Origin of the sequence: Algibacter sp. L4_22 (assembly GCF_023473045.1) — a bacterium.
Classification (GTDB): Bacteria; Bacteroidota; Bacteroidia; order Flavobacteriales; family Flavobacteriaceae; genus Algibacter.
The window spans coordinates 173,014-230,684 of record NZ_JAMCOK010000006.1; the positions used below are offsets into that span (position 1 = coordinate 173,014).

At 33.0% G+C, this 57,671-nt stretch carries 56 protein-coding genes, 6 tRNA genes and 1 pseudogene (2 of these 63 only partly in view); 30 read left to right on the forward strand and 33 right to left on the reverse strand.

Annotated elements, in window-relative coordinates; all coding sequences use genetic code 11:
• The 9 genes and pseudogenes from M4I23_RS15900 to M4I23_RS15940 form a co-directional block, all read left to right on the forward strand.
• A protein-coding gene (locus M4I23_RS15900) for a TonB-dependent receptor (protein WP_249755073.1) crosses the window boundary here: on the forward strand, positions 1–776 show its final stretch. It extends 1,522 nt beyond the left edge of the window; the window shows 776 of its 2,298 coding nt (coding positions 1,523–2,298); its start codon lies beyond the left edge, outside the window; the stop codon is at positions 774–776.
• A 25-nt stretch (positions 777–801) separates the two neighbouring features.
• A complete protein-coding gene (locus M4I23_RS15905; protein WP_249755074.1) occupies positions 802–1,926 on the forward strand; it encodes a PQQ-dependent sugar dehydrogenase in 1,125 nt (374 codons plus the stop codon).
• Positions 1,927–1,930: 4 nt separating this feature from the next.
• Positions 1,931–2,347 carry a cytochrome c gene (locus M4I23_RS15910; RefSeq protein WP_199269925.1) on the forward strand — a complete coding sequence of 139 codons (417 nt, stop codon included), beginning with the start codon at positions 1,931–1,933 and terminating at the stop codon, positions 2,345–2,347.
• Between the two features lie 50 nt (positions 2,348–2,397).
• The gene (gene udk / locus M4I23_RS15915; RefSeq protein ID WP_158847814.1) at positions 2,398–3,003 is read left to right on the forward strand and encodes a uridine kinase; all 606 of its coding nucleotides are present in this window, start codon (positions 2,398–2,400) and stop codon (positions 3,001–3,003) included.
• The gene (locus tag M4I23_RS15920) at positions 3,004–3,336 is read left to right on the forward strand and encodes a septum formation initiator family protein (RefSeq protein WP_158847812.1); all 333 of its coding nucleotides are present in this window, start codon (positions 3,004–3,006) and stop codon (positions 3,334–3,336) included.
• A complete protein-coding gene (locus M4I23_RS15925; RefSeq protein ID WP_249755075.1) occupies positions 3,329–4,711 on the forward strand; it encodes a methylmalonyl-CoA mutase subunit beta in 1,383 nt (460 codons plus the stop codon). The genes M4I23_RS15920 and M4I23_RS15925 overlap by 8 nt, the downstream gene beginning before the upstream one ends.
• Positions 4,695–5,336, forward strand: coding sequence for a hypothetical protein (locus M4I23_RS15930; protein ID WP_158847808.1), 642 nt, complete (start codon positions 4,695–4,697; stop codon positions 5,334–5,336). The genes M4I23_RS15925 and M4I23_RS15930 overlap by 17 nt, the downstream gene beginning before the upstream one ends.
• Positions 5,337–5,360: 24 nt before the next feature.
• Positions 5,361–7,461: pseudogene (gene scpA, locus M4I23_RS15935) on the forward strand (methylmalonyl-CoA mutase).
• 24 nt (positions 7,462–7,485) lie between these two features.
• On the forward strand, positions 7,486–8,235 hold the full coding sequence (locus M4I23_RS15940; protein ID WP_249755076.1) for a DUF5995 family protein: 750 nt from the start codon (positions 7,486–7,488) through the stop codon (positions 8,233–8,235).
• An 18-nt stretch (positions 8,236–8,253) separates the two neighbouring features.
• Here the strand turns inward: M4I23_RS15940 and M4I23_RS15945 are convergent, their stop codons facing one another.
• From M4I23_RS15945 to M4I23_RS15955, 3 genes are read right to left on the reverse strand one after another with little or no spacing between them, the layout of a single operon-like run.
• Positions 8,254–8,484: a VF530 family DNA-binding protein gene (locus M4I23_RS15945; protein ID WP_158847804.1), complete on the reverse strand. Its 231-nt coding sequence runs from the start codon at positions 8,482–8,484 to the stop codon at positions 8,254–8,256.
• On the reverse strand, positions 8,465–8,689 hold the full coding sequence (locus tag M4I23_RS15950; RefSeq protein WP_249755077.1) for a DUF6500 family protein: 225 nt from the start codon (positions 8,687–8,689) through the stop codon (positions 8,465–8,467). The genes M4I23_RS15945 and M4I23_RS15950 overlap by 20 nt, the downstream gene beginning before the upstream one ends.
• 3 nt (positions 8,690–8,692) lie before the next feature.
• Positions 8,693–9,976 (reverse strand): DEAD/DEAH box helicase, encoded by a 1,284-nt coding sequence (locus tag M4I23_RS15955; protein ID WP_158847800.1) that lies wholly within the window; start codon positions 9,974–9,976, stop codon positions 8,693–8,695.
• 178 nt (positions 9,977–10,154) lie between these two features.
• On the opposite strand from M4I23_RS15955, the gene M4I23_RS15960 reads away from it, so the two are divergent.
• The 3 genes from M4I23_RS15960 (at position 10,155) to M4I23_RS15970 (ending at position 13,521) form a co-directional block, all read left to right on the forward strand.
• Complete coding sequence (locus M4I23_RS15960) at positions 10,155–12,011, forward strand: M1 family metallopeptidase (protein WP_249755078.1); 1,857 nt, start codon at positions 10,155–10,157, stop codon at positions 12,009–12,011.
• Between the two features lie 25 nt (positions 12,012–12,036).
• On the forward strand, positions 12,037–12,528 hold the full coding sequence (locus M4I23_RS15965) for a VOC family protein (RefSeq protein WP_249755079.1): 492 nt from the start codon (positions 12,037–12,039) through the stop codon (positions 12,526–12,528).
• Between the two features lie 312 nt (positions 12,529–12,840).
• Positions 12,841–13,521 (forward strand): hypothetical protein, encoded by a 681-nt coding sequence (locus M4I23_RS15970; RefSeq protein WP_249755080.1) that lies wholly within the window; start codon positions 12,841–12,843, stop codon positions 13,519–13,521.
• Between the two features lie 73 nt (positions 13,522–13,594).
• On the opposite strand, the gene M4I23_RS15975 is transcribed toward M4I23_RS15970, so the two are convergent.
• Positions 13,595–15,907, reverse strand: a complete 2,313-nt coding sequence (locus tag M4I23_RS15975; protein WP_249755081.1) for a type IA DNA topoisomerase — start codon at positions 15,905–15,907, stop codon at positions 13,595–13,597.
• 302 nt (positions 15,908–16,209) lie between these two features.
• Here M4I23_RS15975 and M4I23_RS15980 point away from each other — a divergent pair, with 302 nt between their 5' ends.
• From M4I23_RS15980 to M4I23_RS16045, 14 genes are all read left to right on the forward strand, one after another.
• Complete coding sequence (locus M4I23_RS15980; protein ID WP_249755082.1) at positions 16,210–18,243, forward strand: tetratricopeptide repeat-containing sensor histidine kinase; 2,034 nt, start codon at positions 16,210–16,212, stop codon at positions 18,241–18,243.
• Positions 18,244–18,247: 4 nt separating this feature from the next.
• Positions 18,248–18,889, forward strand: coding sequence for a response regulator transcription factor (locus M4I23_RS15985; RefSeq protein WP_249755083.1), 642 nt, complete (start codon positions 18,248–18,250; stop codon positions 18,887–18,889).
• A 371-nt stretch (positions 18,890–19,260) separates the two neighbouring features.
• Positions 19,261–19,680 carry a hypothetical protein gene (locus M4I23_RS15990; protein WP_158847785.1) on the forward strand — a complete coding sequence of 140 codons (420 nt, stop codon included), beginning with the start codon at positions 19,261–19,263 and terminating at the stop codon, positions 19,678–19,680.
• 25 nt (positions 19,681–19,705) lie between these two features.
• On the forward strand, positions 19,706–20,323 hold the full coding sequence (locus tag M4I23_RS15995; protein ID WP_249755084.1) for an SIMPL domain-containing protein: 618 nt from the start codon (positions 19,706–19,708) through the stop codon (positions 20,321–20,323).
• A gap of 44 nt (positions 20,324–20,367) precedes the next feature.
• Complete coding sequence (locus M4I23_RS16000) at positions 20,368–21,048, forward strand: Lipl32 family lipoprotein (protein WP_158847781.1); 681 nt, start codon at positions 20,368–20,370, stop codon at positions 21,046–21,048.
• A 466-nt stretch (positions 21,049–21,514) separates the two neighbouring features.
• Positions 21,515–22,648, forward strand: a complete 1,134-nt coding sequence (locus M4I23_RS16005) for a fibrinogen-like YCDxxxxGGGW domain-containing protein (RefSeq protein ID WP_249755085.1) — start codon at positions 21,515–21,517, stop codon at positions 22,646–22,648.
• A 154-nt stretch (positions 22,649–22,802) separates the two neighbouring features.
• On the forward strand, positions 22,803–24,674 hold the full coding sequence (locus M4I23_RS16010; RefSeq protein ID WP_249755086.1) for a radical SAM protein: 1,872 nt from the start codon (positions 22,803–22,805) through the stop codon (positions 24,672–24,674).
• Positions 24,675–25,010: 336 nt separating this feature from the next.
• Positions 25,011–25,499 (forward strand): hypothetical protein, encoded by a 489-nt coding sequence (locus M4I23_RS16015; protein ID WP_249755087.1) that lies wholly within the window; start codon positions 25,011–25,013, stop codon positions 25,497–25,499.
• 137 nt (positions 25,500–25,636) lie between these two features.
• Positions 25,637–25,942 carry a helix-turn-helix transcriptional regulator gene (locus tag M4I23_RS16020; protein WP_158847773.1) on the forward strand — a complete coding sequence of 102 codons (306 nt, stop codon included), beginning with the start codon at positions 25,637–25,639 and terminating at the stop codon, positions 25,940–25,942.
• Positions 25,943–25,992: 50 nt separating this feature from the next.
• The gene (locus M4I23_RS16025; RefSeq protein WP_158847771.1) at positions 25,993–26,229 is read left to right on the forward strand and encodes a thioredoxin family protein; all 237 of its coding nucleotides are present in this window, start codon (positions 25,993–25,995) and stop codon (positions 26,227–26,229) included.
• Positions 26,230–26,243: 14 nt separating this feature from the next.
• Positions 26,244–26,651 (forward strand): OsmC family protein, encoded by a 408-nt coding sequence (locus M4I23_RS16030; RefSeq protein ID WP_158847769.1) that lies wholly within the window; start codon positions 26,244–26,246, stop codon positions 26,649–26,651.
• Positions 26,644–27,621, forward strand: a complete 978-nt coding sequence (locus M4I23_RS16035; RefSeq protein WP_249755088.1) for a permease — start codon at positions 26,644–26,646, stop codon at positions 27,619–27,621. The genes M4I23_RS16030 and M4I23_RS16035 overlap by 8 nt, the downstream gene beginning before the upstream one ends.
• Positions 27,622–27,675: 54 nt before the next feature.
• Complete coding sequence (locus M4I23_RS16040) at positions 27,676–28,107, forward strand: nitrophenyl compound nitroreductase subunit ArsF family protein (protein ID WP_249755089.1); 432 nt, start codon at positions 27,676–27,678, stop codon at positions 28,105–28,107.
• On the forward strand, positions 28,108–28,818 hold the full coding sequence (locus M4I23_RS16045; protein WP_249755090.1) for an aromatic aminobenezylarsenical efflux permease ArsG family transporter: 711 nt from the start codon (positions 28,108–28,110) through the stop codon (positions 28,816–28,818). It begins immediately after the preceding gene.
• A gap of 20 nt (positions 28,819–28,838) precedes the next feature.
• Here M4I23_RS16045 and M4I23_RS16050 read toward each other — a convergent pair whose 3' ends face one another.
• Genes M4I23_RS16050 through M4I23_RS16065 form a run of 4 tightly spaced genes read right to left on the reverse strand, consistent with a single transcriptional unit; the run spans position 28,839 to position 33,163 of the window.
• A complete protein-coding gene (locus tag M4I23_RS16050) occupies positions 28,839–29,417 on the reverse strand; it encodes a pentapeptide repeat-containing protein (protein WP_249755091.1) in 579 nt (192 codons plus the stop codon).
• A 60-nt stretch (positions 29,418–29,477) separates the two neighbouring features.
• Positions 29,478–31,625, reverse strand: a complete 2,148-nt coding sequence (gene recQ / locus M4I23_RS16055; protein ID WP_249755092.1) for a DNA helicase RecQ — start codon at positions 31,623–31,625, stop codon at positions 29,478–29,480.
• 39 nt (positions 31,626–31,664) lie between these two features.
• The gene (locus M4I23_RS16060; RefSeq protein ID WP_249755093.1) at positions 31,665–32,462 is read right to left on the reverse strand and encodes a 1-acyl-sn-glycerol-3-phosphate acyltransferase; all 798 of its coding nucleotides are present in this window, start codon (positions 32,460–32,462) and stop codon (positions 31,665–31,667) included.
• Between the two features lie 59 nt (positions 32,463–32,521).
• A complete protein-coding gene (locus tag M4I23_RS16065; RefSeq protein WP_158847754.1) occupies positions 32,522–33,163 on the reverse strand; it encodes a CoA pyrophosphatase in 642 nt (213 codons plus the stop codon).
• A 4-nt stretch (positions 33,164–33,167) separates the two neighbouring features.
• On the opposite strand from M4I23_RS16065, the gene M4I23_RS16070 reads away from it, so the two are divergent.
• On the forward strand, positions 33,168–33,860 hold the full coding sequence (locus M4I23_RS16070) for a peptidylprolyl isomerase (protein ID WP_249755094.1): 693 nt from the start codon (positions 33,168–33,170) through the stop codon (positions 33,858–33,860).
• A 32-nt stretch (positions 33,861–33,892) separates the two neighbouring features.
• Here the strand turns inward: M4I23_RS16070 and M4I23_RS16075 are convergent, their stop codons facing one another.
• Complete coding sequence (locus M4I23_RS16075; RefSeq protein ID WP_249755095.1) at positions 33,893–34,558, reverse strand: M15 family metallopeptidase; 666 nt, start codon at positions 34,556–34,558, stop codon at positions 33,893–33,895.
• 607 nt (positions 34,559–35,165) lie between these two features.
• Here M4I23_RS16075 and M4I23_RS16080 point away from each other — a divergent pair.
• Positions 35,166–35,867: a DUF4369 domain-containing protein gene (locus M4I23_RS16080; RefSeq protein WP_158847748.1), complete on the forward strand. Its 702-nt coding sequence runs from the start codon at positions 35,166–35,168 to the stop codon at positions 35,865–35,867.
• Between the two features lie 66 nt (positions 35,868–35,933).
• Here M4I23_RS16080 and M4I23_RS16085 read toward each other — a convergent pair.
• From M4I23_RS16085 to idi, 4 genes are all read right to left on the reverse strand, one after another.
• Positions 35,934–36,007, reverse strand: a tRNA-Thr gene (locus M4I23_RS16085).
• A gap of 61 nt (positions 36,008–36,068) precedes the next feature.
• On the reverse strand, positions 36,069–36,335 hold the full coding sequence (locus M4I23_RS16090) for a hypothetical protein (RefSeq protein WP_158847746.1): 267 nt from the start codon (positions 36,333–36,335) through the stop codon (positions 36,069–36,071).
• Positions 36,336–36,511: 176 nt separating this feature from the next.
• Positions 36,512–36,922 carry a 6-carboxytetrahydropterin synthase gene (locus tag M4I23_RS16095; protein WP_249755096.1) on the reverse strand — a complete coding sequence of 137 codons (411 nt, stop codon included), beginning with the start codon at positions 36,920–36,922 and terminating at the stop codon, positions 36,512–36,514.
• 1 nt (position 36,923) lies between these two features.
• The gene (gene idi, locus M4I23_RS16100) at positions 36,924–37,445 is read right to left on the reverse strand and encodes an isopentenyl-diphosphate Delta-isomerase (RefSeq protein ID WP_158847742.1); all 522 of its coding nucleotides are present in this window, start codon (positions 37,443–37,445) and stop codon (positions 36,924–36,926) included.
• 381 nt (positions 37,446–37,826) lie between these two features.
• Between idi and M4I23_RS16105 the strand changes: the two genes are divergently transcribed.
• The gene (locus M4I23_RS16105; RefSeq protein WP_158847740.1) at positions 37,827–39,416 is read left to right on the forward strand and encodes a peptide chain release factor 3; all 1,590 of its coding nucleotides are present in this window, start codon (positions 37,827–37,829) and stop codon (positions 39,414–39,416) included.
• Positions 39,417–39,466: 50 nt separating this feature from the next.
• On the forward strand, positions 39,467–39,700 hold the full coding sequence (locus M4I23_RS16110) for a (4Fe-4S)-binding protein (RefSeq protein WP_158847738.1): 234 nt from the start codon (positions 39,467–39,469) through the stop codon (positions 39,698–39,700).
• Positions 39,701–39,775: 75 nt separating this feature from the next.
• Here M4I23_RS16110 and M4I23_RS16115 read toward each other — a convergent pair whose 3' ends face one another.
• The 20 genes from M4I23_RS16115 to M4I23_RS16210 form a co-directional block, all read right to left on the reverse strand.
• On the reverse strand, positions 39,776–40,093 hold the full coding sequence (locus tag M4I23_RS16115) for a DUF3467 domain-containing protein (RefSeq protein WP_158847736.1): 318 nt from the start codon (positions 40,091–40,093) through the stop codon (positions 39,776–39,778).
• Between the two features lie 204 nt (positions 40,094–40,297).
• Positions 40,298–44,599: a DNA-directed RNA polymerase subunit beta' gene (rpoC, locus tag M4I23_RS16120; RefSeq protein WP_158847734.1), complete on the reverse strand. Its 4,302-nt coding sequence runs from the start codon at positions 44,597–44,599 to the stop codon at positions 40,298–40,300.
• 94 nt (positions 44,600–44,693) lie between these two features.
• The gene (gene rpoB, locus M4I23_RS16125) at positions 44,694–48,506 is read right to left on the reverse strand and encodes a DNA-directed RNA polymerase subunit beta (protein WP_158847732.1); all 3,813 of its coding nucleotides are present in this window, start codon (positions 48,504–48,506) and stop codon (positions 44,694–44,696) included.
• Positions 48,507–48,694: 188 nt separating this feature from the next.
• Complete coding sequence (gene rplL, locus M4I23_RS16130) at positions 48,695–49,069, reverse strand: 50S ribosomal protein L7/L12 (protein ID WP_158847730.1); 375 nt, start codon at positions 49,067–49,069, stop codon at positions 48,695–48,697.
• A 60-nt stretch (positions 49,070–49,129) separates the two neighbouring features.
• Entirely contained in the window at positions 49,130–49,651 is a 522-nt protein-coding gene (gene rplJ / locus M4I23_RS16135; RefSeq protein ID WP_158847728.1) for a 50S ribosomal protein L10, read from the reverse strand.
• 19 nt (positions 49,652–49,670) lie between these two features.
• Positions 49,671–50,360 (reverse strand): 50S ribosomal protein L1, encoded by a 690-nt coding sequence (gene rplA / locus M4I23_RS16140; RefSeq protein WP_158847726.1) that lies wholly within the window; start codon positions 50,358–50,360, stop codon positions 49,671–49,673.
• A gap of 20 nt (positions 50,361–50,380) precedes the next feature.
• Entirely contained in the window at positions 50,381–50,818 is a 438-nt protein-coding gene (rplK, locus tag M4I23_RS16145) for a 50S ribosomal protein L11 (protein WP_158847724.1), read from the reverse strand.
• A gap of 71 nt (positions 50,819–50,889) precedes the next feature.
• Positions 50,890–51,444 carry a transcription termination/antitermination protein NusG gene (gene nusG, locus M4I23_RS16150; RefSeq protein WP_158847722.1) on the reverse strand — a complete coding sequence of 185 codons (555 nt, stop codon included), beginning with the start codon at positions 51,442–51,444 and terminating at the stop codon, positions 50,890–50,892.
• 9 nt (positions 51,445–51,453) lie between these two features.
• A complete protein-coding gene (gene secE / locus M4I23_RS16155; protein WP_158847720.1) occupies positions 51,454–51,648 on the reverse strand; it encodes a preprotein translocase subunit SecE in 195 nt (64 codons plus the stop codon).
• A gap of 78 nt (positions 51,649–51,726) precedes the next feature.
• Positions 51,727–51,799, reverse strand: a tRNA-Trp gene (locus M4I23_RS16160).
• Positions 51,800–51,860: 61 nt separating this feature from the next.
• Positions 51,861–53,048 (reverse strand): elongation factor Tu, encoded by a 1,188-nt coding sequence (gene tuf, locus M4I23_RS16165; RefSeq protein WP_158847718.1) that lies wholly within the window; start codon positions 53,046–53,048, stop codon positions 51,861–51,863.
• Positions 53,049–53,111: 63 nt separating this feature from the next.
• A tRNA-Thr gene (locus tag M4I23_RS16170) sits at positions 53,112–53,183 on the reverse strand.
• Positions 53,184–53,252: 69 nt separating this feature from the next.
• A tRNA-Gly gene (locus M4I23_RS16175) sits at positions 53,253–53,325 on the reverse strand.
• A 138-nt stretch (positions 53,326–53,463) separates the two neighbouring features.
• Positions 53,464–53,545, reverse strand: a tRNA-Tyr gene (locus M4I23_RS16180).
• Positions 53,546–53,608: 63 nt separating this feature from the next.
• Positions 53,609–53,682 (reverse strand) — tRNA-Thr (locus tag M4I23_RS16185).
• A 262-nt stretch (positions 53,683–53,944) separates the two neighbouring features.
• Positions 53,945–54,247, reverse strand: coding sequence for a ribosome-associated translation inhibitor RaiA (raiA, locus tag M4I23_RS16190; RefSeq protein ID WP_158847716.1), 303 nt, complete (start codon positions 54,245–54,247; stop codon positions 53,945–53,947).
• Between the two features lie 62 nt (positions 54,248–54,309).
• Positions 54,310–55,200, reverse strand: coding sequence for a tyrosine-type recombinase/integrase (locus tag M4I23_RS16195; RefSeq protein WP_158847714.1), 891 nt, complete (start codon positions 55,198–55,200; stop codon positions 54,310–54,312).
• Between the two features lie 214 nt (positions 55,201–55,414).
• A complete protein-coding gene (rpsU, locus tag M4I23_RS16200; RefSeq protein ID WP_158847712.1) occupies positions 55,415–55,609 on the reverse strand; it encodes a 30S ribosomal protein S21 in 195 nt (64 codons plus the stop codon).
• A 400-nt stretch (positions 55,610–56,009) separates the two neighbouring features.
• The gene (locus tag M4I23_RS16205) at positions 56,010–57,176 is read right to left on the reverse strand and encodes an acyl-CoA dehydrogenase family protein (protein ID WP_249755097.1); all 1,167 of its coding nucleotides are present in this window, start codon (positions 57,174–57,176) and stop codon (positions 56,010–56,012) included.
• Positions 57,176–57,671: the 3' portion of a helix-hairpin-helix domain-containing protein gene (locus M4I23_RS16210; protein ID WP_249755098.1), read on the reverse strand. The gene runs 410 nt beyond the window's last position; only the last 496 of its 906 coding nucleotides appear in the window; its start codon lies off the right edge, out of view; the stop codon is at positions 57,176–57,178. The genes M4I23_RS16205 and M4I23_RS16210 overlap by 1 nt, the downstream gene beginning before the upstream one ends.

Consider the following 57,671-nt stretch of genomic DNA (forward strand, 5'->3'; position numbering starts at 1 on the left):
TCGGATTTTCACATTTATTCACAGATCATATTAGTATTTACGGGAATATCAGTCATGGTTTCTCACCTCCTTCAACTCAAGAAACCTTGCTACCCGATGGCCTAATAAATACCGACATAAAACCAGAAACCGGCTGGAATTTCGAAATAGGCACTAGAAATGCTTTTTTCAACAACCGTTTAAAACTCAATTTAGCTTTATACAGGTTAGACGTTCGTAATCTTTTAGTGACCAGAAGAACGGGTGACGACCAATTTATTGGTATTAACGCTGGAAGAACAACTCACGATGGCCTGGAAATAGTTTTAAAATACCAATGGCTAGAATCGAAAACAATGTCTCTCAACCATTATTTAACCTATACTTTAAACAATTTTAAATTTAAAGAATTTCTAGATAATGGAGACAATTTCTCAGGAAAAAAACTAACTGGTGTGCCATCAAATCTATTAAATACAGGTCTCGATTTAGATACTAAACGGGGTATGTATGCAACGATAAACTATCAATATGTGGGGCGCATACCCATAACGGATAGCAACTCGCTTTTTTCTAACAGTTATAGTTTAACGAATATTAAGTTGGGCTACAAGCACAACATAAATAAACACCTTAAACTTAATGCCTATTTTGGTCTAGATAATATTTTTAATAAACACTACGCATCGCAAATACTAATTAACGCTATTGGCTTTGGCGGTACTGCTCCAAGATACTATTACCCAGGTAATCCTATAAATTATTACACCGGAATAAACTTAAGTTATATGTTTTAACTAAATTTATAAAAAAACAAAAAAGATGAAAAAACTTCACGTTATAATTGCTGTAATTTCACTATCACTAAATGCTTGTGCTCAACAAACCGAAACGGAAGTAAAAGCAACAACACCTGTAAACTTAAATTACACAACAGAGTTAGTTGTTCCCAATTTAAACACGCCTTGGGGTATGGCTTTTTTACCAGATGGTGGTATACTTATCACAGAAAAAGCTGGTGAACTTATTCTCTTTAAAAATGGAACAAAAACAAATATAGATGGTTTACCCGATATTTATGTTCGCGGACAAGGAGGCTTATTAGACATTGAAATTCATCCAGATTATAAAAATAACGGTTGGATATATATTACATACGCTTCCGCGGAAGGAGAAGGCGATGGTGGCAATACTGCGCTAATGCGAGCCAAAATAAGCAACAATACTTTAGTTGAAAAACAGGTATTATACAAAGCTGGACCAAACACTAAAAAAGGACAACATTTTGGTTCTAGAATAACATTTGATAATGATGGTTATTTATATTTCTCTATTGGCGAACGTGGTAATCGTGACGAAAATCCACAAGATATTACGCGCGATTGTGGAAAAATATATAGATTAAATGATGATGGAACAATCCCTGCAGATAATCCGTTTGTAAACACACCCAATGCCAAAACAGCTATTTTCAGTTACGGACATCGTAATCCTCAAGGCATGGCTAAACACCCAGAAACAGGAGCAATTTGGGTTAACGAACATGGACCAAAAGGTGGCGATGAAATTAATATAATTGCCAAAGGGAAAAACTACGGTTGGCCTATAATTTCCTATGGCGTAAATTACAGTGGCACAGCATTTACAGAAATAACAGAAAAAGAAGGTATGGAGCAACCCTTGTTTTATTGGGTACCATCTATCGCCCCAAGTGGTATGGCTTTTGTAACGTCGGGGAAATATCCAGAATGGAAAAATAATATCTTGGTAGGCTCCTTAAAATTTCAATATTTAGAACGCTTAGTTCTCGAGAATAACAAAGTAGTAAAACGCGAAGAATTATTTAAAAATATTGGCCGCGTACGTAACGTCGTCCAAGCTCCAGATGGTTATATTTACGTTGCCGTAGAAGGTAAAGGCATTTTTAAAATTATTCCAAAAAAATAAAACTATGAAAATAACTGTATTATGTCTATTATTTTGCTATTCATTATACCAGATAACGCCAGATAAAACAACCTATATCAAAACCGATCCATTAAAAGAAAGTATAGTTCGAGGTCGAGAAATTTATAATGATTTTTGTGTGTCTTGCCATTTACCAAACGGTAAAGGCGTAGAAAAAGTTTATCCGCCATTAGCAAAATCCGATTTCCTTTTAAAAGAAACAATCGAGAGCATAAAAGCCATAAAATTCGGCAAAACAGGTAGAATGGTCGTTAATGGCAAAATATATAATGGCAGCATGATGCCTTTAGGTTTAAGCGATGATGAAGTGGCCGATGTTATGAATTATATTACCAACGCTTGGGGTAATAAAAACGACAAAATTATTACCGAAGACGACGTTGCAAAAATTAAAAAATAAAGATTCCTTAAACCTTTACAATTAATTAACTTTGCACAAAATAAAAAAACATGCTAATTATAGGAATTGCAGGCGGTACTGGCTGCGGAAAAACAACGGTTGTAAATCAAATTCTACACGAATTACCTGAAGGTGAAGTAGGTGTTATTTCGCAAGATTCCTATTATAAAGACAATACTCACCTATCTCTTGATGAACGTGTTAACGTAAATTTCGATCACCCTAGATCCATAGATTTCGATTTATTAGAAACACATTTAAAAGCATTAAAAAAAGGAAAAAACATACATCAACCCGTATATTCATTTGTAAAACACAATAGAACGGGCGATACTATTTTAACACATCCACGAAAAGTGATGATTGTTGAAGGTATTTTAATATTAACAAATCCCGAACTTCGTGATATGTTCGATATCAAAATATTTGTTCATGCCGATACAGACGAGCGTTTAATTCGCCGTTTAAAACGTGATATTAGCGAACGCGGTAGAGATATAAACGAGGTTTTAACACGTTACCAAACAACATTAAAACCAATGCACGACCAATTTATCGAGCCTATGAAAGAATATGCCGATATTATTATACCAAATAATAAATACAATACCGTTGCGGTGGATATTGTGCGCACCATTATTAACGACAGACTCTAAATGGCGAAATTCAATAAAAATACAAGTAAATATTTAAAACCTTTTAAAAATTGGTTTATCGTGATATTTGCTGGTTTCATGATTTGGATGATTTTTTTCGATGCCAACTCTTGGCTCATTCATCACGAATTAAATACCGATATTGATGCTTTAGAAAATGAAAAAGAATATTATAAGCGTGAAATTGAAAACGATAATAAAGCAATTAAAAAATTAAGCTCGGAAGAAGGTTTAGAAAAATTTGCCCGAGAAGAATATTTCATGAAGCGTGATAATGAAGAAATTTACATCATTGAATATGAAGATAGTTTAAAAGTAAAAAAAGATGAGTAAAGGCTTGTTTGATGGTTTCGATCCGGTTTCTACTAAACAATGGAAACAAAAAATTCAGTTCGATTTAAATGGAGCTGATTTTAACGATACCCTTATCTGGAATTCAAACGAAGATATTGCTGTAAAACCATTTTATAATACCGACGATTTTAAAAAAAATACAACAACCTCATCAATAAGCAGTTCTCCATGGAAAATTGGACAAACCATATTTGTTGCTCATATTGAAAACTCGAATTTAAAAGCTGTAAATGCAATTAAACGCGGCGCAGAACGTATTCATTTCATTATTCCTTCCGAAGAAAATATTTCTATTGAAAGTTTATTAAAAAACATAGATACCTCTGCTATTCCTATTCATTTTGAATTACAGTTTCTATCTGTAGAATTTATTGAAAAAATATTAACCCTTACGGGGAAAAGGGACATTACCATTTCAGTTGATATTATCGGAAACCTTGCTAAAACGGGCAACTGGTTTAAGAGTTTAACCGATGATTTTTCAAAATTCGAAACTTGTTTTCAGAGTTCAAAACAAATAAATATAAACACTAGTTTGTATCAAAATGCTGGAGCCAATATCGTTCAGCAATTAGCCTATGCCTTAGCGCATGCCAACGAATATCTCAACCATTTAAAAATAGATACTAAGCAAACTATTCAAACAACATTTAGCATCTCAGTAGGATCGAACTATTTCTTTGAAATTGCAAAAATTAGAGCTTTACGACTACTATGGCGTACTTTAGCAACAGAATACAACATAAATACAGATTGCCACATTATTGCCACGCCAACAAAACGTAACAAAACACTCTACGATTACAATACCAATATATTGCGCACAACCACCGAATGCATGAGTGCTATTTTGGGCGGAGCAAATACAGTTTGTAACTTGCCTTTCGATGCCATTTACCATAAAGATAACGAGTTTGGAGAACGTATTGCTAGAAACCAACTTCTTATTTTAAAGCATGAAAGCTATTTTGATAAAGTGAACAATCCGGCCGGTGGCGCCTATTACATAGAATCGCTAACAGAACAATTAGCAGAAAAAGCATTAGACTTATTTAAAAATGTTGAACGTAATGGCGGATTTTTAAATCAGTTAAAATCTGGCACTATTCAACGTAAAATTAAAGAAAGTGCAGATAAAGAGCAACAACAATTTAATAGTGGTGAGCGTGTTTTATTAGGCACAAATAAACACATTAACCCAAACGATAAAATGGAACACCAATTACAGCTTTATCCTTTTGTAAAAATAAATAAGAGAAAGACTTTAATTGCTCCCATTATAGAAAAACGATTATCAGAACAAGTAGAACAAACCCGATTAAAAAATGAAAAACAAAATGAAATCAACCGTTAACATTATCTTATTATTAGTAGCATTAACCGCTGTAAGTTGTAAAAAAGAAAATACTTTTAACGATTACAAATTTGCAGAAAAAGGCAACGTTATTAACTGTGAAAACCAAAATACAGCCTTAATAAATGAAGCCTTATTTAGCTTTGAAGATGATATTGCTTCATTTTATGCTAAAAACGGACAAAAAAACATGACCACCTCTTACTCGCAATTTCTTAGAAATGCTACTATTAATAGAGTAAAATATGCCGATGTAGTTTCTCCACATACCGTAAAAGTATTTGAAGCTTTAAAAAACGAAGGAAGCCTTTGGGATGCAAACAATCCAGACAGCCATTTAAATTACAAAAGCGATTTGATTAATTGTATTGCAAGTAACTTAAAAGATAAAAACTTAAAAACAACATTTGATGCGCTAGTTACAACCAATAGTATGAAGCCTCAATTATTCGTGACGCCAATTGCACGAAACTATAGAGCTGCAATTTCAGATAAATATTTAGCGACTTACATTGCTTTAGATTTGTATTATGCGAAACTTTTCGATATTGATTTATCTAATGTGAAAGAAAAACCAATTGTTGAACAAAAAGTAGATTTTAATAAAAGGCCAATAACTAAATAAAAATTGAGAAAAAACCTTCAACATATTACTTTAAAAGCAGAAGCTGAAAGCCAAAATTTGGACGTGAATAAAACTGAAAACTTTATCACTTCCGAAGGCATTCCGTTTAAACCAAAATATTCTAAAGTGGATGTTGAAGATTTAGAACATCTCAATTTTGCTGCTGGAATACCACCTTATTTACGCGGCCCATATAGCACAATGTATGTTGAAAAACCTTGGATCATTAGGCATCATGTTGGATTCTCTACTGCTAAAGATGGTAATGTTTTTTATAAACATAGTTTAAAAGAAGGACAAAAAACACTTTCAATTACTTTAGATTCCGTAACAAATCTTGGTTACGATTCCAGTTACGAATGCATGGATGGAGATGTTGGAAGGTCTGGTGTTGCTATAGATTCTGTTGAAGACATGAAAATACTCTTCGACCAAATTCCACTCGATAAAATCTCGATTTCCATACCCATGAATGGAGCTGTTTTGCCTATCATGGCTTTTTATATTATAGCTGCAGAAGAGCAAGGTGTAAAACTAGAACAATTAATTGGCACCATCCAAAACGATACTTTAAAGGCGTTTATGCTGGATAATACCGACATCTATCCGCCAACACCATCAATGAAAATTATTTCGGATATTTTTGAATTCACAAACAAAAACATGCCGAAGTTTAATAGCATCAGTATTTCTGGATACCACATCCAAGAAGCTGGAGCTACCTGTGATATTGAATTGGCTTATACCCTAGCCGATGGTTTGGAGTATATAAAAAAAGGACTTAATGCTGGCTTAGATATAGACGCATTTGCGCCAAGACTTTCTTTCGTTTGGGGAATTGGCATGAATCATTTTATGGAAATTGCCAAAATGCGAGCCGCACGAATGTTATGGGCAAAACTAATCAAGCCATTTAACCCGAAGAGCCCAAAATCATTATCATTGCGTACACATTCTCAAACGGCTGGTTGGAGTTTAACAAAACAAGATCCTTTTAATAATATTACTCGAACAACTATTGAAGCTACATCTTCGGTATTTGGAGGCACTCAAAGTTTACATACCTCCACTTTAGATGAAACCATTGAGTTACCAACCGATTTCTCGGCACGTATTGCTAGAAACACACAAATATATTTACAAGACGAAACACAAATAACAAAGACCGTAGACCCATGGGCAGGCAGTTATTTTGTAGAGAAACTAACCGCCGATATAGCAAACAAAGCTTGGACTTTAATTGAAGAAATAGAATCTCTTGGAGGTATGAGTAAAGCTATTGAAGCAGGAATCCCTAAACTTAGAATTGAAGAAGCTACTGCTAAAAAACAAGCAAAAATTGATTCTAATCAAGACATTATTGTTGGAGTAAACAAATATGTTCTTGAAGAAGAAGATTCTATTTCTACGCTTGAAACTAATAACGAAACGGTTAGAAACAATCAAATAGGCCGTTTAAAACAAATAAAAGCAAATAGAAATTCTGAAAACGTAAAAACAGCTTTATCAAATTTAACGGAAGCTGCTCGCACAGCACAAAATAATTTATTAGCTTTAGCTATTGAAGCTGCTCGCGAACGCGCTACTATAAGTGAAATAACCAAGGCTTTAGAAGTAGAATTTAGAAGACATAAAGTCTCAAACTAAATCATTTTCTGACATGTATAACAAAGCAATAAAAAAAGATATATCCTTTAATAAAGCTCAAGAATTAGCCAACATTTTTGCCGAGCAAGACGGAAGACGCCCTAGAATTATGGTTGCCAAAATGGGACAAGATGATCAGAACTCGAAAATAATTGCCACAGGTTATGCCGATATTGGTTTTGATGTTGATATTGGTCCATCATTCCAATCGCCTACCGAAGTTGCAAAACAAGCTGTAGAAAACGATATACATATTTTAAATATTTCCTCGTTAACAACAGGACACAAAACACTCGTTCTAGAAGTTATAGATGCGCTTAAAGCTTATGACCGTGAAGATATTATGGTTATCGTTGAGGGCGTAATATCAAAACAAGATTATCATTTTTTGATTGATGCAGGCGTTATTGCCATTTTTGATCCTAAAACTAAAATTAGTGAAGCCGCTATAAAAATATTAGAGATTTTGATTAATTAAAGTATAACTCTAAATTTCAATAAAATGATTGCAACTACCATTGATGAAGTTATTGAGCATTTAGAATTCATTATCCAAACTTCTATAAAAGAAGAAAGCACACTTGGTTATTTTGCGGCGCTATATCAAAAAGTAACTCTAACGGTTAAAAATAAACTCGGCACAAACTATTTTGATGATGATGTAAGAATGGAGAAGTTAGATGTTATTTTTGCCAATCGCTATTTAATGGCTTATTCAAATTATAAACAAAATCAACCAGTCTCTAAATCTTGGCAATCAACTTTTGATACTTCCTTTACTTGGCCACCTATCGTACTTCAACATTTACTTTTAGGAATGAATGCACATATTAATTTAGACTTAGGTATTGCCGCAGCCGAAATATCAAACCCTTCAACAATTAGCAGTTTACAGTCCGATTTCAACAAAATAAATGATATCCTCTCCGCATTAATTAATGATGTACTAGCCGATTTGTCTGAAATTTGGCCAACCCTTCTCAAAATCTTAAAATTCACGAATAAGGTCGATGACTTTTTAATAAACTTTAGTATGAATATGGCTCGCGATGGAGCTTGGAAGTTTGCCATCACCATGGTTAATCAACCAGATATACTTTCAAAAAACAATGCTATATTGAAGCGTGATGGAGAGATAGCCGAATTCTCAAAAACGATAACCAATCATAAATTCACAATTAAAATGATACTTCTAGCTGCGAGAATTGGTGAACGCGGTAGCGTTTCTGATAAGATTAGAATATTAAGATAATTGAAAACGAAGTATAACCTAGCTTCTATTTTTATTCTTCAGCATTTTTAAATACATGTTCTCCACTTTTGTGCGTGCCCACGGCATTCTACGCAAAAATTTCAAACTCGATTTTACCGATGGATTATCTGTAAAACATTTAATTTTTATATTGTAACCCATGTATTCCCAACCATAATGCTCAACCAAATCATTAATAATTTGCTCTAGCTTTATACCGTGTAAGGGGTTATTTGGTTGCGATTCCATTTACTAATCCTTTTATTTTAACCGCTTTTTCAAAATGATCCAGTTTATGGGTTTCAATCCACCAAGTAGCGACTTCCATTAACAATTCTGGATTATCATTTTTGTTTTTAAAAAAAGCGTAAAAGGAAACACCAACGGTGTCTCCTTTTACAGCTATCTTTTTATTACAAACGTCAATTATTTTATCTTTTAAAACCTGTTGCATGTTCTAATTTCGACGGTCAGAGTTACGCTTTGGTCGTCTTGAACCACTACTTTTACTAGAGCTTTTACTACTAGAGTTTCCAGATTTATTAGATGGTCTAGAATTTCTATTTTGGCGCCCTTGTCCTTGTTTTATTGGTGCTGTAGATGCATTTGGATCTGGCTCAAAACCTTCCACGATTTCAACAGGAATCTTCATTTCAATAAGCTTCTCAATATCACGTAAAAAAGAAGTCTCATCGGCACTCACTAAAGAAAGCGCTAAACCTTTTGCTCCTGCTCTACCCGTTCTACCAATTCTATGTACGTAATCTTCTGGAATATTTGGAATTTCAAAATTGATAACATGTGGTAATAATGGAATATCTAATCCACGTGCCGCAATATCTGTAGCAACTAAAACACGAACGCGTCCGCTTTTAAAACCTGCTAAAGCTTTTGTACGCGCACCTTGACTTTTATTTCCATGAATGGCCGCAGCTGTAATCCCTGCTTTATCTAATTTTTCACAAAGCTTATTTGCCCCGTGTTTAGTACGTCCAAAAACTAAAACTTGTTTCCAATTACCTTCAGAAATTAATTTAATAATTAACCCTGTTTTAGAACCTTTGGCAACACGATATACTTTTTGAGTAATCGCATCAACCGTTGTGTTTTCTGGAGTTGCTTCAACTTGTACTGGGTGGTTTAAAATCCCATGAGCTAACTTTTTAATATCTTTTGAAAACGTTGCTGAAAACATCAAATTCTGACGCTTTTCTGGCATCGATTTAATAACACGTTCAATATCGCGTAAAAAACCCATATCCAACATTCTATCTGCTTCATCTAAAACAAAAATTTCCACACGTTTAAGTGATAGTAAACCTTGGTTTTGTAAATCTAACAAACGTCCTGGAGTTGCAACTAAAACATCAATTCCTTGGCGAAGTGTTGCTACTTGTGGTTTCTGGTTTACACCACCAAAAATAACGGCACTACGCAAATTTAAAAACTCACTATATTCTTTAACATTAGCATAAACTTGTGCTGCTAATTCACGCGTTGGCGTTAAAATTAAAGCACGAATTGGTCTATATTTTTCTTTTGGGTTTTCCGATAAAAGATGTAAAAGCGGTAATGTAAAACCTGCTGTTTTTCCTGTTCCCGTTTGCGCCGAAGCTAAAACATCGTGTCCTTCCAATACTGGAGGAATCGCTTTTTCTTGAATTGGACTTGGAGTAGTGTATCCTTTTTTGCTAATCGCTTTTAGCAAGGCTTCGGATAGGCCTAAAGATTGAAATGACATATAAATTGTTTAGTAAGCTCTTTTTTCGAGCCGTTGAGATGACAATTTATGTATAAAACATCACCTCGAATTATTAAGCTGCGAATGTACGTTTTATTTTTTCGACCTTGGTTTATTTATTGCTTTTAAAACAAAAACGAGTAACTTCGTAACTATATTCAAACTATTTTAATTCTATATGAAAACCATTATTTCACTTTTTGGCTGCATCCTACTTTTGTTCTCAAGCTGCCAAAACACTAAAAAAACAGAACCTTTAATGACTTATATTGAAGAACCGCACTCGTTTGCAAAACCAAATCAAGCTGTAATAACCCATTTAGACTTGGATATTATAGTAGATTTTAAAACTGAAATTATTTCGGGAACAGCATCCTATCTAATTAGGAATAACGATGCTTCGGAAATTATACTTGATTCAAAATTTTTAGATATTGAAAACGTACAAGCCGATGGTGAAGACACGAACTTCTCTTTAGGCGCTTTTGATGAAACACTTGGGAACCCATTAAAAATTTCAATTAAAAAAGATACGAAGCAAATTACTATCTTTTATAAAACAACGAACAAAACCGAAGCACTTCAATGGTTAAAACCTCAGCAAACAGCCGATAAAGACCAACCCTTTTTATTCACACAAGGCCAAGCTATTTTAACGCGTACTTGGATCCCGATACAAGATAGCCCGCAAATTAGATTAACATACAATGCTAAAGTTGAAGTGCCAGCACAGCTTATGGCGGTTATGAGTGCAGAAAACCCAAAGGTAAAAACACAAGATGGTGTTTACTATTTTAAAATGACGCAACCTATTTCGCCTTATTTAATTGCTCTTGCTGTTGGAGACATTGCATACAAACCTATAAGCAATAGAACAGGTGTTTATGCAGAAAAATCTATGTTAGACAAAGCCTTTTATGAGTTCTCGGATATGGAAGATATGGTCGCTTCCGCGGAAAAACTTTACGGTAAATATGCATGGGAACAGTTTGATGTTATTGTGCTACCACCAAGTTTCCCGTTTGGAGGTATGGAAAACCCACGTTTAACTTTTGCAACACCAACCGTAATTGCTGGTGATAAAAGTTTAACATCGCTTATTGCTCACGAATTGGCGCATTCATGGTCTGGAAATTTAGTAACCAATGCCACTTGGGACGATTTTTGGCTTAACGAAGGTTTTACTGTTTATTTTGAAATGCGCATTATGGAAGCCCTTTACGGAAAAGATCGTGCCAATATGTTAGCTCGAATTGGTAGACAAGATTTGGAAGAAGAATTGGAAGGTTTTAAAGACACGCCAAATGATACAAAACTGAAATTACACTTAAAAGGACGCAACCCAGATGATGGCATGAACAGTATTGCATACGATAAAGGTTACCTGTTTTTAAGAACATTAGAAGAAACGGTTGGTCGTGAAAAATTTGATATTTTCTTGAAGAACTATTTTAAATCTCACGCCTTTTCAACCATGACTACCGAAAAGTTTGTAACCTATTTAAATGAAAACCTATTAATAAAAAACGGAATTACCTTCAATACAGAAGAATGGATTTACGAGCCAGGAATCCCAGAAAACCAAGCTATTATTGTTTCTGATAAATTTGAAAACGTAGAAAAAGCAGTTCTAGAGTTTGTGAAAACAAATACAATCGATAAAGCCATAACAACAGATTGGACGCCACAAGAATGGGTGCATTTTGTTCGTAATTTCCCTGAAGACATGAGTGCAGAACAAATGGGATTAATTGATAATACGTTCAATTTAACCAACTCCAACAACTCCTATATTGCAATGGTTTGGTACGAGCAAGCCATAAATCACGATTATCATGGTAATAATATAGATGAAAAAATAGAGGCTTTTTTAACTCAAGTTGGGCGTCGCTGGTATGTTTCAACCATTTACAAAGCTTTTAAAAGGAATAACAAAACAGATGAAGCTTTAGCTATTTATAGAAAAGCACGCGCAAATTATCATTCGGTTACAGCGAATACTATTGATGATATGTTAGGGTTTGAAGGAGAATAAATAATTTGAGTTATGTTGATGTTGTATGTCATTTAAGAAAAACCGGAACCATAATATGATAAAAGGACTTTTTGAAACGCATCTATTTGTTGAAAATATTGAACGGTCGATTAAATTTTATGGAAATATTCTTGAACTAAAACAATGTCATTATGAAGAAGAACGAAGAGCAGCTTTTTTCTGGATTGGAAAGGATAAGCAATCTATGCTAGGTTTATGGGAAAAACCTAAAGATGAAATTGATATCCGACATTTTGCATTTGAATGCGAGCCTGAATGGGTTATAAATCAATCTGTGAATTATCTAAAAAAGAGAAACATTGGGTGTTACAATTTTCTAAATGATGGAACTGAAAGACCAATGGTTTTTGCCTGGATACCTGCAATATCAATATATTTTAACGACCCAGATGGACATTCTCTAGAATTTATTGGGATTTTAAATGGAAAATCTAAACCTGAAAACGGAATAGTTTCTTATGAGAAATGGAAAGAACTAGATACGGAGGAAAAATAAAAACGCCATGCAATAAAATCGTATATGATTTATTACTAGTTTTAGCTTATTTACGAAAACTCTTCGGGTTTTTTATTTAATTTTTAGTTACTTAACCACGCAACAAACTATATACAAAAATGCTACTTGCAATCTCAACAAAATGAAAACACCGATGAATAGCCATGAATGATATAAATCTAAGCGCAGCAATAACTGCTATCTTAATTTACCATTTAGCAACCATTATTATTGAATATAAAATTCATAAACAACTTCAATAAGTTCTTACTTAAATAAAACCATGAGCTTTACAATAAAACACACTAAATAATGAAGGGTTTTGAAACTAATGTATTGATTCTATTACTTGCATTCATTCAATTTACAGGATATGCTCAATCAGAAAAGTATATGATAAATAATTCTATTATAACACCTCTAATAGACGGAAAAAACCCGAGTATTACATTTGAGAAACTAGTTATAGAACCAGCGAATCTATTCATTCAATCAAAACCAAGAAACGAGAATTCTCCACATATTCAACTGGAATTAAATGTAGTTGAAAACAATGCTAAATACTCTACTTTTCTTTGGTATTATAAGATCTCTAGTGATAGTATAAAAACAAACTACCCTAAAGCATATAAAAACTATTCTTTTGATTTAAAGATTAAGAAAGAGGAAGTTGCGTTAGTTATTGAAAAATTAGACTTTGGAAAAACAATATTTATTGATTTAGGTCAAAAAATTATTATTGGAAACCTTGAAATTCTGTTTAAAGATTGTGTTGGAGAATGGTCTGAGGATATAAATGGAAATCAGACAGATGCTTTTAACACTTATAATATTTCGTTATTCGAAGAAAATGACCAGAAAACCATATCTTTTATATCGCTAAATAAGGACACGAAAAAAGAACGATATATAGAATGGAAGAATTATAAAATTTTAATTTTAGAAGATTCTGAAAAAGAATTAAAGCTAAAGGTTTTTAAAACCGATTCTTAAAAACCCAATACAAGTGTCTCATAAAAACTAAAGACTTATTATATGTCCTGTCGTGGATATAGCAATAAACACGTTACACTTCGCCTTGCAATATTTTATAAACTAGTTCTTTTGTAGGCTTCTGTCCGTTAATTTTAGATTTAACAGAATCAAAAGTCATTTTAAAATCACAACCCGATTTATAAGCGCTACAACCGTAAGCCGTTTTTCCTTTTATAACGGTGCCTTTATGACATTTTGGACAGGTTAATTTATCGGAATTCTCAGATGCTGCTGTTTTTTGTGCTTTCTCTACTTTTACTTTCGGCTCTAATTTCAGATTAAAATCATCATCAAAACGTAACAGACCTTCAACTGTTCCTCCATCAATTTTAAAACCTTTTAAATTAACAGTCGACCCTTTTTGAAGCAATCGAATAAACTGCTTTTCAGATATCTTTTTCTCACCAAAACTAAAAGGCATTAAAAACTTACAACCATCCTTATAAGCGCTACAACCATAAGCCGTTTTCCCTTTTAAAAGTTGTCCTTTTTTACATTTCGGACAAACCTCAGCCATAATTCCAGCTTGTTTTTTCACTGTAGCTTTGGCCGCTCTATTTTTAACAACATTGGCTTGCGAAATATTAGCACGTTTGGTTTCACTTCGTACTTCGTAAACCAAAGCATCTACCATGCGTTTCATGTTTTTTATAAAAGCACCGGCGCTATATGTACCTTTTTCAATATCCTTTAATTGCTTCTCCCAAGACCCTGTAAGTTCGGCCGACTTTAGCAAATCATTCTGTATGGTATCAATTAACTGAACGCCCGTAATAGTTGGTAACACCTGTTTTTTGTTACGTATTATATATTTTCTTTTAAATAGCGTTTCTATAATATTGGCACGTGTAGATGGTCTACCAATACCGTTTTCTTTCATTAAATCTCGAAGTTCTTCATCGTCTACCTGCTTACCTGCTGTTTCCATAGCACGTAATAAAGTAGCCTCTGTAAATTGATTTGGCGGTTTTGTTTCCTTTTCTAAAAACGAAGGTTCGTGCGGACCTTTTTCTCCTTTTACAAAAGTTGGTAAAATCCCAGATTCTTTTTCTTTAGCATTAGGGTTTTCAAAAACCACGCGCCAACCTTTTTCTAAAATTTCTTTTCCAGTAGTTTTAAAAACAACTTTAGCTGCATTACCTAAAACAGTGGTATTAGAAACGATACAATCGTCATAAAAAACAGCAATAAATCGTTTTACAATAATATCGTAAACCTGTTGTTGATTGTATTGTAAATTAATTTGAATTCCCGTTGGAATAATAGCGTGGTGATCGGTTACTTTTTTATCGTTAAAAACCCGAGTAGATTTTTTTATTTTCTTTCCTAAAAGCGGTTGTGTTAAAGTAGAATAATTGGTTAACTTCTGAAGTATTCCTGACACTTTTGGATACACATCGTTTGGTAAAAATGTGGTATCTACTCTTGGATAGGTTACTACTTTTTGTTCATATAATTTCTGAACAATTTTCAATGTTTCATCTGCAGAAAAGCCAAACTTCGTATTACAATACACCTGTAAGCCCGTTAAATCGAACAATTTTGGCGCGTATTCTTTACCTTTTTTCTTGGTTGTAGATTGAATCTCAAAGTCGCTCTCTTTAACTCTATTTGCTAACGCTTCCCCATCTTCTTTTTTAAGAAAACGCCCTTCTTCATAACTAAAAAGCGTTTCACGATACAAGGTTTGTAGTTCCCAATACGGTTGCGGCTTAAAGTTCTCAATGTCTTTAAATCTACCAACAACCATAGCCAACGTAGGTGTTTGCACCCGACCTACGGATAGCACTTGTTTATAACCACCATGCTTTACGGTGTATAATCTAGTGGCATTCATTCCTAAAAGCCAATCGCCAATAGCTCTAGAAAAACCAGCATAATATAAATTATCGTAATCCTCAGATGGTTTCAAATTCTGAAAACCTTCTTTTATTGCTTCGGTTGTTAATGACGAAATCCATAAACGCTGTACTTTACCTTTATATTCGGCTTCATTCATCACCCATCGCTGAATAAGCTCTCCTTCTTGCCCAGCATCCCCACAATTTATAACCAATTCGGCTTTATCAAATAAACTTTTTACAATTCTAAATTGCTTCTGGATACCATCATTGGCAACCACTTTAGTTTCAAATTTCTCGGGAAGCATTGGTAAATTATTCAAATCCCAACTTTTCCAATAAGGCTTATAATCATTTGGCTCTTTAAGTGTACATAAGTGACCAAAAGTATAAGTTACTGCATAACCATTACCTTCATAATAACCATCGCGTTTAGTATTTGCACCTAATACGGTAGCAATTTCGCGGGCAACACTGGGTTTTTCGGCTATACAGACTTTCACTTAATTCAGTTTAAAATAGAAGGTGCAAAATAGTACTTTTGATGCGTATTTAAAGCAGGTTTTCTAAGGAGTTATTAACGAATTTTAATGCTTTAAAAATAATACTACCATTAGTTTATCTGTTTTAAGAGAATAATTCGTTCGAAACCATATATTTATAGGAAACTACTTTTTGTTTTAAAAAACTAGTAAATCACTGTTTTCTGGGATGATTATACGTTCCGCAATTCCTACATTTGCACATGCTTTTTAAGCCTCAAAACATAATTATTTTTCTTTGTGTATGCTATACCTCTATTTGTATGGCACAAACGGCGACTTCTATTGATAGAGAAAATAAAAAAGTAGATTCCCTTTTTTACTTTTTTAATAATGGTTTTGATAAAAAAGCATATAAACAGGCTCATAATTTATTACCTAAATTTAAAACAAATAAAGCTTTAGCAAACACCAACTTTCTGCTTGCTTATTATCATAATAAATACGCAGCTATAGATTCTTCTATTTATTATACCCAACAAGCGCTTAAAAGTAAAAGTGCTGTTAACGACTCTTTAGCAAATAGACTAACCATATTGGCTTACCAATTACTTGCTATAAACAATAAGAATAAAGGCTTGTATCATGAAAGTAAAAAATGGAATATTAAAGGCGCAGAACTAAGCGAAAAACATAACGAAACCAACTTATACTACTCACATTTACATGGATTAGCTAGTACATATATTGCATTAGGCAAGAACCAAGAAGCTTTAGATCTTTTCGAAAAATGCATTAAATATTCTAACGATGATGAAATTATTTTAGGAAGCTACATCAATTTGGGATCTATTTATTCGTCATTTAACAAATACAAAACATCAAATAATTATTTACAGAAAGCGAAAGAAATTTGTGAGAAAGACCCCAATAGAAAACAAGCCTTAATAAACGTTATTATCAATATAGGGGATAATTATTTAAATAATGGAGAAGCAAACAAAGCGCTTTTAGAATTCTACGACGCAAAAAAAACAAGTTTTCAAAACAAATTCTATAATTTAGAACTCATCGTTACAGATAAAATAGGAACTACACTGTATAATGAAAAAAGAGATAATGATGCGCTTTTAATATTTACAAGCGCTTTACCAAAAGCCATGAGTTTGGGTGCTTTAGATGTACTGATGCATAGTTATCTTATGCTGGAAAAAATTTCTGTTAGAAAAGATGATTATAACAGTGCTTATAGTTATGGAAAAAGATATTACCAGATAAAAGACTCTATAGATAACTCTCAAAAAGAAAAAGAAATTAATAGTCTAGAAATTAAATTTGAAACTCTCGAAAAAGAAAAAACTATAAAAGTATTACAGATAGAAAACTTAAATAAGAGCTTAAATATTAAGAACAAAGATGCAGATATAGAAAAATACAAACTTCAAAAAGCTATAATTGCAAAACAAAACGAAAATCAAGTCTTGCAATTACAAAATGGAGTTGAAAAGCGTAAAAATGAAATTGCACTACTTAAAGAAAAAGAGGCATTAAAAGTCGTTGAGTTAGATAGACAAAAGACCATTAAATATATTGTACTTGTTGCATTTTTTATTTTACTAATACCTATTGTGGCCCTTTTAATTATTTACTATCAAAAACTACAAGCACAAGGTTTACTTAATTTAAAAGAGAAAGAGATTAATGAGCAACGTGTTAATTCTTTAAAAAAAGATCAAGAATTAAAGTTGATTAAAGCATCTGTTGAAGGACAAAACCAAGAACGAAAAAAGATTGCACAAGAAATGCATGATAGTGTTGGGGGTAATTTAGCAGCTATAAAATTACAATTTAGTCAGCTTTCTAATCACCCCGATAATATGAAGTTAATCTACAGTCAATTAGATGACACTTATGAACAGGTAAGAAACTTATCGCACAATTTATTACCTAAAAAAATTAGAGAAAACGATTTTGTAGATTTAATTAAAGAATATATAAATACTGTTGAAGAAGCCAGTGAACTAATTATAAATGTTTCATTTTTCGATGAAGTAAAAATTAATTCTCTAACTAAAATATTACAAAATGAATTGTTTTCGATTTTTCAAGAGTTAACAACCAACACCATTAAATACGCTAAAGCCAAAACCATAGATATACAATTAGACCTTTTAAATGGATGTATATTCTTTATTTATGAAGACGATGGTATTGGGTTCGATTTATCGGTAACAACATTAGGCATTGGCTTAACGAATATAAAGAATAGAGTAGAAAATTATAACGGCATATTACATATAGATTCTAAACTCGAAAGAGGAACAAGCATCAATATAGAAATTCCTTTAAAAGCATAATAAAATGAAGCATAACCTCATTATAGCCGACGACCATAAAATGTTTTTAGATGGTTTATTAAGTATTCTAAAAACGGAAAGCAATTACAATATTCTATTTACGGCAAAGCATGGCGGCCATGTTCAAAAATATATATCAATAAATACTGAAGAAAAAATAGATCTTGTAATTACCGATGTTACCATGCCCGAAGTAGATGGTATTGCTTTAAACAAATGGATAAAAGAGACCTCCAGAAATATAAAAACGTTGGTTGTTAGTATGCATAACACGCCGGATATTATTGATTCGCTCATTGAAAACAACGTAGATGGTTATCTTCAAAAAAACGCACAAAAAGAAGAGTTTTTAAAGGCTATAGAAACTATTTTGGGAGGCGAAAAGTATTTTTCAAAAGATATTAAAGATATTTACCTTCAAAATAAGTTTGAAAAAAATAAAGAAAAGGAAATTAAATTAACAAAGCGTGAGGTTGAAGTAATCTCACTAATTGCAGAAGAGTTTACAACACAAGAAATTGCAGATAAGCTCTTTTTAAGTAAACACACTATTGAAAGCTACCGAAAAAACCTAATCACTAAGCTTAACGTTAGAAACCTTGCTGGACTTACCAAATACGCCATAAAAAAAGGGTATGTGTCTTAATAGCCTCAACATACACTAAATCAATTATACAAAAAGGTTCTATTTTATAATAGCACCTTTTTTTTGCTCCAATCTTCTTTTAAATATTAAAACAAACTAATTTAAAGGAACAAAAAAACATATTCTTCTACGTAGTTCTATTAAAACGGGAATTTTATCTAAAAAAAGCAAAACCCAAAAACCATTAATCACTAACTATCAACACAATACAAATAACACCCCTGTTTTCAGGGTATTCATTTTCACTAAATAAGGGGTTATACAGAAGAGGCTATTGGTATAAATTTGTATAAGAATATGAGAAACATCACAAAAAAAACATGGTGTTTCAATTATAAAAAACAAATTTTAACCATTAAAAAACAAAAATTATGACTTTCGGAATTACATTAATCTTATTAAGTATTATCGCAGTACCATCTTTATTATTATCAAAAAAACCTAATGCAAAAGAGCTTTTAGAAAAAATAGAACCTTACCAAGGTTGGATTGGATTAATATTATGTTTTTACGGTATTTGGGGAATTATCTTTTCAATTTTAAACTTAGGTTGGATTACAACATTTCCTATTTGGTGGGCAACATTATTAGCTGGAAGTGTTATACAATCTATTTTAGGTTTTATGTTAGGATTTAGCCTTATTAACAAGTTTGTTTTATCTAAAAATGATGCTGCAAAAGAAAAAGCAATGGTACTTAGAGAGAAATTAGCTCCAAAACAAGGCAAACTTGGTATTGTAGGATTATTTGTAGGTGCCTGGATGATAGTTGCTTCTATCTTTTTCTTTTAAAAACTAAAATTAAATTCAAATTACCATGAGAAAATTCATCTATTTAATTGTATTATTCTTTACAATACCTGTAATTTCGCAGGAGAGCAAAAACACAATTGTAGTGATTGGTGAAACAAAAAAAACAGTATTAGATGACAGTTACACCATTCTAATTGCTTTACAACAAATAATGGTTTATGAGGGACAAGGAGAAGTGGAAGCCACCTCTTTAGATCTAGTTCGAAAAAATTACATTAATAAATTAGCAGATTCAGGAATCGATTTTAGCAGATTTAGAAGAAACACATATTATGAATTTGCTATGTCTTATTCACAAAATAGAGAATCTGAGTCTTATTATTTAAAAACAACTAATAAAGAAGAAGTTAGAAAAATAATAAATCTAAAATCGGCTGGAGTGTCAATTTCGAATATAGAAGTAGAAATAACAGATTTAACAAATAAACAATTAGTAGACCTTTCAATAAAAGCCATTGATAATGCAAAACAAAAAGCAAAAGCTATAGCAAAAAAATTGAATAAAACTATTGGAGACATTGTTAACATTTCAGACCAAAACACAAACGCACAGTATATACAAAATTATGGAGCTTCAACATCTCAAGCCCATAGTGTATCAGTCTCGTTTGAATTAAAATAAAAATACGAATGTCCATAAATTAACAAAATCACTAAAAAACAAACATGAAAATTAAATTAGTAGTATTATCAGTATTCGCTTTCTGTTGTATTTTTAACGCAGAAGCTCAAAAATTAAAAAAGTTTGGAAGTTCAGTTGAAAAAAAAATTGGTCCAAAAACAATTAAAGTGCCTTATACCGACGTAATATCTTATTTAGGATATGCTTCTGTCGGAAATGAAGATGAAGTTGTAGATGGTAAAAAATTCTATTACATCTACCTATGGGTTCCTGCTGTTGCTCCAGAACTTGGTGTAAGAATGCTTTCTCCTGTAGCTAAAACAAAAGTTAAAGATGCTATAAGCTCTGCAGCTTACACAGAAAATGCTTCTTCTAGCGATTATTTCGATACTTACATTACTTTAGAGCGTTCTACTATTTTCAAAAAAGAAGATATTACTGAAGACGCTGCTAAAAATGCAACTTGGACTAAACTTGCTAGTAATGATGATAGTAGTGAAATGCCAAAACAACCTAGTGGAAGCAGCTACAATTCGTTATTAAGATATAAAAGTGAAATGGGAAGTCCTACAAAAGCTTTAACTGCTGGTTTATACCGTATTGGTTTTACAACTTACAAAACAGGAGAAGTTAAAGGAACATTTTTAGCAGAAGTTGCTGCCCCAGTAAAATTACCTGGTGTTGTAATGGCTAAAACCATAGAAGAACTTAAAAAAGGACTATAATACAAAAACAGACATTCGTATTTTAATTAAACACCTCTTTATGCAAATAAAGAGGTGTTTCTTGTTATGCTAAATAGGGTTTACTTAATACCTTTTAGATTGAAAGTGAAAAACATAAATTTTGATACATTTTCAAAACACAATTTCTTATAAGCTATTAGTCTTTATTTTTTCTAAACAATGAGTAGTTTAAAGAAAAATACATCAGCTTTTTTAAAATAAAATTATCAAAAACAGATTAGCTTAAAAAGCCATTCAAAAATTCAAATATTATGATTATACGACTAAAACTTGAAAGGTTTTAATTATCCCTTATAGCCTATTTTAACTACCTATAACGCGTATTCGTAAGAAAAATTTAACAGTAAAAAATATCATTTTTTACTAAAATAAATATTGTATATATTCGTGTAATTAAACAAATATTCTCTCCCTCAACATGAACAAAATTCCGCTCTTAAAAATCTTGATATGCCTTATCAGTTTTAATAGTTTTTCGCAAGTAGGTATAGGAACAACCACTCCAGATCCTTCTTCTATTTTAGATATCCAATCAACAACTCAAGGATTCTTGCCTCCTAGAATGACCACCACAGAATTAAACGCTATTATCTCTCCTGCTGAAGGATTGTTAGTATTTAATACAGATTATAAATGCTTTCAGTTTTTTAACGGAACCAATTGGTCTGGATGTTTAAGTGAAACGCCAATTAATAAGCTAGACTGTAGCTCTAGCCATGCCAATGGCTCTTACCTTTTAAACTCTCCTTTAAATACAAACCATACTATTACCATAGATGTCCTCGTAAATAAAATAGACAGCTATACCATCCAAACAAATACTGTTAACGGTTATAGTTTTAATGCTTCTGGAACATTTTCTGCAATAGGTATAAACACCATTACGCTAAATGGCACAGGTACACCATTGGCGATACAAACAGATACGTTTACTATAGACTTTGTTGGAACCAGTTTTACTTGTAATATAGATATTAATGTTAGCGATACACCTCTTGCAAATTGTTTAGAGTATTTAAACTCAGGAAGTACAACCGACGGCATTTATACCGTAGATCCAGATGGTACAGGAGGAAACGTACCTTTTGATTGTTATTGCGATATGACTAATGATGGCGGTGGCTGGACCTTAGTTTTTAATCATAATACCTTAGGGTATATTGCATCTACTTACTTTTGGGCAAATGATGCAGAGGCAAACGAATTTAACGTGGCTTCTCCTGGACTAACAACGAATAAATATTCCATTTTAAGTAAATTAGATGATATTAAAAGCAATACAGCCTACGAGTTTAGGCTTTACTACCCTACCCTTGGTTTAACCAACCATTGGAGCCAGACCTTCGATCCAAGAAGTGGAGGATCTCCAACAAGCCCTGTAGCAGGTTACACTCCTATCAATATAAATATGACGAATAATGGATGGGGTGGTCTAGAATCTAACAGCAACAGCACTTTTTTAGATGGTACAGTAAACCATGTTAATTGGTTTTACTCTATAGGGAGCAGATCTGAGTATAATAACGGAATTCCAGCTAATTCTGGTGCTGTAACTCAAGTTCAATTATTTGTGAGGTAATTAAAACATACATATTCGGTATCGCTACTTTTTTAGATGAATAAGATATATAAAGTGATTTTTAATCTCTATTTTTCTAAAACAATTTGCCTTATAATCTTAAAGGGTTATAAATTTTTCAATGCATTTATTTTAAAGACTCTATCTTTGCACGATGCAGCCCAAAGTCCTTTTTATTACACCACCGTTTACGCAGTTAAACACAGCTTATCCAGCAACCGCTTATCTAAAAGGATTTCTGGAAATTCATGATATATCTGTACCCCATTGCGATTTAAGCATTGAGTTATTTACGGCGGTTTTTTCTAGTGGCTTTTTACGCGATATGTTTGCGGAAGCTCAAGAATTGGATAATAACCATTACCCAGAAGTTAGCAGGATGAAAGCCCAATACATTTCATGTGTAGATGTAGTTATTGCATTTCTACAAAAGCACGATTTAAAAACAGCAAAGAATATCTTAAACGTAGATTTTTTACCAGCTGGACATCGCTTAAAACATGTTAACACCAAAATTAAATGGGCAGGTGGCGATATCGGAATCATCGATAAAGCCAAGCATCACGCAACCCTTTTTATTGAAGAAATAGGCGATTTTATTCAAGCCAATGTCGACGAGTTTTTTGCATTCACAAAATATGCCGAGCAAATAGCAACCTCAGCAAGTAGCTTCAATCAAATAGACGAGTTCCTAAGTTACCAACCCACACTCATAGAAGAGAAAATGTTGGATATCTTAGTCGCTCAAATTAAAAATCACAACCCCAAATTAGTTTGTTTCACCATTCCTTTTCCAGGTAATTTGTTTGCAGCCCTACGCTGTTCGCAATTTATAAAACAACTTTTTCCAGATATTTATGTTGCTTTTGGCGGCGGATATTGCAACACAGAATTACGATCTCTCGAAGATCCTAGAATTTTTGAATTTGTAGATTTCATTTCTCTGGACGATGGAGAAGGTCCGTTATTAAAATTGGTAAGTTACCTCGAAGGCAAAATCGATATAAACCAACTGGAGCGTACCTTTGTGCTAGAAAACAACCAAGTGGTTTACAAGAACAAAACCCCGAACACCATTTACCATCATAGAAACCTACCTGCTCCAAATTATTCAGGTTTACCTTATCATAAATACATATCCTTTCTAGATGTTGTAAACCCCATGCACCGTATGTGGACAGATGCCAGATGGAACAAACTCACCATTTCTCACGGCTGTTACTGGAAACAATGTTCCTTTTGCGATGTAAACCTAGATTATATTGGTAATTATCAAAACACAACCGCAGACGATTTAGTAAATAAAATCGAAAAAATAATTAAGGACACTGGCATTACAGGTTTTCATTTTGTGGACGAAGCCGCTCCACCAAAAATGTTGCGCGCCCTATCCAACACATTAATAGAACGCAACCTAAACATCACATGGTGGACCAACATTAGGTTCGAAAAAACATTCGATTTCGAGTTATGTCAACTAATGGAAAAATCGGGATGCATAGCCGTTACAGGCGGATTAGAAGTAGCATCAGATCGCCTATTATCTAAAATGAAAAAAGGCGTCGATATCGCTCAAGTAACCAGAGTAACCCATAATTTCTCACAAAATAACATCATGGTTCACGCCTACCTCATGTATGGCTTCCCAACCGAAACGGAACAAGAAACCATAGATTCACTCGAAATTGTTAGGCAATTATTCGAAAAAAACTGTATCCAATCTGCTTTTTGGCACCAATTCACAACCACAATCCATAGCCCTATTGGTAAAAACCCAGAAGCATTCGGAATCACAATAACAGGCCCTGTTTTCGAAGGTTTTGCCCAAAACGATTTATACCATAAAGATCCCCAAGGCGCCAATCATCCTAAATACACAAAAGGCTTAAACCTCGCATTACACAACTATTTAAACAATGCAGGGTTCAACACTCCCTTACAAAACTGGTTTAACTTTCCCGTACTTCCAACCAGTCACTCTAAAAATTTAATCGAAAGCTTTTTATTAGAAGTAACCGTAAAATAATTTGGGCCTTACCCGAAAAGGGTCGGGCTTTACGTTACAAGTCCTCGCACTTCCTTCGTCAGGCTGTGGGCTTTTCTCTGCAATCCCTAACGCTGGGTTATTTGCTTAGATAAACTCCTAACTTTAAATTCATGGTTAATTTACTTAGTTTTAATAGTAATAAACGAAGTTGCCTTTATGAGAAATAAAGTATAAATTCGTTTGATTATAGAGACGAAAATATTTAATTAATTATCACCCATAAAGATTTTATGTGGCAATTCAGAAATCTATTCTACGGATAAGCAACAAGAAAAACTAACGTATCAAAGACTAGAGCTATCAAAAACAAATTTAATGAAATTCCTATCCCTTCTTAAATCACGAACAGAACATCTTGAAATAGATCTAAGCATAGACGATTTAAAAAAACGACTTAACAGCAACGGGAAAACATTTCATTTTAATTGGCAATACCAAAATGATTTCATCATTAGCCTAAATTTTTCTTTTGGCTCAAACAAATTATTCGATATTAATTATCATAATACCAAAAGTGACATTATTGCAAATGGTACTTTAAAAGAACTCACTAAACAGAAAACCCAAATAATTTTAGAAACCAAGAGCAAATATTGGTTAACATTTTTGCTCATTATACCTGCTATTTTATTTATTGTAAACTTATTCTTGAAACTATGGATTCTTGTTCCACTCTACTTCTTTTTTCCTTTATTTTTAATGCTCATTTTAAATATAATGGACAGTGAAGAAAAACGGCTCATTAGAAATTTTAAAACATTTTTGAGTACTGAAACTAATACCTTACAAGAACAAAATAAATAGTTCCTTACTACTAATTAGAGGATACTACAACAAGAGGCCTTTTAAACTAAAGAAAAGAAACCTATTTTAAATATATAGAAAGGTGATAAATATCATCTTCCAACTAAAAAACCCATCGTACATTTGCGATAAGAGATATGAAAAGAAGTTTAGAACATATAGAATACAAGGAAGATACAGAAACTCTAGCAAAATTTGCTAAAGCTTTAGCCCACCCAACACGTATTGCCATTTTAAAGCACCTTGAAAACCAATCGTGCTGTTTTACTGGTGATTTGGTTGAAGTCTTTCCTTTGGCACAATCTACAATTTCTCAACACCTTAAAGAGCTTAAAAACGCTGGTTTAATTCAAGGTGAATTAAAACCGCCCAAAATAAAGTACTGTATCGATCAAAAGAATTGGAGTATTGCCAAATCATTATTTCAGCAATTTTTTGATTGATATTTTTTATTAAACATATCGTTTATTGACGATAAACAAATACAAATATTATGAGTAAAGTAATTAAAATTCTAGGAACTGGGTGTCCAAAATGTCAAACTATGACAGGTGTTGTTAAAGATGTAGTATCGGAAAACAATATTGATGCAACTATTGAAAAAGTTGAGGATATCGAAGAAATCATGAAATTCAATGTTATGAGTACACCAGCATTGGTCATTGATGGTGTTATTACAATAAAAGGCAGAATACCTTCAAAAAACGAAGTATTAGCCCTTTTAAACTAATTAAATTTTAGGTTATGAATTATCAAATCAAAGCATCTTCTATCTCAGATGAAGATGCTGTTATTCATATAAAAGAATCGAATATAGATTTTGGGACAACTCCAAAAACAGCTAAAACCTTGCCTAATCCGGCAGAATTATTCTTAGGGTCGTTTGCTGCATGCATGCTTAAAAATGTAGAACGTTTTTCTGCTATGATGAAATTCACATATACTAAAACCACACTTGAAGTTAATGCCACGCGTCTTGAAAATCCACCAAGGATGGATAATCTAACTTATACTTTAACAATCTACAGTAACGATAAAAAGTTAAATACAGATTTGTTAAAAAAGAACATCGAAAAGTTTGGAACAATCTATAATACCGTAAAAATGTCTTGTAACATTTCTGGCACAATTAAAACAATTAAAAATGTTTGATTGGATACAAAATATAGCAGATTGGTTTGTTTATGATGTTGTGAACTTAAACAAAGAACAACATCTGGCAGAAGCTCTAAATTTCTTTATTTATGATACAGTAAAAATTCTATTACTTCTTTTAGTAATTATATTTTTAATGGGCATAATTAACAGCTACTTCCCTATAGATAAGGTTAAAAACTATCTTTCAAGAAATAAATTATACGGTTTAGAATATTTAGTGGCCAGTCTTTTTGGAGTCGTAACACCATTCTGTTCATGCTCTTCCGTTCCGTTATTTATTGGTTTTGTAAGAGGAGGAATACCATTGGGTGTCACCTTTGCATTTTTAATTACGTCTCCTTTAGTTAATGAAGTTGCCATCGGACTTTTTGTTGGCCTATTTGGAGTTAAAACCACTATTATTTATGTAATTAGCGGTATTTTATTAGGTACAATTTCAGGCGTTATTCTTCAGAAATTAAAATTGGAAGCTTATTTAACACCTTGGGTAAAAAATATTTTAGCAAATGCACAAAAAGAGCAAGATACCTTTATTGCCGAAAAACAAACTTTAAAACAACGGTTGCCAATAATTTGGGACGAAGTACTAAATATTCTTAAAGGTATTATTCCTTATGTTATTGTAGGTATTGCGATTGGAGGACTAATGCATGGTTATATTCCAGAAGGTTTCTTTGAGAAATATATGGCGAAAGACAATCTTTTTGCTGTACCCATTGCTACTATTTTAGCAGTACCCATGTACTCTAACGCATCTGGAATACTACCTGTAGCTCAGGTTTTAGTAGCAAAAGGTATTCCGTTGGGCACTGCAATTGCCTTTATGATGGGTGTTGTTGGTTTATCCTTACCAGAAGCCATGCTCTTAAAAAAAGTGATGACATTAAAACTGATTGCTATCTTTTTTAGTGTGGTTACCTTCTGCATTATTATTTCAGGCTATTTATTCAACATATTATTATAATCATAAATAAATTATACAATGAAATTGAAGATCCAAAAAAACAAAATTAAAGTAATGAGTAAAATATTCACAGTTTTAGCCATCGGAATGATGCTAATAGCTTGTAAAGAACAAAGCAAAAATAAAGAACTATCTTTAGATCAATCTATTTCAAAAATAGAAGTTTTAGACTTCCACTCTACCCACAGATGCATGACTTGTAAAGCCATTGAAGCAAATACAAAATATACATTAGATACTTATTTTTCAAAAGAACTAGAAGCTAAAGAAATCACATTTCAAGTTATTGATGTCGACAAAAAGGAGAACGAAAAAATTGCTGAAAAATTCGAAGCCTCAGGAACTGCTTTAATTATTAATGTAATAAAAAATGGTAAAGAAAAACAAATTGATTTAACCGAATTTGCCTTTATGGAAGGAAATGACCAAGATGTGTTTTCTAAAGAATTAAAAGCCAAAATTGACACGGAATTAAAGACCTTATAAATGGATTTTTTACAATCTCTTTTAGAGGATTATAACGTTCCTATTCTATCGGCATTTATACTCGGATTAATGACAGCCATAAGCCCGTGCCCTTTGGCAACCAATATAACAGCAACTGCTTATATCTCAAAAAATATTTCAAGCAAACGGAAAGTTTTTTTAAGTGGGTTATTATACTCTTTAGGAAGAGGGTTTAGTTATACTGCAATTGGGTTGATATTATATTTTGGTGCAAGCAAATTTCATATTGCTCGATTTTTTAATCAGAATGGAGAGAAGTATTTAGGCCCTTTATTAATAATCATTGGGCTGATTATGTTAAACATTATCAAACTCAATTTTTTAGGAAAATCGAATTTTCAGGAAAAATTATCAGATAAATTTAAAGATAAAGGATTACTAGGTTCTTTTTTGATAGGTGTGGTTTTTGCTTTAGCATTTTGTCCATATAGCGGTGCCTTATTTTTTGGCATGCTAATCCCAATGACCATTACATCCGCAAACGGACTTTATTTACCCATTATATTCGCATTCGGAACAGGGTTACCAGTAATTCTTTTTACTTATTTATTAGCCTTTACAGCCGGAAAAGTTGGGGTTTTCTATAATAGAATTACTAAAATTGAAAAGGTAATGCGAACAGTTGCAGGTATCGTTTTTATATTAACAGGATTGTATTATGTTTCCATTTTCATGGGAATATTGCAATAGTAACTCAAAAAACAGAAGAATTAAACAGCTTCAATCTCAACCCCATAAACGGCTAAAAGCCCAGCCACACCATCTAACGAAAACTTGGCACCTTTTATTCTATTCTTTTCAGGATGAATATTATAATTAATCGCTTTTCGGAAATCTGTTTTTTCTAGATTCGTATTTTCAAAAGTAGCGCCTTGTAAATCGCAATCATTAAAACTTGACGCGCTTAAATTACTTTCAGTAAAATCTACAGTTATTAGCTTAGAGTTAGAAAACTGCACATGTTTTAATTCCATTTGATAAAAAGAAGCATGATTTAATTGGCAATCTTTAAACTGTAAAGCAAAACCAAACGGGTTACAACTTTCAAAATGCAAACCCAATAATTTACAGCCTACAAATTTAACATCCTGAAAAGTAGAACCTGTAATATCTGAAGAGCTCAAATTACAGTCGATAAATTCACATTCTAAAAATTGTACACCCGACAATAAACCTTCAGAAAAGTTACAATTCTTAAACGTGCAATACTCGTAATCGGCCTTAGGTAATCGGTTTTTGGAGAAATCTTGTTTACTAAAAACCTCGTCTTCAATTAAATCTGTCGGCATATTTTTCAGTTTTATTAAAATCGAAGTTAATTAATTTTCAGTTAAAAAAACAGAAACTCTTTAGTCTTTATCAATAACACTTAATGCTAAACGTATTTTAAAATAATCTATCGATTCATTAAAATATTCAAAATATGCTCGTAAGGCTTTTGGACCATCTAATTCTTTTTTGGCTTTTTGAACAGCTTCTACTTCACTTTTACTCACAAAATCGTAGATGTTTATTTTTTTACCTGTACTATACAATTTTGCAATATGTGAGTAAACGGTTGTTGTTCCTAATTTGCGTTGCATAGCAATTTCATCTATAGATAAACCCGATTGATAAAGTTCGTAAGTTTTTAAATATGTATCTCCTTTTTTTGTTTTCTTAGGTTTTGACCCCATGAAATTCATGATTTCTGCCATAAATTCATCACCATAAACTTCAAGCTTACGCTGCCCTACTCCACTAATCCTTAAAAAATCATCTTCACTTAATGGGCGTTCCTTTTCAATTTCTTTTAAAGTAGCATCACTAAACACCAAATAAGCAGGAATATCTTCTTCTTGGGCAATTTTATAACGCAATCTGCGTAAGCGTTCAAATAAATTATCGGTTGGTGCTTTGGCTTTAGTACGTGTTTTTGTCCTTGTTTTTGTTGCTCGCGTGCGTTTCTCCTTAACCACAGGTTTTATTTCGGTAACAGCAACAGGTTTTGTAAGGGCTACTTTTGCACCTTTAAACAACACGTTATTAGAAAATTCGGTAAGTTGCAAGGCATTATTTTTATGAAATGCTATTTCGCAAAACCCTTGATTTATAAGCTGAATTACAAAATATTGCCAATGTTTCCAGGCAATATCATTCCCAATACCAAAGGTGCGTACATTTTGATATCCCTTTGCCAAAACAGCCGCATTTTGAGAACCGCGGAGCACATCGATAATCATACCCATGGCTTCTTTTTCTTGTAAACGATACACTGCCGAAAGAATTTTTTGAGCGATAATAGTACCATCAAAAAATTGTGGTGGATTTTTACAAACATCACAATTACCGCAGTCATCGCCTAATAACTCACCAAAATAACCAAGTAAAATTTTCCGTCTGCAAGTGTTAGCTTCTGCAAACTGTTTCATCCTGTCAAGTTTAGCAATCTGCACGGCTTCATTAGATGCGCCACTTGCAAAATTTTGTAACTGAATAACATCGGCATAGCTATGAAACAACAAAGCATGCGATTTTAATCCATCTCGACCAGCGCGACCAATTTCTTGATAGTAGCCTTCAATATTTTTAGGCATATTGTAATGCACTACCCAACGCACGTTAGATTTATCAATACCCATCCCGAAAGCCACTGTAGCACAAACTATTTGGGTTTTATCACGAATAAAAGATTCTTGAACCTTACTTCGTTTATCAAAGTTTAAACCAGCGTGGTAAGCTTCTGCTGGAATTTTATTTGCTTTTAATTTTTTTGCAAGTTGCTCTGTTGTTTTTCTGCTTAAGCAATAAATAATTCCCGATTGGTTTGGTCTAGAATTTATAAACTTGACAACTTGTGAAATTCGATTATTCGCCGCTCGTACTTCCAAACCAATATTTTTTCTATCGAAAGATGAAATAAACAGTTGCGCATGTTCTATACGGAGTTGTTTGGCTATATCTTCTCGTGTAGCTTTATCTGCAGTTGCTGTTAATGCTATAAAAGGCGTATTAGGAAGAGTCGATTTCAAAAAACCAAGCTGCTGATACGATGGACGAAAATCGTGTCCCCAAGAAGAAATACAATGCGCCTCGTCTATCGCAATACAGCTAATATATTTTTCGGTTAAAATATTTTGTAGTGAAGCTAAACTTTCTGGAGCTACGTAAAGTAATTTTATTTCGGCTCGAATTACGTTTTCTATAATGGATGATTGCTCTAAACCACTTTGGCTACTGTTGAAATACTCTGCGGATATTCCGTTGGCATTCAAACCATCTACTTGGTCTTTCATTAAAGCTATTAAAGGCGAAATTACAAGAGTAACCCCTTTAAAAGATAAAGCCGGAAGTTGAAAACACATAGATTTACCACCGCCTGTTGGCATAATAACCAAGCAATCTTTTTTGTTTAAAACGGCTTCTACAATTTCTTGTTGATTGGCTCTAAAACTATCGTAACCAAAATAGTTTTTTAAATTTGAAAACACCTCGTTCGTGGTGGTTGCTTCTGGCATTAACTATAATCTAATAAGTAAGTATGAAAACAAAATGTTTTACCATTTACGTTTTTTATTCAATTCTTCAAGAGCTGCAAGTTCTTTTTGTGGAATTACTTTAAGAAAAGAAGGATGTTGCTCAATAGCTTGTTCTATTTTTTTCACAATATCATCGTTGGTATCATTCTCGTAATCAATTTCTAAAGGTGCTTTTATTTCAAAAGATTGAAAAATGTTTTTCTTTTTTATAAATAATCCTTTTTTATCAAAAGATCTACGGAACCCATCAATAACAATAGGTACAACAATGGGTTTATAACGTTTAATAATATGTGCTGTTCCCTTTCTAATAGGCTTAAAAGGCGTAGTTGTACCTTGTGGAAAGGTAATTACCCAACCATCATCTAAAGCTTTACCAATACTAGAAATATCGCTCATTTTTACTTGACGGTTTACATCTTTACCTTCCGATCTCCAAGTACGTTCAATACTAATCGAGCCCATATAAGCCAAAATTTTAGGCAATAAACCTGCTTTCATGGTTTCCTTAGCTGCTACATAATATATATTAAGCTTTGGGTGCCAGATATAACCAATGTTTTTTATAGAATCTGTTCTTCCGCTTAAACTTGCATTAAAAACATGAAACATAGCTACAACATCTGCGAAATAGGTTTGATGATTTGAAACAAAGAGTACGTTTGTATTTGGTAAATCTTTTATAATTTCCGAACCTTCAATCTGTAGTTCATTAAAGCCACGAAATCTTCTATGCGTTATCAATCCGAAGATTCTGATAAGCCATTTCTTTAAAATTAATATATGTCCGAATGGATTTCTCTTAAACAATCCCATAAATCACGCATCAAATTGGTTAGTTAAATAGTATTTACAAATGTAACAATTCTAGCAAACTAGATAAGCTGTTTTAATAAGTCTTTAACTTCACTTAGCATCATGGCTGTCGCCCCCCAAACTATATGCCCATTTAAATTAAATGCAGGCACCTCGACTTCAAGACTATACGAGGTTTTTACCTTTTTTTGAATCACACTTTTTTCATCTAAAAAATGTTTTAATTTTATTTCTATAATAGCCTCGACTTCATCTTCTTGCTTTATAAAAGTAGGTTTTTTATATGTAACTCCCAAAAATGGATATACATAAAAGTTACTTGGCGGAATATAAACTTTACTTAATTCACGCATTACTTTTATGTTTTTAATGGGCACTCCCACTTCTTCAAAAGTTTCACGAACTGCAGCATCTTCCAAAGATTTATCGCTTGCTTCCAATTTACCTCCAGGAAACGCCACTTGCCCAGAGTGTGCGCCTTTATAGATTTTCCTTAAAATTAAAACGAAGGTTGTTTCATTGTTTTCATTCGGATAAAATAAAGATAAAACACCAGCTTGTTTGGCGTGTTTAATAGCTTCTTCTTGCTTTTTTAAAAGCTCCTGACGGAAAGGTGGTACCATTTTAAACTGAGAAGCCTCGGCTGGTAGCTGTATATTTTCTATTTTTGAAATAGATTTTAAAAATTCATCAAAATTCATTGATATGCGTATTGTATTGCTTTTATGTTTATTTTTTTTATTTCTGAATTGTGAAGATAAGCATTCTAAAAAGAAATCTACAACAGAAACTGCGGTAACAAAAACAATTAAAAAGGATACAATTCAAGAAGATCCTGATGCTTTTGAAAGGTTAGATTCTAAAAGTGCCATGGAGTTTTTTCTTGAATATGATAAACACCACAAAGAAAACAAAGTCCGGATTACAACAGATTTTGGTAGCTTTGATATTTTGCTTTATAATGAAACAAAATTCCACCGGTCAAATTTTATTTTTCTCACTAAACAGAAATATTTTGTTGACACCCAATTTTACCGCGTGATAGATAATTATATGGCACAAGCAGGTAATAGCGACGATATTAAAATTTCTAAAAAACGAGGGAAAATCGGAAAATATCTGCTTCCTCCAGATACCAAACGAGGCTTTAAACATGATCGCGGTGTAATTTCTATGCCTAGTAGTGCTATTGATAACCCACATAAATTAGCATCGCCTTATGAGTTTTTTATTATTCAACAACATGGTGGCTCGCACTTTCTAGATGGCGATTACACCGTTTTTGGGCATGTAACGCGTGGTATGGACGTTATTGATAAAATTGCAGCAGTAGATACAGGTAAAGGCGATTGGCCGTTGCTCAATATCTATATACGTGATTGCGAAATTATTGAGTAATTAGCTAAAACGCATAACAACTTTAATATAAATTATTCTATAGGGAAATCAAAAAATGTTTTAGGAAACGGCTCGCCGCGAAGTGTAAAATGCCACCATTCTTTTGAGTAATTTCTAAAACCATATTTACGCATTACCGATTGAAGTATTTGTCGATTTTCTTTTTGCTTTTCTGAAATATTAGGATAATTAACCCATGATGCTTCTCCGAAAAAATCGAACGGACTTCCCATGTCTAGAATGTCTCCAGTATTACCATCTACAATAGTTAAATCGATGGTACTTCCTCTACTATGGCCAGATCTTGTAGCAATATAGCCTGATTTAAACAATATTCGTTTATTAATTTTAGGATAAAAAATAGATTTATTGATAGTATCGCTCAAATCCCTAGCCCAACGTATAAAGTGATTTACGCCTTGTTGAGGTCTATAACCATCGTATACTTTAAGGCATAAATTTTCATCTTCTAATTCAGCTTGTACCAAACGTAGAGCTTCAGCAGCCTGTTTTGTTAAAATTAAACGGTTAGATTTATAACCATCTACTCGCTTGCCAACAAAATTATAGGTGGTATTATAGCGCAACTCAACATTTAAATCTGGAATTATATCTTTAACATAAACAAAACCCTTAGGTAATTGTGCAAATGAAAAGACAGAGAATAGTAGAACTAAATAGAGAAATTTCGACTTCATAATAGCAAAGTTAGCTAAAATAATGAAACCCAAAATAATTAGACATAAAAAAAACCGAGTTCCCTCAAACTCGGTTTTCTATCATTTGCGTTATTATTATGAGGTTAGATTTGGGATTCCATTTCAACAACATAATGCAAATACTAATTAATTAATCCATTGAACTAAAAGGTGTGTTATTTAGAACACTCCAAATATATAATTTAGAAACTTAACGAAACGATTAAACACACTTAAAATCGATGAAATACACTTAATTTTAACACTTAGAGATTAAATAATCGATAAAATCGATGAAACGCATGGTTTTTTATTACTTACTATTAAAATTACCTACATGTATTAAACAAAAAAAGCACCCGTAAACGGATGCTTTTTTTCTAACTAACCAATCAAAATATGAGTTACAATTCTAAAGTTTAAAGTAACCACTCAATAAACTATTTATATAGAATATAACTATTACTCTAAAAGCAAACGGCGTGCCAAACTTTAAGTGCTTGATAATTTTAAGTTCTTTTTAACGTAAATAATTCAATTATGGGTATTAGTATTTAAAATATAAAAGTGAGATATTTGTAACACTTAAAAAAAAGCATAATTTTCTATGAATAGAGTACTTGTAATATTATTAGTTTGTTTGATGGTTTCTTGCGGAAAAGAACAACACGACTTAACCGTTAAAGGCCATATTAAAGGTTTAAAAAAAGGAACCGTTTATCTTAAAAAAGTAAAAGACTCTGCTCTTGTTAATGTAGACTCTTTAGTTATAAGTGGAAATCCAAATTTCGAATTACATAGCAACTTAGAAACTCCTGAGGTTTTCTTTCTGTTTTTAGACAAAAACAGTAAACGAGAAGATGGCATTTCATTTTTTGCAGATAAAGGTATTACGGAAATAAACGCAACCCTTAAAAATTTCGCTTATGATGCAAAAATTATTGGATCGGAACAGCAAAAGGTATTAGAAAATTACCAAACCATGATTGGTAAATTTAACGGAAGAAATTTAGATTTAATAAAAGATAAGTTTGAAGCACAAATGGCTGGAGATACTTCTAAACTAAAAGTAATCCAAAAGCAAACTGAAAGTATCTTAAAAAGAAGATACTTGTATACTGTGAATTTCGCTCTTAATAATAAAGATAGTGAAGTTGCACCTTATTTAGCTTTAACCGAAATATACAACGCTAAAATAAGCTTATTGGATACCATTAATGTATCTCTAACAGAAAAAGTTAAAGCATCTAAATATGGAAAGGAATTGCAAGCGTTTATTGATGAAATTAAAGCTTCTGAAAAAGAATAATAAACCTTACTTTTTACACATAAAAAAAGACCTTTCAAATTTGAAAGGTCTTTTTTGTTTTTTAAGAGCCGATGGAGGGACTCGAACCCACGACCTGCTGATTACAAATCAGCTGCTCTAGCCAGCTGAGCTACATCGGCTTTTTTAACGAGTGCAAATATAATATCTTAAATTACATGTGCAACATTTAAGTTAAAAAATTTATCCTAAATTATTGATTTTTTCGATTAAAGCCAATCCTTTTGATTCTAACTCAGCATTAATTGCTTTAAAGTGTGCTTTTGCATTATCACTTTTAGTATTTACTTTAACTATTAACTCATCAAAAGTAGCAATTGCTTCATCAATAATTGCTTCGCTTTCTTTAGTATCTTTATCTGTGTTTGCATATTCCCAAACATATACTGCTTCTATAATATCACCTAAAACATAATTAATATCTTTTTTTAGGTTTTTAACATTTGCCATTTTTATCGCTTTTAAATTTTTACAAAATTAAACATAAACTTCTAAACCTTTAACATTTTTAAGACTATTTTAATCGAACGCTCATTTCATCTCTAATAAACCTTATTTTAAATACTTTTAGACTCGAAAAACTGATACTTTCTTAATATGTTTTTGTCTAAAAAAATTAATAACATTTACTTCCCAGAATATCTCACAAAATTCCTTGGCGTTTCAAAAAGGGTTATTTCTAATGCAAGGCTCGCATTTAATTTTGGTTTTATTTTATTGTAAATAACAACAGCTATATTTTCGGCTGTTGGGTTTAGATCTTTAAATTCAGGAACTTCTAAATTTAAATTTTTATGATCTAACCGGTCTTCAATTTCAATTTTAATAAGTTCTTTTAAAACTTTCATATCAACTACAAAACCCGTTTCTTTATCTATTTCTCCTGTAACACTAACAATCAGTTCGTAATTGTGCCCATGAAAGTTTGGGTTGTTACATTTCCCGAAAATAGCATCATTTTTTTCAAAACTCCAGTCTTTTCGGTACAATCGATGCGCTGAGTTAAAATGCGCTTTTCTGTTAACTGTTACTTCCATATTAAGCTATGTTTATATGCTCGTAGAATTTTTCGAATATTATTTTAAACCACTCCGTATATTGTTTGGGGTGTTGTGCCATATCAACTTCTACGGCATCTAAAGTCATCCATTTCCAACTAGCTACTTCATCTGGATTTATAATAGGTTCTCCATTGTAGTTACCAACCATTATATGATCAAATTCATGCTCGGTTAATCCATTATCAAACGGCGCTTTATATATAAAAGATATCGTTTCCTTTAATTCTACCACAAAACCCATTTCTTCTTGCAAACGTCTTTTTCCTGCCTGAAGATTACTTTCTCCATCTCGTTGATGGCTACAACAAGTGTTAGTCCAAAGTCCCGGAGAATGGTATTTATTTAATGCACGCTGATGCATCATTAATTCATTTTTATCATTAAAAACAAATACTGAAAATGCGCGGTGTAAAACGGCTTTTTCATGAGCTTCTAACTTAGGCATTAAACCTATTTGCTCATCTTTTTCGTTTACTAAAACAACTTTTTCTTCAATCATAGTTTACAAAAATACCAACTAATTCTTAAAAAAAAGAATAATACTTCTTTAAACAGAAAAAGTGCTTCTTAATAAATACTATTTTTAATTTCTAGACCATTTCGTACTTTATGCTTATTGTTTCATTTTTACTGTAATAAAAATAATCAACTATTCTAAGATTTAAAAATTAATCCAAATTAAATTTGAATCGTTAACTAAAACATTAATTTTCTTCGTTGAATTGTAAAACTGCAATTCTTATTTTATCAAAAAATATCAATTTTTAATAAGCTTAAATTATAAAAAACATCCCTTTTAATTCAAACAAAAGCAAAATGGGCTATTTATAAATAGTATTAAATATGTAATAACATTTATATTTGCCAAAATTATATTTTTATGTCTTTTTTAAAAGAAATACAACGCAGACGAACTTTTGGTATTATCTCGCATCCCGATGCCGGTAAAACAACCTTAACAGAAAAATTACTTTTATTTGGTGGAGCTATACAAGAAGCTGGAGCTGTAAAAAGTAATAAAATAAAGAAAGGTGCTACAAGTGACTTTATGGAAATTGAACGCCAGCGTGGAATTTCGGTAGCAACATCTGTACTTGCTTTTGAATATAACGGTATTAAAATAAATATTCTTGATACACCTGGACATAAAGATTTTGCAGAAGATACTTTTAGAACTTTAACAGCAGTAGATAGTGTTATTGTTGTTATTGATGTAGCAAAAGGTGTTGAGGAACAAACCGAAAAATTGGTTGAAGTTTGCCGCATGCGAAACATACCTATGATTGTTTTCATTAATAAAATGGATAGAGAAGGTAAAGACGCTTTCGATTTATTAGATGAAGTTGAACAAAAACTAGGGTTGAAAGTGGCTCCTTTGAGTTTTCCAATTGGTATGGGTTACGATTTTAAAGGTATCTATAATCTTTGGGAGAAAAATGTTAATTTATTTAGTGGAGATAGTAGAAGAGATATCGAAGAAACTATTGAAATCTCGGATTTATCATCACCAGAATTAGATAAGTTAATAGGCGAAAAAGCTGCAAATACATTACGTGAAGAAATTGAATTGGTAGAAGGTATCTATCCTAAATTTGATAAACAAACCTATTTAAACGGCCAACAACAACCAGTATTCTTTGGTTCGGCTTTAAATAATTTTGGGGTTCGTGAATTATTGGACTGTTTTGTAGAAATAGCCCCAAAACCTAGACCAAAACAAAGTGAAGAGCGTTTAGTGCAACCAGACGAAACTAAATTTACTGGGTTTGTGTTTAAAATCCATGCCAATATGGATCCTAATCACCGAAACCGTTTAGCATTTGTTAAAATTGTTTCGGGCGAGTTTAAACGTAATGCGCCATATTTACATGTAAGACATAATAAAAAAGTAAAATTTTCTAGTCCTAATGCTTTTTTTGCTGAAAAGAAAGAAATTGTTGACATCTCCTATCCTGGTGATATTGTAGGTTTACAAGATACGGGGACTTTTAAAATTGGAGATACTTTAACCGAAGGGGAGATTTTAAACTATAAAGGTGTTCCAAGTTTTTCTCCAGAACATTTTAGGTATATTAATAATGCCGACCCTTTGAAATCGAAACAACTTTTTAAAGGTATCGATCAATTAATGGACGAAGGTGTTGCGCAATTATTCACTTTAGAGCTTAATGGTAGAAAAGTAATTGGAACTGTTGGTGCACTTCAATATGAGGTTATCCAATACAGATTAGAGCATGAATATGGTGCAAAATGTACTTATGAAAACTTAAATGTTTTTAAAGCTTGTTGGATAGAGCCAGAAGATCCTAAAAATGAAGAATACAAAGAGTTTGTGAGAGTAAAACAACGTTTTCTTGCAAAGGATAAGCAAAATCAATTAGTGTTTTTAGCCGATTCTTCCTTTTCCTTACAAATGACACAACAGAAGTATCCAAGTATTAAATTTCACTTTGTTTCAGAGTATAAATAATCAAATAATTTCAACCAAACCAAAATTAAAATAAGTTCGTATAATTTATTATGAAGATTAAAGCCAGAGAATTTAGTAATAACGATATTACTATAACCTACGATCCTTTTGTGTGTTCCTTATCTGGAACATGTGTAAAAGCACTTCCTGAAATTTTTAGTAACAAAGTTATTCCGTGGATTAATATAGAAAACGCAGAGCCAACTCATGTTATTAATCAAATAAAAAAATGTCCTTCTGGAGCTTTGCAATATAGTTACAGAGTTAAAAAGAAGGCGAGTTAATTTTATCCATTTAATAAATAAAACATATAAGTAAAAAAATCCCTTTAATAAATTATTAAAGGGATTTTTATTGTTTTAAGCTTGTCCAGTTGGACCAAAATTTAACGGTATTGGTGGCTGTTCATAATCTTTAATTTCACCGTGTGCACTCTCAAAACGTGTTACATTTTCACTTAACGCTTTTAACAAACGCTTGGCATGCTGGGGTGTTAAAATAATACGAGATTTTACTTTACTTTTAGGAACACCAGGCATGATATTCACGAAATCTACTACAAATTCGGAAACCGAATGATTTATAATTGCTAGATTAGAATAAGTTCCTTCTGCTACTTTTTCATCTAACTCTATATTTATTTGTCCTTGTTTAGGATTTTCTTTTTCGTTTGCCATTGCAAATTTTATTTTTTACTTCCACAAAATAGGAAGCCTATATTAATAAATCGTTATTCAAATAAAAAAAGTCCTACTAAAATTTAGCAGGACTTTCTATTGTTTTTAATAAAGCCCAACCTGCGTTGGGTTCTTGAAACAGTATCAAGATAAATACGACTATCAGGCTTTACTTCACTAATGTTGGTAAAGCCCGAGTCTTATTTAATTATAATTTAATTCTTGTTTTACTTGCATCATTTCATCAAACTCTTCTTTAGAGCCAACGATAATGTCCGTGTAACTTCTCAGACCTGTACCTGCTGGAATTCTATGACCAACAATTACATTTTCTTTCAAGCCTTCTAAAGAATCTATCTTACCAGCTACTGCTGCTTCGTTAAGTACTTTAGTTGTTTCTTGAAAAGAAGCTGCCGAGATAAACGATTTAGTCTGAAGTGATGCTCTTGTAATACCTTGTAGTATTGGTGTAGCCGTTGCTGGCTGTGCATCCCTTGCAGAAACAAGTACTTTATCTTCACGACGTAATATAGAATTCTCATCTCTTAATTCACGAGGTGAAACAGTCTGACCTGCTTTCAAGTTTACAGAATCTCCAGCGTCTTCAACTACTTTCATTCCGAAAATATTATCATTTTCTAAGATGAAATCAGATTTATGAGCTAATTGATCTTCTAAGAAAACAGTATCACCAGAATCAATAATTCTAACTTTACGCATCATTTGACGTACAACAACCTCAAAGTGCTTATCGTTAATTTTCACACCTTGTAAACGATATACTTCCTGTACTTCGTTCACTAAGTATTGTTGAACTGCCGATGGGCCTTTGATATTCAAAATATCGTTTGGTGTAATAGAACCATCTGATAAAGGCATACCTGCTTTTACATAATCATTCTCTTGTACAAGAATTTGATTAGATAATTTAACTAAGTACTTTCTAATATCACCAGTTTTAGACTCTATAATAATCTCACGGTTACCACGTTTGATTTTTCCGAAAGAAACCACACCATCAATTGCACTAACAACTGCTGGGTTAGATGGGTTACGAGCTTCGAACAACTCAGTTACACGAGGTAAACCTCCTGTAATATCACCCGCTTTCGCAGATTTACGAGGTATTTTCACTAAGACTTTACCAACAATAATTTTCTCTCCATCGTCAATCATAAGGTGAGCGCCAACTGGTAAGTTGTAAGAACGCATTGTTTCACCATTTGAATCTTCAATATGAAGCGTTGGAATAAGCTTTTTGTTTCTAGATTCAGAAATTACTTTCTCTTGGAAACCTGTTTGCTCATCTATCTCTACTTGGTAAGTAATACCTTGTTCGATGTTTTCATACTTCACTTTACCAGCAAACTCTGAAACAATAACACCGTTATATGGATCCCAAGAACAAACTTCATCTCCCTTAACTAATTTATCACCATTTTTAACTAAAATAGTAGAACCGTAAGGAATGTTGTTTGTACTTAATACAATACCCGTTTTCTTATCAATAAGTTTAAGTTCAGATGTACGAGAGATTACAATATCGATATCTTTACCTTCGTTATCCTTACCTTTAACTGTTTTTAAATCTTCAATTTCAGCAATACCATCAAACTTAACAACTAATTTGTTTTCTTCTGAAATATTACCAGCAATACCACCCACGTGGAATGTACGAAGCGTTAACTGTGTTCCTGGTTCACCAATAGATTGGGCAGCAACTACACCAACAGCTTCACCTCGTTGTACCATTTTACCGGTAGCTAAATTACGACCGTAACATTTAGCACATATACCTTTTAAAGCCTCACAACTTAATGCAGAACGAACTTCCACAGATTCAATTGGAGATCTTTGAATGGATTTTGCTATATCATCTCCTATTAACTCACCAGCTGAAACTAACAACTCATCATTTAACGGGTTATATACATCATTTAATGATACACGACCAACGATTCTCTCTTCTAAAGTTTCAACAACTTCATCATTTTTCTTCAATGCTTCAACTTCAACACCACGTAATGTTCCACAATCTTCTGTGTTAACAATAACATCTTGTGAGACATCTACTAAACGACGTGTTAAGTAACCTGCATCTGCCGTTTTAAGGGCAGTATCCGCAAGACCTTTACGCGCACCGTGAGTAGAGATAAAGTATTCTAAAATTGATAGTCCTTCTTTAAAGTTAGAAAGAATTGGATTTTCAATAATTTCACCACCACCTGCGTTAGATTTTTTTGGTTTTGCCATTAATCCACGCATACCTGTAAGCTGACGAATTTGTTCTTTAGAACCCCTTGCACCAGAATCAAGCATCATAAACACCGAGTTAAATCCTTGTTGATCTTCTCTAATACGTTTCATTGACAATTCAGTCAATTCAGCATTCGTTGAAGTCCAAATATCAATAACTTGGTTATAACGTTCGTTGTTGGTAATAAGCCCCATATTATAGTTACCTGTAATACCTTCAACTAAACCATTAGCCTTATCAATCATTCCTTGTTTCTCTGGTGGAATAATAATATCACCTAAACTAAATGATAATCCACCTTGGAATGCAAACTTAAATCCTAACGTTCTAATACTATCTAAGAAATCAGCACATTCAGGAACTGAAGTTGCTTTTAAAATATCACCAATAATATCTCTAAGAGACTTTTTGGTTAATACTTGATTAATATATCCTGCTGCTTGCGGTACGTGTTGATTAAATAATACACGACCTACAGTAGTTTCAATAATCATTTTATCAAGTTTACCATCTTCATTAATGTCGATAGTTCTAACCTTGATACCAGCATTTAAGTCTACTTTACCTTCATTGAAAGCAATTTCTACTTCTTCTGGAGAATAAAATGTTAACCCTTCGCCTTGAATTTTAACTTCTGGAGTAGAAGTACGTAGCTTGGTCATATAATAAAGACCAAGTACCATATCCTGAGAAGGTACTGTTACTGGAGCACCATTCGCTGGGTTTAAGATATTGTGTGATGCCAACATTAATAACTGACATTCCAAAATAGCTTCTGGTCCAAGTGGTAAATGCACCGCCATTTGATCTCCATCAAAATCGGCATTAAATGCTGCACATGCTAATGGGTGTAATTGAATTGCTTTACCTTCGATTAACGTAGGTTGAAACGCTTGAATCCCCAAACGGTGTAATGTAGGCGCACGGTTAAGTAATACTGGATGCCCTTTAAGAACATTTTCCAAAATATCCCAAACCACTGGCTCTCTTTTATCTATAATTTTCTTTGCAGATTTTACAGTTTTTACAATTCCTCTTTCAATTAGTTTTCTAATTACAAAAGGTTTATAAAGTTCTGCTGCCATATTTTTTGGCAATCCACATTGATGTAATTTTAATTCTGGCCCAACAACAATTACCGAACGTGCAGAATAATCAACACGTTTACCAAGTAAGTTTTGACGGAAACGTCCTTGCTTACCTTTTAATGAATCGGATAATGATTTTAATGGACGATTAGAATCTGTTTTTACAGCAGACGATTTACGTGTGTTATCTAACAATGAATCTACAGATTCTTGTAGCATACGTTTTTCATTACGTAAAATAACTTCTGGTGCTTTTATTTCAACTAATCTTTTAAGACGGTTGTTTCTAATAATAACACGACGGTATAAATCATTTAAATCTGAAGTTGCAAAACGGCCACCATCTAAAGGCACTAATGGTCTTAATTCTGGCGGAATAATTGGCACAACTTTCAAGATCATCCATTCTGGACGGTTTTCTCTATTTTCATTAGAATCACGTAAAGCACCTACAACTTGTAAACGTTTTAAAGCTTCTGTTTTACGTTGTTTAGACGTTTCAGTATTTGCTTTATGACGTAATTCATAAGATAATTCTTTTAAATCGATACGTGCTAATAAATCTATTAAACACTCAGCACCCATTTTAGCTAAAAACTTGTTAGGGTCTTCATCATCCAAGTACTGATTATCTTGTGGAAGGGCTTCAAGAATATTTAAGTATTCTTCTTCCGTAAGGAAATCCATTTTTTGTAATGGTTCACCTTCTTCATTTTTAGCGTTACCTGGCTGTATTACTACATAACGTTCGTAGTAAATAATCATATCTAATTTCTTAGATGGTAAGCCTAATAAATAACCAATTTTGTTTGGTAAAGAACGGAAATACCAGATATGAGCTACAGGAACAACTAAGTTGATGTGCCCTACTCTATCACGACGTACTTTCTTTTCTGTTACTTCTACACCACAACGATCACAAACGATCCCTTTGTAACGTATTCTTTTATATTTACCACAAGCACACTCATAATCCTTTACAGGACCGAAGATACGCTCACAGAACAAACCATCTCTTTCTGGTTTGTGCGTACGATAATTGATAGTTTCTGGTTTTAAAACTTCACCTCTCGATTCTGCTAGAATAGATTCTGGTGATGCTAAACCAATTGAGATTTTATTAAACCTCTTTACTGTATTCTTATCTTGTTTTCTTGCCATGTTTTTTAAGTCTTCAGTTTCAGTTCTCAGTCAACAATATTCAGTCTAATAAAATAGTCTGTTTAATGTTGACTGCTTACTGCCAACTATTTTTTTACTCTTCTAATCTGATATCCAATGCTAAACCTTTCAATTCATGCATAAGTACATTGAATGATTCTGGTAATCCTGGATCTGGCATTGGCTCACCTTTTACAATAGCTTCGTAAGTTTTGGCTCTACCAATTACATCATCAGATTTTACAGTTAAAATTTCTCGTAAAGTACTTGATGCTCCATAAGCCTCAAGTGCCCAAACTTCCATCTCACCAAAACGTTGACCACCAAATTGTGCTTTACCACCTAATGGTTGTTGTGTAATTAATGAGTAAGGTCCAATAGAACGTGCGTGCATCTTATCATCAACCATGTGTCCAAGTTTAAGCATGTAAATCACACCAACAGTTGCTGGTTGATCGAAACGCTTACCTGTTCCACCATCGTATAAATAAGTATGTCCATATCTTGGAATTCCAGCTTCATCTGTAAATCCGTTAATTTGTTCTATAGTAGCACCATCAAAGATTGGCGTTGCGTAAGTACGACCTAATTTTTGACCAGCCCATCCAAGAACTGTTTCATAAATTTGACCAATATTCATACGAGACGGTACACCAAGTGGATTTAATACAATATCAACAGGCGTTCCATCTTCTAAGAATGGCATATCTTCTTGACGAACGATACGCGCTACAATACCTTTATTACCGTGACGTCCTGCCATTTTATCACCTACTTTAAGTTTACGTTTTTTAGCGATATAAACTTTAGCTAGTTTTATAATTCCTGCTGGTAACTCATCACCTACAGAAATAGTAAACTTCTCACGACGTAACGATCCTTGTAAATCGTTTTCTTTAATTTTATAGTTGTGGATTAAATCGGCAACTAAAGTATTTGTGTGCTCATCTGTAGTCCATTTTCCAGACACTAAATGCGCATAATCATCAACAGCATTTAACATTTTAAGTGTGAATTTTTTACCTTTTGGTAATACTTCTTCACCTAAATCATTAAAAATACCTTGTGCAGTTTTTCCATTTACGATATTAAAAAGCTTTTCGATTAAAACATCTTTTAAATCATCAAACTTTCTATCATATTGCGCTTCTAAAGCTAAGATATCATCTTTATCTTGAGCTCTTTTACGCTTATCTTTTACTGCTCTTGCGAACAACTTCTTCTCAATAACAACACCATGTAATGAAGGAGACGCTTTTAACGACGCATCTTTTACATCACCTGCTTTATCACCAAAGATAGCACGTAATAATTTTTCTTCCGGTGTTGGATCTGATTCTCCTTTTGGTGTAATTTTACCAATTAAGATATCGCCAGGCTTAACCTCTGCACCAATACGGATCATTCCATTTTCATCTAAATCCTTAGTAGCTTCTTCAGAAACATTAGGTATATCATTAGTTAACTCTTCGTTACCTAATTTTGTGTCTCTAACATCTAAAGAATACTCATCGATATGTATAGATGTGAAAATATCTTCACGAACTACTTTTTCTGAAATTACAATTGCATCCTCAAAGTTATACCCTTTCCAAGGCATAAAGGCTACTTTCATATTTCTACCAAGTGCTAATTCACCTTTTTGAGTTGCATAACCTTCACATAGAACCTGACCTTTAGAAACTATATCGCCTTTTACAACAATTGGTGTAAGGTTGATTGAAGTTCCTTGATTTGTTTTACGGAATTTAACTAATTTATAAGTTTTAATATCGCTATCAAAACTTACTTTAGCTTCATCTTCAGTACGATCGTATCTAATTTTAATTTCGTTTGCATCAACATAAAGTACCTCACCTCTTCCTTCTGCGTTAATTAAAACACGAGAATCTGAAGCTACTTGACGCTCTAATCCTGTTCCAACAATTGGTGCATCTACTCTTAATAAAGGCACTGCTTGACGCATCATGTTAGATCCCATCAAGGCCCTATTCGCATCATCATGTTCTAAGAACGGAATTAACGACGCCGAGATAGACGAAATTTGATTTGGTGCAACATCCGTATAATCTAACTTTGTAGGCTCGATTACTGGGAAGTCACCTTCCATACGTGCAATTACCTTATCATGTAAAATTTTACCGTTTTCATCAACCTTAACAGTTGCTTGAGCGATTAATTTTTCTTCTTCTTCTTCTGCACTTAAATAAGTTGGTTCATTAACAATATCAACAACACCATCAGTTACTTTTCTATATGGTGTTTCAATGAATCCCATTGAGTTCACTTTAGCAAATACTGAAAGTGAAGAAATAAGACCAATATTTGGTCCCTCAGGAGTTTCAATTGGACATAAACGACCGTAGTGTGTATAGTGAACATCACGAACCTCGAAACCTGCTCTCTCTCTAGAAAGACCACCTGGTCCAAGAGCCGATAAACGACGCTTATGCGTAATCTCAGCTAATGGATTTGTTTGATCCATAAATTGAGATAACTGGTTTGTTCCAAAGAAAGAATTAATAACAGACGATAAAGTCTTAGCATTAATTAAATCGATAGGAGTAAATACCTCGTTATCACGAACGTTCATACGTTCACGAATAGTACGAGCCATACGTGCTAAACCAACACCAAATTGAGAAGATAATTGCTCACCAACTGTACGAACACGACGGTTAGATAAGTGATCAATATCATCAATCTCAGCTTTTGAGTTAATAAGCTCGATTAAGTATTTTATAATAGTTATGATATCTTCTTTGGTAAGCACTTGCTTATCCATACCAATATCCAACTGTAATTTTTTGTTCATTCTGTAACGCCCAACTTCTCCTAAAGAGTAACGTTGGTCTGAGAAGAATAATTTATCAATTATTCCACGCGCTGTTTCCTCATCTGGCGGCTCAGCATTACGTAATTGTCTATATATATGTTCAACAGCCTCTTTTTCAGAGTTTGTTGGATCTTTTTGAAGTGTGTTATGAATAATAGCGTAATCGCCTTGTTCATTACTTTCTTTATGTAAAAGAACAGTTTTAACATCAACTTCAAGAATTTCTTCTATGTTGTCTTTATCTAAAATAGTATCACGATCAAGCACAATTTCATTACGCTCAATTGAAACTACTTCTCCAGTATCTTCATCTACAAAATCCTCATGCCAGGTATTTAATACACGGGCTGCTAATTTTCTTCCTAAGTACTTTTTTAAACCAGATTTCGATACTTTAACTTCTTCAGCTAAATCGAAAATCTCTAAAATATCTTTATCACGCTCAAAACCGATTGCACGGAAAAGCGTTGTAACAGGTAATTTTTTCTTTCTATCAATGTAAGCATACATCACTTGATTGATGTCTGTAGCAAACTCAATCCAAGATCCTTTGAATGGTATAACCCTTGCTGAATATAATTTTGTTCCATTCGCATGGAAAGATTGACCGAAGAATACACCAGGTGAACGGTGTAATTGTGATACAACAACACGCTCAGCACCGTTGATACAAAATGTACCAGAAGGTGTCATGTAAGGAATAGTACCTAAGTACACATCTTGAACAATGGTTTCAAAATCTTCATGTTCAGGATCGGTACAATATAACTTTAACCTTGCTTTAAGCGGAACGCTATATGTTAAGCCACGCTCAATACACTCTTCAATAGCATATCTTGGTGGATCGACGAAGTAATCTAAAAATTCTAATACGAATTGATTACGAGAATCAGTAATTGGAAAATTTTCCATGAAGGTATTATATAAACCTTCATCACCTCTTTCTTCAGATTTAGTTTCTAATTGGAAAAAATCTTGAAAAGATTTTATCTGAATATCCAAAAAGTCGGGGTAATCTGTCTTATTTACAATAGACGAGAAATTTAATCTTTCAGCTTGTGTTGACAACATCAATAGACGGAATTATGATTAAAAAAATAGTGATAGTGCTTTAAAACACTAATTAAACTGCAAAAAACAAGTCAAGAAATTTGAGTTGTTTTGTATTACTTTCGGTATAAATACTCTTATACACAAAATGGTCTAGGTCTGGTAGCGCGTGCTCCAGACCTAAACCTTATGTTTTTGAGATGTTAAGTTTATTTTAACTCAACCTCTGCTCCAGCTTCTTCTAACTGAGCTTTTAAAGCTTCAGCTTCGTCTTTAGTTACAGCTTCTTTGATTGCACTTGGTGCATCATCAACTAAACCTTTAGCTTCTTTTAAACCTAAACCAGTTAATTCTTTAACTAATTTCACAACAGCTAACTTAGAGCTACCTGCAGCTTTTAAAATAACATCAAATTCAGTTTGAGCTTCTTCAGCGTCTCCACCAGCAGCAGGACCAGCAACAGCAACTGCAGCAGCAGCAGCAGGCTCGATACCGTACTCATCTTTTAATATAGTTGCTAACTCATTTACTTCTTTTACAGTAAGGTTAACTAATTGTTCTGCGAAATCTTTTAAATCTGCCATTTTTCTATCGTTTTAATAAATTTTAATAATATAATGTAATAAAGTGCGTACTATTTAATACTATTCTGGTCTCTCAGAAAGTGTTTTGATAAGTCCAGCTATAGTTCCGCCACCTGATTTAAGTGCTGAAATAACGTTCTTAGCAGGCGATTGTAATAATCCTATAATCTCTCCTAATAACTCTTCTTTAGACTTAATATCAACTAACATATCTAATTGATCGTCACCGATATAAACAGATTCCTCAATGAAAGCTCCTTTTAATAAAGGTTTTTCAGCTTTTTTACGGAAAGTTTTAATAAGTTTCGCTGGTACGTTACCTGTTTCAGAATACATCACAGATGTATTTCCTTTTAATACAGATGGAAGGTTTCCGAAATCTCTTTCTGATGCTTCCATTGCTTTTTCAAGTAATGTATTCTTTACAACTGCTAATTTTACGTTTGCTTTAAAACAAGCACGACGTAAATTTGAAGTAGTATCTGCATTTAATCCTGAAATATCAGCTAAATAGATATTTGCATTATTAGCTAATTCTGCAGTTAACTCCTCAATTACTTGTGATTTTTCTTCTCTTGTCATAATAAAAGTTTTAACTTAATTAACCAATTTTAGGATCAACAGCAATACTCGGGCTCATTGTAGAAGACATAAAGATGCTTTTTACATAAATCCCTTTTGAAGCCGTTGGTTTTAGTTTCATTAAAGTTGTTAATAATTCATTTGCATTACCTGCAATTTTATCTGCACTAAAAGATGCTTTTCCAATAGCAGCGTGTACAATACCAGTTTTATCAACTTTAAAGTCAATTTTACCAGCTTTTACTTCTGTTACAGCTTTTGCTACATCCATAGTTACTGTACCTGTTTTTGGGTTAGGCATTAAACCACGTGGGCCTAATACACGTCCTAAAGGACCTAACTTACCCATAACACTTGGCATAGTAATAATAACATCAACATCGGTCCAACCGCTCTTGATTTTATCAAGATACTCATCTAAACCTACGTAATCTGCTCCAGCTGCTTTAGCTTCGGCTTCTTTATCTGGTGTTACTAATGCTAATACTTTTACATCTTTACCAGTACCATGCGGAAGTGAAACAACACCTCTCACCATCTGGTTAGCTTTACGTGGATCTACTCCCAAACGTACAGCTAAGTCAATTGACGCATCAAATTTCATGTTAGAAATATCTTTTACTAATGCTGATGCTTCAGTAAGAGAATATACTTTCCCTTTTTCAATTTTCGCTAAAGCGTCTTTTTGCTTTTTTGTTAATCTTGCCATTTTCTAATGTCTTTAATAGATTAATTAGGGAATTGCCCTGTTACAGTTATTCCCATTGATCTTGCAGTTCCAGCTATCATTTTCATTGCAGATTCGATAGTAAATGCATTTAAATCTACCATTTTATCTTCTGCGATAGTTTTAACCTGATCCCAAGATACTTTAGCTACTTTTTTACGGTTTGGCTCTCCAGAACCCTTCTTCACTTTTGCTGCTTCCATTAACTGGACTGCTGCTGGAGGAGTTTTAATAACAAAGTCAAACGACTTGTCTTTAAAAACAGATATAACAACTGGTAATACTTTACCAGCTTTATCTTGGGTTCTAGCATTGAATTGCTTACAGAACTCCATGATGTTAACACCAGCGGCTCCTAAAGCGGGTCCAACCGGTGGCGACGGATTCGCAGCACCTCCCCGAACTTGTAACTTAACTACTTTACTTAATTCTTTTGCCATTTTTAATAATTTAATTCGATGTAATTTCTCATTTGGAAGCGAAAAATTATATCTATCTTAATGTAACACTATTATACTTTTTCTACTTGCATATAGCTTAATTCTAATGGTGTTTTTCTTCCAAAAATTTTCACCATTACTTCTAGCTTACGCTTTTCTTCATTTATGTTTTCGATTGTACCATCAAATCCATTAAAAGGTCCGTCAATTACTTTAACAGTTTCACCTCTTGTATATGGAATTGCTACCATAGCACTTTCTTCAACAGCCAACTCATCCACCTTACCTAACATTCTATTTACTTCAGATTGTCTTAAAGGTACAGGATCGCCTCCTTTAGTTTCACCTAAAAACCCAATAACATTAGTCACTGAACGTATAATATGAGGAACTTCACCTGTTAAATTTGCTTGTACCATAATATATCCTGGGAAGAATACTTTTTCTTTATGGACTTTTTTTCCGTTACGGATTTGAATAACGCGTTCTGTAGGAACTAATACCTGATCAACATAATCAGTAAGACCTAAACGAGCAATTTCATTCTCGATATATGTCTTAATTTTATTTTCTTGACCACTTACAGCACGAACAACATACCATTTTTTTTCACTTACTTCAGACATAATTCTTTTTTATTTAATTAGATCAAAGTAAAATGAAATAACATTACTAAATACTGTATCTACTCCCCAAATTACTAGAGAGAATATAATTGAAAACACAGCAACCAAAATGGTTAAACTTTGAGCTTCTGCCCATGTTGGCCAACTTACATTGTTTTTAAGTTCCCCAAATGATTCTTTTATATAATTTACAAATCCAGCCATTTTTACTTTTTTTTACAACATCGATAAACGATGCTTTGTGTAAATTTAATTGAGACTAAAAGTCTCTTGTTCTTTTTGCACGGGCGGAGAGACTCGAACTCCCGACACCTGGTTTTGGAGACCAGTGCTCTACCAACTGAGCTACGCCCGTAAATGAAATCAAGGTATTCCAATTTGGAATACCTTAACTTCTTTATATGCTTAAGACTATATTAGTCTAAAATTTCAGTTACTTGACCAGCACCAACTGTTCTACCACCTTCACGAATTGCGAAACGTAAACCTACAGTCATTGCAATTGTTTGAATTAATTCAACAGTAATAGTTAAGTTGTCTCCTGGCATAACCATTTCAACACCATCAGGAAGCGCAATGTTTCCAGTTACATCAGTTGTACGTACGTAAAACTGTGGACGGTAATTGTTATGGAATGGAGTATGACGTCCACCTTCTTCTTTCTTAAGGATGTAAACCTCAGCTTTAAATTTAGCATGTGGAGTTACAGAACCTGGCTTAACAATAACCATACCTCTAGAGATTTGAGATTTCTCAATACCTCTTAATAAGATACCAGCATTATCACCAGCTTCACCTCTATCTAATATTTGACGGAACATTTCGATACCTGTAATAGTAGATGTCAATTTCTCAGCACCCATACCAATAATTTCTACAGGATCTCCAGTGTTTGCAATACCAGTTTCAATACGACCAGTTGCAACAGTACCACGACCAGTAATAGAGAATACATCTTCGATAGGCATTAAGAAAGGTTTATCAACCTCACGTAATGGCTCTTCGATCCAAGAATCACAAGCTTCCATTAATTCTAATACTGTATCAACCCACTTTTTCTCACCGTTAAGTGCACCTAAAGCAGAACCAGCAATTACAGGTCCATTATCTCCATCGTATTCATAGAAAGATAATAAATCTCTAACTTCCATGTCTACTAATTCGATTAATTCTTCATCATCAACCATATCCACTTTATTCATGAATACAACGATACGAGGAATACCTACCTGACGTCCTAATAAGATATGCTCACGAGTTTGTGGCATTGGACCATCTGTAGCCGCAACTACTAAAATAGCACCATCCATTTGAGCTGCACCAGTTACCATGTTCTTTACGTAATCCGCGTGACCTGGACAGTCAACGTGAGCGTAATGACGATTTGCTGTTGCATATTCTACGTGAGAAGTATTAATTGTTATACCTCTTTCTTTTTCTTCTGGAGCGTTATCAATTTGATCAAATGATCTTGCTTCTGAGAAACCTGCATCAGCTAATACTTTAGTAATAGCAGCAGTTAAAGTTGTTTTACCGTGATCTACGTGTCCAATTGTACCAATGTTTAAGTGTGGTTTTGAACGATCAAAAGTTGCCTTTGCCATGTTTTTAAAATGATTTAAATCTTTGTTATATAATAATATTAATGTATTCTAATTCTTTCTTTGAGCCAATGACGAGAATTGAACTCGTGACCTCTTCCTTACCAAGGAAACGCTCTACCCCTGAGCTACACCGGCCTTTCATTTACGATTGCCGATTTTAAATTTACAATTCGAAAACTATAAATTATAACTCGTAAATTTTTGAGCGAGAGACCAGGTTCGAACTGGCGACATTCAGCTTGGAAGGCTGACGCTCTACCAACTGAGCTACTCTCGCATTTAATTAAAAACTTTAAATCTTAAAATTTAGAATTCTACAAAAGTAGAGCTCTTTTTCTTAGATTCAAAAATCTTTAAAAGGTATTATCAACATTTCAATAAACTTCTTAGATTAATCGCTTAATCTATAAAATTGTGGGGAGAGCAGGATTCGAACCTGCGAAGACGTAGTCAGCAGATTTACAGTCTGCCCTCGTTGGCCGCTTGAGTATCTCCCCAAAAATTCAATATTTCAATTTAAAACTCTTATTTCTAAACAATTAGAACTCAAATTTTAAAAGAGCCGATGGAGGGACTCGAACCCACGACCTGCTGATTACAAATCAGCTGCTCTAGCCAGCTGAGCTACATCGGCTTTTTTCTTTTTTTAAGCATAAAAAAAGTCCGCTATTTCTAACGGACTGCAAATGTATAGATTTATTTAAATATTCAAAACATTTTTTTAATAAATTTTACATAGAATTTCAAACTATTTTCAAATATCACTAAAAAACGTCTTGGTTTCGCACATATCATCTTCTGCTTTGGCTTACTTACTCTAGTGATAGCAAGGTAAACCATTCATTTTTATGAAAAAATTTCTAAATCAACTTCATTATATAAAAATATACTAAATATTATAAATGTGCTCTTAATTTTTCTTTTCGCTTTTTTAACTGGCGTTCTAAAGATGAAATTGCCATATCTGCCCCTTCCTCAAAACTTTTACATTGCTTTTTTACAACAATACTATCCCCTGGCACACTTACTCGTGCTTCAAATACTTTATTTTCTTTATCGCTGGTGTTTTCTAACTTTAAAAAAACATCCGATTTAATTACCTTGTCATAAAACAAATCTAACTTATCCATTCGTTTTTGAATAAAGTCTATCAACTTTTGATCTGCATTAAAATTTACGGATTGGGTGTTTACTTTCATACTTGTGTTTTTTTGGTTAAACAATTACTTAAGTTGAAATTAAAATTTCAGCTTAGTCTATCTTATTTTTTACTTCTAGGGTGCGCATTAACATGCACCTTTTTTAACTCGGCTATACTATTATGAGTATAAACCTGTGTTGCTGCTAAACTTGAATGACCAAGAAGCTCTTTAACAGCATTTAAGTCTGCACCTTGGTTTAACAAATGTGTTGCAAAAGAATGCCTTAGTATATGCGGGCTCTTTTTAACCTTTGAAGATGCTAAACTAAAATACTCATTAATTATTCTGTAAACAAGTGTTTCATATATTTTAACACCTTTTTGGGTTAAAAACAACTTGTTGGAATCTACAATATACTCCAATTTATTTCTCGCCTTTAAATAGCTTTTACAGGTTTCTATTACGGACGGTAATAAAGGGATTATACGCTCCTTATTTCGTTTACCCAGGACCTTTAATGATTTATTACCAATATCAAAACGAGATAACTCCAACTCTACCAATTCTATTCTTCGTATACCTGTGGAATAAAACAACTCTATAATAAGCTTGTTACGTAAGCTTTCAAAATCGTCACCAAAATTTAAATCGCTTAATACATTTGCGACTTCGGTTTCCGAAAATGGGACTTGTATTTTTTTACTTGTTTTTAAAGCGCGATGTTTTGCTAGCGGATTTAATTTAATATCACCAACTTTTAATAGAAACTTATAATAAGTATTTAATGATGAAATTTTACGGTTTATGCTTCGATTTGAAATACCGCTTTCTACTAGCGAAACAATCCAGTTCCGAATTTGCGCATAGTTTACATTGTTAACAGATTCATCATCAAACTCTACTTTTATAAATTTTGAAAAGGCTTTTAAATCTGAATTATAAGCATTTACGGTTAGTGCCGAATAGTTTTTTTCGAGAAGCAGATAATCGATAAATGATTGAAAGGGCATTTATGGGGATTTGAATTGATTTCTAAATATACAATGTTTTTTAATTGTTTCCCTGAGAAGTATGAAGAAAGCTCACAGATTTTTGCTCAAGTATTAAATACAATAACTTATTTATTGAATATTAGTTTTATCCTATAACAGATAAACTTAAACGGTTATAAACAAAAAAAGTTCCGCGAATTGCGGAACTTTTATTTTATAAACGACAGAAAAATTATACTTCCTCTGCGTCTCTTAATCCTTGGATATATTGTGCTTTTTGAACCTGAGTTCTACGTACAACAGAAGGTTTGTTAAATTGTTTGCGTGACTGCAACTGGTTTTTTACCGTTGTTTTTACAAACTTACGTTTGTAACGCTTTAACGCTCTATCTATATTTTCTCCTTCTTTAATTGGTATTATTAACATAGTGTCTTAACCTCCTCTCTTTTAGAATTTTCAGGGTGCAAATATATAATAATTTCTAAATAATAATTAAAAATTAAAATATTTTTTTTTGAATTGTTTTTTAAGGATTAACTGCGACTTATTTTAATTACTATAATTAGCACGCTTGACAGCAAAAACGATTGATGCGGCATCCTTTTTTGTACTTCCCAACTCTTGAATTTAAATAATAGACCTTTCGAAAAGGCCTTATTTTAATAAAATATTAAACAAATTCTGTACAAAAAAGATATAGCGGAAAGCGTGGTTGCGCCTATCTCCTTATTTAAAGACAAAGACCAAACTTTCTTTTAAGCTTTCTTTTTATGAAATAAAGAACTGCTTTTTATTAGCGCAATTTGCCCTAATACTAGATAGCGTTTTAAGTTGCTGGCTTGTATTCTTTTTTATCAATTATTATTTTGGCTAGAATTTCTCGCAATATTTCGGAAGTTCCTCCACCAATTGTACCTAGTCGGCTGTCTCGCATAAGTCTTGCCATTGGGTAATCTTCCATATAGCCGTAGCCGCCAAGAAATTGTAGACATTGATAGATAACCTCATCGGCCATTTTTGTCGACCTCAGTTTAGACATTGTAGCTTCTTTTACCACATATTCACCTTTATCTAATCGGTAAGCTATGGCGTAATTAAAGGTTTTACATATTTCCATATCGGTGTATAAATCGGCTATACTGTGTCGTAAAGCTTGAAATTTATCGATAGTTCTACCGAAAGCTTGGCGCTCGCTCATGTATTTTAAAGCATATTCTAAAGCGAATTCTGCACGCGCATGGGCATTTATCCCCATAATTAAACGCTCTGAAGCAAAATGCTGCATAATGTATGCAAAACCACTATTTTCCTTACCCATGAGTTGGCTTGCTGGTATTTCTACATTATCGAAGGCTATCTCCCCTGTATCAGAGGCTTTCCATCCTAATTTATCGAGTTTTGTTGCCGATACGCCAGCAGTTTCTCGATCGATTACAAAAATACTTATTCCTTTATTTCCTAATTCGGGATTCGTTTTTGCTGCTACCACTAAATAATCGCTATAAACACCATTGGTAATAAAGGTTTTTGAACCGTTTATTAGATACGAATCTCCTTTTTTAACGGCCGTTGTACGCATACCCGCCACATCGCTTCCACCGAAAGGTTCACTAATACAAAGGCATCCCACTTTTTCACCTGCAATACTTGGCACTAAATACTTTTGTTTTATAGCCTCATCCCCTTCTGCATTTAAATGCGTCATCGCTAAATATGCGTGCGCCCAAATAGCTGCTGCAAAACCACCAGAATTAATTTTTTGCAGTTCTTCTAGCAGAATTACGGTATAGAATAAATCTAAATCGAGACCGCCATAGGCTTCAGGATATTTAATTCCAAAGAATCCCATATCTCCAAATTTTTTCCAAATAAAACGGTCTATCTCACCAGCTTTTTCCCATTTTTCAATATGTGGTACAACTTCTTTTTGTAAAAAATCTTGAAGACTTGTTCTAAAAAGTTGGTGTTCTTCTGTGAAGTACATGCTATTCATTAGTTTGATTTGTCAATTCGCAAATATAATTCAATTATCTCGATTTTATTTACCGGAAAGTCTTTTACTTTAAGTAATTCGGTAAAGGATTTAAAACCCTCGTGCAATTGGCGTTGCTCAACAATATGGTGCGCCAAATCGTAATCGATATGCTGAATAGTAACCAATTGATCTACGGTTGCAGTGTTTAAATTTATTTTCTGAATGCTACGAGGTGTTTTTACGGTAAAATCGAGTTTTATTTTCTCGATAACTTCTGGTGTTAAACCATAAACATCTAGCAATTGTACATCTGCTATAAAACCTCCTTTAAATTTGTTTCGGAGTTTTATAATGCGGTTTGAATATGCTTCGCCAATACCATTTACTTTTTGAAGTTGTTGAGCCGTAGCCGTGTTTAAATCTTGCTTTTGCGCAAAAGTTTTCGGTTTTGTTTTATAAGAATTATTAAAGGACGTTTTAGATGCTTTTGGGTTTGTAACCCATTCTGGGAAT

What these genes read in the sequence shown, in the direction of transcription:
- M4I23_RS15965 (WP_249755079.1), top strand. Translation starts at nt 12,037, where the DNA reads ATGTCATTTAAGAAAAACCGGAACCATAATATGATAAAAGGACTTTTT.
- M4I23_RS16040 (WP_249755089.1), top strand. Translation starts at nt 27,676, where the DNA reads ATGAGTAAAATATTCACAGTTTTAGCCATCGGAATGATGCTAATAGCT.
- M4I23_RS15995 (WP_249755084.1), top strand. Translation starts at nt 19,706, where the DNA reads ATGAGAAAATTCATCTATTTAATTGTATTATTCTTTACAATACCTGTA.
- secE (WP_158847720.1), bottom strand. Translation starts at nt 51,648, where the DNA reads ATGGCTGGATTTGTAAATTATATAAAAGAATCATTTGGGGAACTTAAA.
- M4I23_RS15950 (WP_249755077.1), bottom strand. Translation starts at nt 8,689, where the DNA reads ATGCAACAGGTTTTAAAAGATAAAATAATTGACGTTTGTAATAAAAAG.
- M4I23_RS16070 (WP_249755094.1), top strand. Translation starts at nt 33,168, where the DNA reads ATGCGTATTGTATTGCTTTTATGTTTATTTTTTTTATTTCTGAATTGT.
- M4I23_RS15985 (WP_249755083.1), top strand. Translation starts at nt 18,248, where the DNA reads ATGAAGCATAACCTCATTATAGCCGACGACCATAAAATGTTTTTAGAT.
- M4I23_RS16050 (WP_249755091.1), bottom strand. Translation starts at nt 29,417, where the DNA reads ATGCCGACAGATTTAATTGAAGACGAGGTTTTTAGTAAACAAGATTTC.
- M4I23_RS16095 (WP_249755096.1), bottom strand. Translation starts at nt 36,922, where the DNA reads ATGGAAGTAACAGTTAACAGAAAAGCGCATTTTAACTCAGCGCATCGA.
- M4I23_RS16075 (WP_249755095.1), bottom strand. Translation starts at nt 34,558, where the DNA reads ATGAAGTCGAAATTTCTCTATTTAGTTCTACTATTCTCTGTCTTTTCA.
- M4I23_RS16020 (WP_158847773.1), top strand. Translation starts at nt 25,637, where the DNA reads ATGAAAAGAAGTTTAGAACATATAGAATACAAGGAAGATACAGAAACT.
- rpoB (WP_158847732.1), bottom strand. Translation starts at nt 48,506, where the DNA reads ATGTTGTCAACACAAGCTGAAAGATTAAATTTCTCGTCTATTGTAAAT.
- M4I23_RS15930 (WP_158847808.1), top strand. Translation starts at nt 4,695, where the DNA reads ATGAAATCAACCGTTAACATTATCTTATTATTAGTAGCATTAACCGCT.
- M4I23_RS16060 (WP_249755093.1), bottom strand. Translation starts at nt 32,462, where the DNA reads ATGGGATTGTTTAAGAGAAATCCATTCGGACATATATTAATTTTAAAG.
- raiA (WP_158847716.1), bottom strand. Translation starts at nt 54,247, where the DNA reads ATGAAAGTAAACACCCAATCCGTAAATTTTAATGCAGATCAAAAGTTG.
- M4I23_RS16115 (WP_158847736.1), bottom strand. Translation starts at nt 40,093, where the DNA reads ATGGCAAACGAAAAAGAAAATCCTAAACAAGGACAAATAAATATAGAG.
- M4I23_RS16025 (WP_158847771.1), top strand. Translation starts at nt 25,993, where the DNA reads ATGAGTAAAGTAATTAAAATTCTAGGAACTGGGTGTCCAAAATGTCAA.
- M4I23_RS16065 (WP_158847754.1), bottom strand. Translation starts at nt 33,163, where the DNA reads ATGAATTTTGATGAATTTTTAAAATCTATTTCAAAAATAGAAAATATA.
- M4I23_RS16195 (WP_158847714.1), bottom strand. Translation starts at nt 55,200, where the DNA reads ATGCCCTTTCAATCATTTATCGATTATCTGCTTCTCGAAAAAAACTAT.
- M4I23_RS15905 (WP_249755074.1), top strand. Translation starts at nt 802, where the DNA reads ATGAAAAAACTTCACGTTATAATTGCTGTAATTTCACTATCACTAAAT.
- M4I23_RS16110 (WP_158847738.1), top strand. Translation starts at nt 39,467, where the DNA reads ATGAAGATTAAAGCCAGAGAATTTAGTAATAACGATATTACTATAACC.
- M4I23_RS15960 (WP_249755078.1), top strand. Translation starts at nt 10,155, where the DNA reads ATGAAAACCATTATTTCACTTTTTGGCTGCATCCTACTTTTGTTCTCA.
- M4I23_RS16010 (WP_249755086.1), top strand. Translation starts at nt 22,803, where the DNA reads ATGCAGCCCAAAGTCCTTTTTATTACACCACCGTTTACGCAGTTAAAC.
- tuf (WP_158847718.1), bottom strand. Translation starts at nt 53,048, where the DNA reads ATGGCAAAGGCAACTTTTGATCGTTCAAAACCACACTTAAACATTGGT.
- M4I23_RS15920 (WP_158847812.1), top strand. Translation starts at nt 3,004, where the DNA reads ATGGCGAAATTCAATAAAAATACAAGTAAATATTTAAAACCTTTTAAA.
- udk (WP_158847814.1), top strand. Translation starts at nt 2,398, where the DNA reads ATGCTAATTATAGGAATTGCAGGCGGTACTGGCTGCGGAAAAACAACG.
- M4I23_RS15910 (WP_199269925.1), top strand. Translation starts at nt 1,931, where the DNA reads ATGAAAATAACTGTATTATGTCTATTATTTTGCTATTCATTATACCAG.
- rplL (WP_158847730.1), bottom strand. Translation starts at nt 49,069, where the DNA reads ATGGCAGATTTAAAAGATTTCGCAGAACAATTAGTTAACCTTACTGTA.
- M4I23_RS16000 (WP_158847781.1), top strand. Translation starts at nt 20,368, where the DNA reads ATGAAAATTAAATTAGTAGTATTATCAGTATTCGCTTTCTGTTGTATT.
- M4I23_RS16045 (WP_249755090.1), top strand. Translation starts at nt 28,108, where the DNA reads ATGGATTTTTTACAATCTCTTTTAGAGGATTATAACGTTCCTATTCTA.
- M4I23_RS15925 (WP_249755075.1), top strand. Translation starts at nt 3,329, where the DNA reads ATGAGTAAAGGCTTGTTTGATGGTTTCGATCCGGTTTCTACTAAACAA.
- M4I23_RS15970 (WP_249755080.1), top strand. Translation starts at nt 12,841, where the DNA reads ATGAAGGGTTTTGAAACTAATGTATTGATTCTATTACTTGCATTCATT.
- M4I23_RS16105 (WP_158847740.1), top strand. Translation starts at nt 37,827, where the DNA reads ATGTCTTTTTTAAAAGAAATACAACGCAGACGAACTTTTGGTATTATC.
- rpsU (WP_158847712.1), bottom strand. Translation starts at nt 55,609, where the DNA reads ATGTTAATAATACCAATTAAAGAAGGAGAAAATATAGATAGAGCGTTA.
- idi (WP_158847742.1), bottom strand. Translation starts at nt 37,445, where the DNA reads ATGATTGAAGAAAAAGTTGTTTTAGTAAACGAAAAAGATGAGCAAATA.
- nusG (WP_158847722.1), bottom strand. Translation starts at nt 51,444, where the DNA reads ATGTCTGAAGTAAGTGAAAAAAAATGGTATGTTGTTCGTGCTGTAAGT.
- M4I23_RS16030 (WP_158847769.1), top strand. Translation starts at nt 26,244, where the DNA reads ATGAATTATCAAATCAAAGCATCTTCTATCTCAGATGAAGATGCTGTT.
- rplA (WP_158847726.1), bottom strand. Translation starts at nt 50,360, where the DNA reads ATGGCAAGATTAACAAAAAAGCAAAAAGACGCTTTAGCGAAAATTGAA.
- M4I23_RS16015 (WP_249755087.1), top strand. Translation starts at nt 25,011, where the DNA reads ATGAAATTCCTATCCCTTCTTAAATCACGAACAGAACATCTTGAAATA.
- rpoC (WP_158847734.1), bottom strand. Translation starts at nt 44,599, where the DNA reads ATGGCAAGAAAACAAGATAAGAATACAGTAAAGAGGTTTAATAAAATC.
- M4I23_RS15945 (WP_158847804.1), bottom strand. Translation starts at nt 8,484, where the DNA reads ATGGAATCGCAACCAAATAACCCCTTACACGGTATAAAGCTAGAGCAA.
- M4I23_RS15980 (WP_249755082.1), top strand. Translation starts at nt 16,210, where the DNA reads ATGGCACAAACGGCGACTTCTATTGATAGAGAAAATAAAAAAGTAGAT.
- M4I23_RS15940 (WP_249755076.1), top strand. Translation starts at nt 7,486, where the DNA reads ATGATTGCAACTACCATTGATGAAGTTATTGAGCATTTAGAATTCATT.
- M4I23_RS15955 (WP_158847800.1), bottom strand. Translation starts at nt 9,976, where the DNA reads ATGTCATTTCAATCTTTAGGCCTATCCGAAGCCTTGCTAAAAGCGATT.
- M4I23_RS16205 (WP_249755097.1), bottom strand. Translation starts at nt 57,176, where the DNA reads ATGAATAGCATGTACTTCACAGAAGAACACCAACTTTTTAGAACAAGT.
- rplJ (WP_158847728.1), bottom strand. Translation starts at nt 49,651, where the DNA reads ATGACAAGAGAAGAAAAATCACAAGTAATTGAGGAGTTAACTGCAGAA.
- rplK (WP_158847724.1), bottom strand. Translation starts at nt 50,818, where the DNA reads ATGGCAAAAGAATTAAGTAAAGTAGTTAAGTTACAAGTTCGGGGAGGT.
- recQ (WP_249755092.1), bottom strand. Translation starts at nt 31,625, where the DNA reads ATGCCAGAAGCAACCACCACGAACGAGGTGTTTTCAAATTTAAAAAAC.
- M4I23_RS15990 (WP_158847785.1), top strand. Translation starts at nt 19,261, where the DNA reads ATGACTTTCGGAATTACATTAATCTTATTAAGTATTATCGCAGTACCA.
- M4I23_RS16090 (WP_158847746.1), bottom strand. Translation starts at nt 36,335, where the DNA reads ATGGCAAATGTTAAAAACCTAAAAAAAGATATTAATTATGTTTTAGGT.
- M4I23_RS16080 (WP_158847748.1), top strand. Translation starts at nt 35,166, where the DNA reads ATGAATAGAGTACTTGTAATATTATTAGTTTGTTTGATGGTTTCTTGC.
- M4I23_RS16035 (WP_249755088.1), top strand. Translation starts at nt 26,644, where the DNA reads ATGTTTGATTGGATACAAAATATAGCAGATTGGTTTGTTTATGATGTT.